The sequence below is a fragment of the Bacillus cereus group sp. Bc010 genome (genome assembly GCF_027716745.1).
Lineage (GTDB): Bacteria > Bacillota > Bacilli > Bacillales > Bacillaceae_G > Bacillus_A > Bacillus_A pacificus.
The window spans coordinates 1-57,671 of sequence record NZ_JAQFUY010000013.1 but is presented as its reverse complement, the minus strand read 5'-3'; the positions used below and the strand labels follow the sequence as shown (position 1 = coordinate 57,671).

Below are 57,671 nucleotides of genomic sequence, written 5' to 3'. Positions count from 1 at the left end.
ACATTATTCATTTTCAATGCCTCTAATTTCGGAGATGGGCAAACATTTATGAATGAAGCAGGACAATCCATTTCTTTAGGTGGACAAATCAATTCAGCTGCTATTGCAACACTTTGGGCGTTCATCGGTATTGAATCGGCTGTCATGCTTTCTAATCGTGCAAAATCTCAGCGCGATGTAAAAAAAGCTACGATTTTCGGATTAATTATCGCTCTTCTTATTTACATGTCAATTACTCTACTTACAATGGGCGCTCTCCCGCAAGATGCTTTAAAAGAGTCTCAAAAACCATTAGTAGACGCATTAAATTTAGCAATTGGCAATAAAGGTTCCTATATCATGGCTCTACTTGCACTTGTATCTTTATTTGGATCTACAGTGGGCTGGATTGTTGTTAGTTCAGAAGTACCTTATCAGGCTGCAAAGAACGGACTTTTCCCTAAACTTTTCGCGAAAACGAATAAAAAGGGTAGTCCTTCAAAATCATTATTGATTACAAATGTAATGACGCAGATTTTCTTGTTCTCAACGATTTCTGGTACCGTATCAGAAGCTTATAATTTCGCTATCGTTGTAGCAACATTAGCTTATTTAATTCCATACCTTGTTTCTACGCTGTACCAATTCAAATTAGTTATTACAGGAGAAACGTATGATATAATGCCTGGCTCTCGAATAAAGGACGGCATCATTACTACATTAGCATTCATATATTCTATTTGGGTTATCAAAACGGGAACTGCTGATTTAAAAACGTTCTTCTTAGGAATCGGATTGTTCGTATTAGGTCTGATTCTCTATCCAATACTAATGAAAAACTCACAAAAAATGAATTAAAAAAGAGAAGCTACGCTTCTCTTTTTTATATGAAATCTGTAGTTAACTTTTCTTTTAACTCTCCTACAGATAAAGGTTTCGCATAATAAAATCCTTGCACATAATCACAACCCATAGATTGTAATAAACTTTCTTGCTCTACTGTCTCTACCCCTTCAGCAACTACTGCTAAATGTAAGCTATGGGCAATTTCAATAACAGATTTTACAATCGTTCGCTCTGGCTGTGCATGATCATAATGAAATTCACGAATAAAATTACGATCAATTTTTACTATATCCAGCGGTAGTTGTTTTAAATAATATAAGGAAGAATAACCCGTTCCGAAATCATCTAAAGCAATTAAAATACCCATATTTCTTAATTCTTGTAATGTAGCAATAATATAATCAAAATGACGAACAGCAATGCTTTCCGTTATTTCTAAAATTAAACGATTCGGTGGAAATCCAGTTCTCTTTAAAATGCTACGTACAGATAAAATAAAACGCTTTTGCATTAATTGTTGTATGGATAAATTCACAGATAACTTTAGTCCTTCTTCGTACTCTGGCAATGTTTTAAACAAGCGACATGACTTTTCTAATACCCAGTCTCCTAATTTTATAATAAGTCCAGATTCTTCAGCTACTGGGATAAATTCGTCTGGCGAAATCGGTCCTTCTTCTGTTGAACAACGTGCTAAAGCTTCAATACCAGTATATTTCTTCGTTTTCAAATCAATAATAGGCTGCAACGCCACCTCTAACTCTTCATCACGAATTGCCTTTTGCAAAGCAAATTCAATTTTCATTCTACGATTTATTTTCGCACGTAACTCATCTGTAAAGAAGCACGCTGCATTTCTTCCCTGTTCTTTCGCACTATACATAGCTAAATCTGAATTCTTCAATAGAGTTTCTACATCTTGTCCATCTTGCGGATATGAGCACAGTCCTAGACTAGCTGAAATGTATACTTCATGACCTTCAAGTATAAATGGCGCCTGAAAGCATGACAACACGGATGTCGCTAGCTGCCTCATCTCATCTTGTGTATGATTTTTTGTTAACAACACAAATTCGTCGCCACCCAGCCTAGCCAGAACATCTTTCTCTCCTAGCACATAATGCAACCGTGAAGCAACTTCGCTTAAAAGTAAATCTCCTATCATATGACCTAGCGTATCGTTTACTAATTTAAAACGATCCAAATCAAAATAAATCATACCAAACTCTCTTTTATCTGCAATTAATTCGTTAACAGTCGTTATTAATTGTAGACGGTTCGGTAAACTCGTTAAAGCATCATGATACGCAAGCTCCCTATAACGACTTTCGCTTAACCGTAACCTCTGTTCTGCTTCTTTCCTACTACTAATATCATTTCGGATCGCAATAAATTGATAGGGCTCTCCTTTTTCATTTAAAAATGGAACAATTGTTGTTTTAACCCAATAATATGTACCATCTTTTGCTTGATTTCGAATCTCACCTCTCCATACTTTTCCGCTCAAAATACGCTTCCATAGCATTTGAAAAAATGTTTTCGGGTGATGTCCTGAATTTAAAATACGATGATCTTTCCCTATTAACTCTTCTCGTGTATATTTGGAGATTTCACAAAACTTATCATTTACATATGTAATAAGACCCTTTCGGTCTGTAATCGCAACAATTGAAGACTCATCTAATGCTAACTTTAAATCTCGCAATGAAGATTCATATAATGCATGACCTCTTTGTTCTAGCATGCGCATCTCTCCTTGCTTCCTATCTGACTAAAACACAACTTGTTTCTTTTCATAGAAATAGAGATATTTCATTTCCTAATAATCGCCCTTTACATACATCATGTTTTGAAATATGCCGATTAAAATAACATAATATTATTTGTAATAAAAAGCAATATAATACCGTTTCAATTATACGTAGTAGTTTCTTATAGCTAACTCTATACAACTCTTCAGGAACATATATATAAAGTGAAACTTTAATTAGTGGGGGGTGTTGATCTCCGCCTAACTTCTTTGCTTCCGCTGAATTTTGAGGTGGGGGTCTTACTGCCCGTTAATGCGTGATAAATTAAAATTATTATATATGTTTTTTGAATTATAATAACAAAATATTAACATATTTTCACCTTAATTTTGGAAGTATTTTATAAATAAATACCGTATTAAATAAAAAAAGAGGATAGCCTCTTTTTTTATTTAATACGGATATGGTGTTGGATATGAAACTGGATATGGCGCTGGATAAGTTACTGGGTACGGTGCTGGATAGTATCCTCCACCTGCTGCACCCGTTAATGCACCTGCTGTAAGCCCACCTAACACACCTCCAGCAAAACTTCCAGGGAAAAATCCACCGCCCCATGAGCCTCCACCCCAGCCCCATCCACCTCCGTGATGATGATGGTGGTAATCATGGTGATTGTGCCCTCCATGGTGGTGATGTCCCCCATTATGATGATGACCTCCATGATTATGACGATAATACAATCCGTTATTTTCTATATAATTCATGTTTTCCCTCTCCTTTTTCATGTTCTCATCTTAATAGGTATTGTATGAATAATACGGATCTTGTTGGTAACCTGTATAATAAGAATAATCCGAGTAATACGGATAACCATATCCACCATAACCAAACCCAGGGCTGAGTAAAGCACCTGCTACAAAACCTGGGAAGAACCCCCCACCAAAAAATGGTGAATGTCCAAAACCACCATGAAAACCACCGTGACCAAATCCTCCAATTGGACGCCCATACATTTTATTCACCCTCCTTTTCTCTTTAAAAACGTAACAATACACTGTATGTAGGACAAATGCGGAAAGTATGGGGAAATACCTACATTTTGTAAAAAACAGAAAACAATTTATAATAAAAATGTCACATTACATCCGCTATTTAGGAAGTCTATATTGAAGAAAGATTAGAGGAATTATATAGAAATGAAGAAACCTATTGTCCAATTACTATTAATATTTACAATTGTATCTATCGTTCTTTTCCTATTAAATACATCGTATATTTCGTTATATACATTTGTCGGCGTTCTCTGGTCCATCACAATTGTAGGAATTTCATTCGTTATTTTTATCGAAAATAGGTCTCCTCAAAGTACTTTAGCGTGGTTTTTAGTATTAGCACTTCTTCCCGTTGTAGGTGTACTTTTATACTCTATTTTCGGGCGTAGCCGTTGGAGAAGAAAAAAGCATCTCCATCGTTCAGAAGAACAAAGAAAATTATTCCGTGAAATATTAGAAGGAAGACGACTAGAGTTATCACTCAAAGTCCCATTAAGTGAACGCTCTACCCATTTAACAGAAGTTGTACAAAAATTTGGAGGCGGGCCTGCCGCAGATAGAACAACTACAAAACTTTTAACAAACGGAGATCAAACATTTTCAGAAATTTTGCAAGCTATCGAGCAAGCAAAACATCACATACATATTCAATACTATATTTATAAATCTGATGAGATTGGTACAAAAGTCCGGGATGCTTTAATAAACAAAGCAAAAGCTGGTGTTATTGTACGCTTCCTTTATGATGGATTAGGAAGTAATACGTTAAGAAGACGCTTTTTAAAACCTATGAAAGAAGCTGGGATTGAAATTGTTGAATTTGACCCTATTTTTTCAGCTTGGTTACTTGAAACAGTTAATTATCGTAACCACCGTAAAATCGTCATTGTCGATGGAGAAATTGGTTTTACTGGAGGACTTAATGTCGGTGATGAATATCTTGGCCGTTCAAAAAAGTTTCCCGTTTGGCGTGATAGTCATTTAAAAATCGAAGGAAAAGCGTTATATAAATTACAAGCAATTTTTCTAGAGGACTGGCTCTATGCATCTAGTGGTTTGAAAACCTATTCCTGGGATCAATTTATGAATAGACAATACTTCCCAGGTAAAGAAGTTTCAAGTTCAGAAGGTGCTGTGCAAATTGTAGCAAGCGGGCCAAGCTCAGATGATAAGAGCATTCGTAATACGTTATTAGCTATTATGGGCTCTGCAAAAAAATCTATTTGGATTGCTACACCATATTTTATTCCAGATCAAGAAACTTTAACATTATTACGTTTAAGTGCAATATCTGGCATAGATGTACGCATTTTATATCCTGGTAAAAGTGATAGTATTATTAGTGATCAAGCATCCCAATCCTACTTCACTCCACTTTTAAAAGCTGGCGCCTCCATCTATAGTTATAAAGATGGCTTTATGCATGCAAAACTTGTACTTGTTGATGATAAAATTGCAACAATCGGAACAGCAAATATGGATGTACGAAGCTTTGAATTGAATTACGAAATTATTAGCGTACTGTATGAATCAAAAACTGTTCATGATATTAAACGTGATTTTGAAGAAGACTTTAAGCATTCCACTGAAATTAAATGGAACGCTTTCCAAAAAAGAAGTATCAAAAAACGAATATTAGAGTCTTTTATGAGGCTCATTTCTCCTTTACTATAAGCAATCAATGTACAATTGATTGCTTTTTCTTTTATATTTGTCCCCTCCCCTTTTCTTTGCATACCATATTAAAACAAGTTATCATAAGATGTATTACTTTATGAAAATAATGTTAGGTGGGAAATACATGTTAGAACAATTTCATATACATGCTGATTTAAAACAGCAGCTTTCTACAATTCACGAAAAGAATAAGCAAAAAGCTGGTGAAAATGCACATTTAATCGGTACAAAAATATATAAAGCATCTGATAATAGCATTATCGAAGATGCTATTACAGCACTTCTTCTTGGCAAAAACATTCTATTAAAAGGACCAACTGGTAGTGGTAAAACAGTACTAGCTGAAACGCTTTCTTCTTTATTCCAAAAACCAATGCATAGCATTAACTGTTCTGTCGACCTAGATGTAGAAGGTATTTTAGGATACAACACACTACAAACGAAAGATGGCGCATCTGAAGTTGCTTTCGTTAACGGTCCTCTTATGAAAGCGATGAAGAACGGTCATTTCCTATATATTGATGAAATCAATATGGCAAAACCTGAAACGTTACCACTTCTTCACGGTGCATTAGATTACCGTAAAATGATTACAAACCCGTTTACACAAGAAGTTGTATACGGTGATGACGAATATCGCGTAATCGCTGCCATTAATGAAGGTTACGTTGGTACAAGTGAACTAAACGAAGCGTTAAAAAACCGTTTCGTTATTATTGAAGTTCCTTACATTCAAGGTGATACATTAAAAGAATTATTATTAGCAGAATCAAAATTAAACGATGTTACAACAATTGAAAAGTTCGTTGCATTTGCAAGCGATCTTATGCCTTTAGCTCGTGACGGCCGCGTAAGTGAAGAAGCAGCAAGTATTCGTGGCATTATCGATGCATGTGATTTAGGTGTATATATTCCTGTTATGCGTGCAATTGAACGTAGTATTATCGCAAAATTAAACGATGAAACAGAACAAATGACTGTCCGTGAATTAGCAGAAAGTTATTTCTTTGAGGGATAATTCATGAGACAAATTTTTAGTGACAAAAAAATTGATGCGTCGCTGTTTCTACAAATGGAAAACTTAATGTATGCCCTTCTCAAAGAAGATGATGCCTACCTTGAGTATGGCTATAAAGCATACTACGACGAAATTGAAAAAAAGGTTGTCATTAGTCACTTTTGGGATGATCGAAAAGAAGAGGATACAGTAATCGGATTAAAAAGCGAAGTGTTTTTAAAAGCACTTGGTAATAAACATTACTCGGACATGACTTTAATTCGTTCTTATGCGATTGAATTACAAGAATCACCCTTAAAAAAGTTTTTAACACAATTATTTGTTCTATTAGAAGATTTACGTGTTGAGGAAATCGTAAAAAACTTACGCCCTGGCACAAAGCATGTTTTTAAAAGAAGAAAAGAAATGTATCGCAATTACTTTAGCTCACAAAATAAAATCAATCGCGTTCGTAACTATCACGGTGATCGTCTATTTTGTCTATGCTATCTTTCATTAACGAGCGATAAATATGAAATGTTTAATAATGAATATTTCGAGCAAATTGAAGCTATTCTGCATGAAACATTCCAAGCTCGTAATACGGAAGATATTATGTATATCGTTGAGAAAATTCGCTATCGTTTAGAGGAGCTTCTTGAAAGTGATATGCTTAACAACTATTTCGGACATGCTCCGCTCTACTTATCTGTTATTGCAGATGAAAAAGACAGCCGTCCCGAAAAATTAGCAAATGATGATACACAAATCGTTGATGATGAGAATAAAAATAAAATGAATGAAAGCTTCTCTACATGGCACCGTGAAAATAAAAACAATGAAAATGAGAACTTTTTACGTTTTGAATTAGAAAGCGGAACAAAAACAAATATGATGGGTGATACTGCTCGCGAATCAGAAGATGGTGACCAAGCGCTTGGCTCTGTACAAGGTACTTCTCAAAAAAGTACACAATCCAACTTTGATGGTGCTGATACAGAGGAAGCAAGAGCCTCTCACGCTTCTAGTCAAAATGATGGTGCATACGGTAAGTATAATACTGGCGCTTCTCATACATTTAAAGAAGCACGCAAACCAAATCCTGACGAGAAAAAGGATTACCAAGCTATTAAATCAGTCGTTAATAAAGATGTAAAAGAATTAAAGAAAATTATCGAAAAAACGATTGAAAATAAAACGAATGCAAATAGTGATAAATATTACGGAAGACTTCGTAAGAAATTCCTTCGTATTTATACTGAAAAGCAGCCTCGCATGTTTTATAAAAAAGGGCAAGAATCACAAGAGCTCGACGTTGCATTCCAACTACTAGTGGACTGCTCTGGTTCTATGTATAACAAAATGGAAGAAACGAAAAAGAGTGTGGTCCTATTCCATGAAGCGTTGAAATCTTTAAAAATCCCGCACGCTATTAGCGGATTTTGGGAAGATGCTTCTAGTGCTAAACCTGAAGATAAACCGAACGTTATCCATGAAGTTGTAACGTATAAAAACTCAACGTTACCAAACGTTGGTCCCGAAATTATGCAGCTTCGCGAAGAAGAAGATAATCGCGACGGATATATTATTCGTATCGTTTCAGAAAAGCTTGCAAAAAGACCCGAAAAGCATAAATTCTTACTTGTCTTCACAGACGGTGAGCCTTCTGCTCTAGACTATCAACAAGACGGTATTTTAGATACGCACGAAGCTGTCAAACTTGCTCGCAAAAGCGGCATGGAAGTAATCGGTATTTTCATCGAAGAAGGCGAAGCGAAAGAAGCAACTTATCAATTAATGAAGAACATTTATAACCATCACTTCTTAGTTGCAAATCACGCTGAAGATTTACGTCTGAAGATTAAACCACTATTGAAAAAGTTATTACTGAAGACGATTGAATAAAAAAAACAGGAGCGTTGCGCTCCTGTTTTTTTCTTTCAATCACTTTGTTTCTGGCTGAAACTTGTATGGAATGGCTACTTCTAATAATGCCTCAAATCCACCATCGTAGAATGGGAATCGTTCATTTGCAATTGCTCTGTCCACCCACTCTATTGCAGAAATTTCTTCTTCATCTTCTGCAATAAGTTCACCTGTTACTACATTTGCTCGGAATGTAAATAATAGTGCATGATTCCCTGATTCTTCAAAGAATTTTTCATTGATCGCAACAAGTCCACCTGTCATAGCCGTTAAACCTGTCTCTTCTCTTACTTCCCTTACTAGAGCTTCCTCTAACGTTTCACCCTTTTCAACAGCCCCACCCGGCAATGACCAAATATTTTGTTCTACATTATGTACCATCAATATTTTATCTGTTTCTTCGTCATGTATTAGTGCATATACGACATCAACTCTTTGCATGTTGCTTTTCTCCTTCAATTAACTCATCCATTGTAAATAAGGAATGTAGCTGTAAACCATCTTCTAATAAGTTTTCTTTTCCCTCTTTCGTTCGTTCAATCACGCCTAGAACATGGTGGACTTTCGCACCTAATCCTCTTAAATCTTTCGTGCTTAATAATATTTGACCACCTGTCGTAATAACATCTTCAACAACACAAACATTTTTCCCAGCAATATCAACGCCTTCTGCTAACTTGCATGTACCGTACTTCTTCGCTTCTTTTCTTACAAATACAACTGGTATACCTGTTTGTAAAGATAATGCTGTTGCTACTGGAATTCCTCCCATCTCTAAACCTGCGAGCACTTCTGTCTCAGGAGGAATGAGCTCTTTCAATTGTTTAGCAATTTCTACTAGCAGTACTGGATTAGATTCAAATAAGTACTTATCAAAGTATTGATTTGATACTTGTCCTGATCGAAGTTTAAATGTTCCCGTTAAACGTGACGTATTGTAAATTTCCTTTGCTAACTCCCATTTCTCCATTCCCTGTCTCCCCTTTACACACAAATTAACTCATTCTATCACACTTGTAATTATTTGTATATTCCTAAAATACAAACAAAAAAGGTCGATTCCTAAGAATCGACCCTTCCTATTAATTCATCACTAACTCAGCTGTGAGCTTTTTTTTTAACTTAGCAAGCATGTCCGTTGTCATTTTGTCTAAATCGTATTCTGCTTTAAAGCCCCACTCTTTCATTGCTGCTGTTGCATCAATAGAGTTTGGCCAACTATCAGCGATTGTTTGACGAGCAGGATCTACAGCGTAATCCATCGTAAACGCCGGGATGTGTTTACGAATTGATGCTGCGATTTGCTCCGGCTCAAAGCTCATTGCTGTAATATTGAACGCGTTTCTATGCACAAGTTTACTTGGATCAGCTTCCATTAATGAAATGATCGCTTGTAAAGCATCTGGCATGTACATCATATCCATGTATGTTCCTTCTGCAATGTATGAGGTGTATGTGCCTTTTTTAATCGCCTCATAATAAATTTCAACTGCATAATCAGTTGTTCCCCCTCCTGGAGGAGCTACATAAGAAATTAAACCTGGGAAACGTACACCGCGCGTATCAACGCCAAATTTTTGATGATAATAATCACATAGTAATTCTCCTGCTACTTTGTTTACCCCATACATCGTAGTAGGACGCTGAATTGTATCTTGTGGCGTATTATCTTTCGGCGTTGATGGACCAAATGCACCGATAGAACTTGGCGTGAAGAATTTACAGTTTAATTCACGAGCTGCTTCTAATGCATTTACAAGTCCGCCCATATTCAAATTCCATGCAAATAATGGATTTTTTTCTGCTGTTGCTGAAAGTAAAGCTGCTAAATGAATAATTGTATCTACTTCATTACGCTTTGCGATATCATGTAGTTTTTGTCCATCTGTTACATCTAACGTTTCAAATGGACCAGATGTTACTACTTCACTATCTGTTTCACGAATATCTGTTGCAATAACATTTGATGCGCCGTATACATCACGAAGTTTCATTACTAGTTCAGAACCAATTTGCCCTAAAGAACCGGTTACTAGAATTTTTTTCATTTTCCCCACTCCTCATTTGCAAGCTATTCAAAAGATGTCTTTACTTAAATGATGCCCATTTCTTTCCCTACTTTTTCATACTTACGAATTGCCTCATCCAACATTTCTTTCGTATGAGCTGCTGTTGGCATATTACGAACGCGTCCTGTTCCTTTAGGTACAGTTGGGAACACGATAGATTTTGCATATACGCCCTCTTCATTTAGACGTTTACTAAATTCTTGTGTTAATACTTCGTCACCAATAATACAAGGTGTAATTGGCGTTTCACTTTCCCCGATGTTAAAGCCAAGTTCTTTTAACCCTTGTTTTAAATAGCGACCATTTTCCCATAAACGATCATGCAACTCTGTGCTTTCCATTAAGATTTCAATGGATCTCATGCAAGCTGCTGCATCAGCTGGTGTTAATGCTGTAGAGAATAAGAATGGACGTGAACGAACTTTTAACCAGTCAATTAAGTTTTGTTTCCCTGCTACATATCCACCAATTACCCCAATTGCTTTTGATAATGTACCAATTTGGAAATCAACTTTATCAGATAGACCGAAGTGCTTTACAGTTCCTGCACCTTTTCCAAGTACACCTGAACCGTGTGCATCATCTACATAGGTCATTAAGTCTAACTCTTCTGCAATTTCAACGATTTCTGGTAGTTTTGCAACATCTCCATCCATTGAGAAGACACCGTCTGTAATGACCATTAATTTATTGTAAAGACCTGATTCTTTCGCCGCGATTGCTTTTTGGCGTAAATCTTCCATATCAGAATGTTTATAAACGATAATTTTTGCTTTTGATAGACGACTACCATCGATAATAGAAGCATGGTTTAATTCGTCTGAAAGAATCGCATCATTTTTATCCATAACAGCTGAAATCGCTGCCATATTACAGTTAAATCCTGATTGGTAAGCGATTGCTGCTTCTGTATGTTTAAACTTTGCAATTGTTTCTTCTAATTTAATATGCAAATCTAAAGTACCGTTAATTGTACGAACCGCTCCTGCTCCAACGCCGTACTTATGAATTGCACCAATTGCTGCTTCTTGCAAACGGCTATCTGTTGCTAATCCAAGATAGTTGTTTGAAGATAAGTTAATATATTCTTTTCCGCCAATTGTAATGATTGGTCCATTTGAACTTTCAAGCGGATCAATTACGTTATAAAGCCCCTTTGATTTTAAATCCTCTAAATTTTCTTCTAAAAATTTTGCAAGTGTTTTACTAGACATCGTGAAGCCTCCCATCGTTCATGTAAGCGAATTATTGTCTTAATAGTTCTAATAATCCCTCTACTAACTTAACACGTTTTCAGAATTTATTATAGAAAAATAGTTTAAAGTAACCGCTTACAATTCTAGATTATATACGATTCATTACAAGAAATCTATCATTTACTTTTCATATTTGGTAGAATAAAAAAAATATGTAAGGGGGCTTCAATCATGGCATTTACTGAATCTGATGTATATAATAACGAAGCATTTTTTGAACAATATATGAAGCGAAGATATCGAGAAAATAGCCCAAATGAGTCACTTGAAAAACCAGCCTTCTTTCAACTCATTAGTGATGTTAAAGGAAAGCGAATTCTCGATTTAGGCTGCGGTGATGCTAAGTTCGGTGAGGAGTTATTAGAAAAAGGCTGCCACTCTTACACTGGTATTGAAGGCTCCGAACTTATGTATGAAAAAGCTAAAAAACAACTAGAAAACAAAAATGGCGCCGTTCATTTTTTAAACCTCAAAGACTACACATACCCTCCTTCTACTTTTGATTTAGTAACATCTAGACTCGCCTTACATTATATCGAACATCTTCCTATCATTTTTCAAAATGTGTACGAAACTTTAAAGACAAATGGAACCTTTACTTTTAGCGTTCAACACCCTATTATTACCTCTTCATTTGAAAGCTTGCAAACGAGCGGAAAAAGAACGAGTTGGCTCGTCGATGATTACTTTAAACTAGGCAAACGGGTTGAACCTTGGATTGATCAAGAAGTTATTAAATATCATCGTACAACGGAAGAATATTTTACACTATTACAACAAGCTGGATTTACAATTACGAATTTAAAAGAAGCTACACCAGATCAAACTTATTTTCAAAACGCGGAAGAATATGAACGTCGTTTACGTATCCCCCTCTTCCTCTTATTCTCTTGCCGAAAATAAAAAAGACGATGACCCTCTCATCGTCTTTTTCATTATCTCATTGCCTGAGCAACCTCTTTACGTACACGTCTTCCTTTTCCATGTGGGATACAAAGTGGCGTCCCAAATAATGGATCTGTACTGATTTGACATTCCATTCGGAATACATCACGTACTAGCTTCTCATCTACTACTTCTTCTGGCTTACCTTGTGCATATATTTGTTTATCTTGAATGGCTACAATATTGTCTGCATAACGGCAGGCTAAATTTAAATCGTGTAGTACCATAACAATTGTTCTTTGTTCTTTTTCATTTAATTCGAATAATAAATCTAGCACTTCAATTTGGTGAGTCATATCTAAATAGGTAGTAGGCTCATCCAATAAAATAATATCTGTATCTTGTGCAAGCGTCATTGCAATCCAAGCACGTTGTCGTTGTCCACCTGAAAGAGCATGCACATCACGCTCAGCAAATTCTGTCATCCCTGTTGCTGCAAGTGCCTTCTGTACCATTTCTTCGTCTTTTTCTGACCACTGTTTCAGCCATGTTTGATATGGATAACGCCCTTGTTTTACAAGTTGCAATACTGTAAGACCTTCTGGCGCTTGCGGTCCTTGCGGTAAAATTGCCATTTGACGGGCAATTTGCTTCGTTTGCATACTTTGAATCGCTTGATTATCTAACAAAATGTCACCAGTTGTTGGTTTTAACAATCTAGCTAGTGAACGTAATAAAGTTGATTTCCCGCAACCGTTAGAACCAATGAAGATTGTAATTTCGCCTTTTGGAATTTCTAAATTCAACTCATCAATAATAATTGTTTCACCATAAGACAACGTCAAACGTTTCGTCTCCAATGCTTTTTGCATATTCATCTCCCTTTATGAATTCCGACTTTTATAAAGTAAATAAATAAAATAAGGTGCACCAATTGCTGATGTAAATACCCCTGCTGGAATTTCAAGTGGGGTGAAAACTGTACGCCCAATTAAATCTGCAGCAAGTACTAAAATTGCACCAACAATCGCCGCAACTGGGAGTAATGCACCATATAAAGAACCAACTAGTCTTCGTGCAATATGAGGTGCCATTAAACCGACAAATCCAATTCCTCCAGCAAAGGCAACTGCTCCACCAATTAAAGCTGTACTAAGTAATAACATGAATACGCGTGACTTCGTTAAAGGAACACCAAGTCCTACCGCAATATCATCCCCTAGCTCTTGCGCATTTAAATGTCTAGCAGCTATAAATGATATTACCGTTAAAATGAGAACCCACGGCGCAAGTACCATGACATTTTGCCATGAAGAACCGTAAACAGTACCCGTAATCCATACATTCGCTTGACTTGCTTGATAAATTGGCGCTAATAACATAAACAAAGTCGTTGCCGCTTTCGTTAATGCCCAAAACCCAACACCAATTAAAACAAGACTAATCGGCGATAACCCGTCATTTCTCCATGCAAATAAATATACAAAAAGCGCTACAATTGTTGCCCCAACAAAGGCTGCTAGCGGCATATAATGAATGCTTACAGTTAGCGCATTATTTTTATCACTAAATATAGCTAAAAACAATACAACTGCAACACTTGCACCACCTGTAATCCCGATAATATCCGGAGAAGCAAGTGGATTTCGGACGAGGCCTTGTAAAATACATCCTGCGATCGCAAGTGCGATCCCTACAAGAATAGCAATTAAAATACGCGGCATACGAAACTTATTTACAACCATATTTGCCATCGCATCGCCATTTCCAGTGATCGCTTGCCATACATCATAAGGAGCAATTTTCATGTCTCCCATACCTGCACTCGCAAAAAATAATCCTATTAAAACAACTAGTAAACTGAATAAGACGAGACAAGCTCGTTTATACATTAAAAACGAGAGCCCGCCTTTTCCTATACGAAACGGAATATACTTCTTCATTTGCTAAGCCCTCTCTTACGTGCAATATAAATAAAGAACGGCGCACCAATAAATGCTGTCATAACTCCTACTGGTACTTCTTGTGGCATAATGACATATCTTGCTGCGATATCAGCTAAGATTAATAGTATTGCACCTAACAAGCCGCTATACGGCACTCTCCATCTATGATCTACTCCAACAAGAAATCTGGAAAAGTGCGGGGTAATGATTCCAATAAATCCAATTGGACCAGCAACGGCAACTGAACCACCAGACAACAGGACAATAATAAGTAACACGAATGATTTCATTAAAATCGTTCGTTGCCCAAGTCCCTTTGCAACGTCTTCCCCCATCATCAATGTATTTACTTTCCCTGCCATCATAATAGATGCAATCCAGCCTATTAATAAATACGGGAATACAGATTGTAAAATTTCTAACTTTCTTCCTTGCACAGATCCGGCAAGCCAAAATAATACTTCTTCAAGCGCCTTTTCATTTAAAACAAGTAATCCTTGTGTTAATGATGAAAATAACGCACTAATTGCGACCCCCGCTAATGTTAACTTAAGAGGTGTTGTCCCCTCTTTTCCTAAAGAACTAGAAGCAAATACAAGTACAGCTGCAACTGCTGCCCCTAAAAAGGAAATCCACGTGAAAGCTGATAGTGATGTCACGGAAAAAATAACAATTGCTACAACGATGAAGAAAGCAGCACCTGAATTTAATCCAATAAAATCTGGAGAAGCAAGTGGATTCTTCGTTAAAGTTTGCATAAGACAACCTGCAATGGCTAAACTAGCACCAACACTTGCTGCAATTAGTGCCCTTGGTAGACGCACATTTTGAATAATAATATGTTCATTGGAACCATTAAAATGAAAAAAAGCATCTAACGCTAATTTCCAGCTCGTATTTGTATATCCGAAAATAATACTTCCCCAAATACAAGTAATGACTGCAATGATCCCAACAAATAATCCAATCCATTTTGCTCGATTTGTTTTTAATAACATGTAGCGTTTCCCCTTCAATGTATAATGATACGTTGTAAGTGTATTTCAACTTAATTCTCATTGTCAACGGAAATGAGAATTATTTTCATTGACAATGAGGCCATGAAGTATTATTATCATGCTTGCTATTAAAAAAATTCTCACTATGTAGGGGGTACATAATGAATTTCATGCGAAAGAAATCGTTTACAGTATTTGTATTTTTACTAGCCTTTTCACTACTTTTAAGTGCTTGTGGAAAATCAAATACGAAAGAAGATACAAAAAAAGAAATGATTACAGTTGAACATGCAATGGGGAAAACAGAAGTTCCTGCTAATCCAAAACGTGTAGTTATTTTAACAAACGAAGGAACTGAAGCTTTACTTGAGCTAGGTGTGAAACCAGTTGGGGCTGTAAAATCTTGGACTGGTGATCCATGGTATCCACATATTAAAGATAAAATGAAAGATGTAAAAGTTGTTGGTGATGAAGGACAAGTGAACGTAGAAACAATCGCTTCTTTACAACCAGACTTAATTATCGGTAACAAAATGCGTCACGAAAAAGTGTACGAGCAACTAAAAGCAATTGCACCTACTGTGTTCTCTGAAACATTACGTGGTGAATGGAAAGATAACTTCAAGTTTTATGCGAAAGCATTAAATAAAGAAAAAGAAGGCCAAAAGGTTTTAGCTGATTACGAGAAAAGTATGAAAGATTTAAAAGCCAAACTAGGTGATAAAGTAAATCAAGAAATCTCTATGGTTCGCTTCATGCCTGGTGATGTTCGTATTTATCATGGTGATACATTCTCTGGTGTTATTTTAAAAGAACTTGGATTTAAACGTCCTGGTGATCAAAATAAAGATGACTTCGCAGAGCGTAACGTATCTAAAGAACGTATTTCTGCAATGGATGGCGATGTATTATTCTACTTCACATTCGATAAAGGAAACGAGAAAAAAGGCTCTGAATTAGAAAAAGAATATATCAATGATCCGCTATTTAAAAACTTAAATGCAGTAAAAAATGGTAAAGCATACAAAGTTGATGATGTGATTTGGAATACAGCTGGTGGTGTAATGGCTGCTAACCTACTATTAGATGATATCGAAAAACGCTTTGTTAAATAATCTTTCCTTAGCCAGCTCTGCTTCTATGGAGCTGGTTATTTTTCAATTCACTTAAATGTCACATTATTTCATTTTGTATTTTCATTCCCAATATGTTATATTATAAAAGTAAATAGAATGTATTTTCTTTATATCAGAATAAATATTTTAATCTAAATTTTCTGATTAATCACTATTTTATTTTCTTTTAGAATTCAATTATTACATTTGAAAACGCTTATCATCTCGTTTTCAGGGCAAAATACAGTAACGGTTGAAGTAAAATAGAACTTTTTTAGAAATTTTCTTTCTATTTCCATATAATTCTATTGACTTCTAAATATTTTGTAAATTAAAATGATTACATAAATATCCGTTATACAGGATTAGGGGGAAACAAAAATGGATGCAGCTTTAAAATTAGACAAAGCTGGAGAGCAACAATCACCAAAAAAACATCCACCAGGGTTATACTTGTTGTTCTTTACAGAAGCATGGGAAAGATTCAGTTATTACGGAATGCGTGGCTTATTAGTTCTTTATTTAACAACGAGCTTAGTAAGCGGCGGTTTAGGATTTGATAAAGCAGTTGCAGTTCAAATTTACGGTATTTTCACAATGTTAGTATACTTCACACCGATTATCGGTGGTTGGTTAACTGACCATTTCATTACGAAGCGCCATGCTATTACTATTGGTGGTATCATCATGGCAATTGGTAACTTTGTACTATTCTCAATGAACACAAAAACTGGACTATTTTTAGGATTAGGATTATTAGTTATTGGTAACGGATTCTTCAAACCAAATATTTCGACTTTATTAGGTCAATTATATAGCGAAAACGATTCTCGTCGTGATAGTGCCTTCACTATCTTCTACATGGGAATTAACTTAGGTGCTCTTATCGCTCCATTCATTTGCGGTTACTTCGCAGACTATAGATACGGTTTCTTAACAGCTTGTATCGGTATGATTATTGGACAGCTTGCCTTTAATTTCTTAGCACCTCGTTACTTAGGGTCTATCGGAACAACTGTTGTAGGGAAAAAATCTAAAGAAAAAAATGCAAAAGCAATCGAGAAAAAACCTTTAACAACACAAGAGAAAAAACGTACTGCTGCAATTTTAATTTTAACTTGTTTCGTAGTATTCTTCTGGGCAGGATTTGAGCAAGCAGGTAGTTCTTTAACACTTTACACAGATAAGTTTGTGGATCGTACAATTGGTGGATTTACAATTCCAACACCTTGGTTCCAATCTGTAAACCCACTATTCATTATCTTACTAGCATTACCTGTTTCTGCATTATGGATTAAACTTTCGAAAACAAAAAATGGTGATTTAAAAATCCCAACAAAAATGGCATTTGGTATGATTTTACTAGGGATTGGATATTTAGTTCTAACTTTAGCTGTATTAAAAACTGGTAGCGACGAAGGTAACATTACAATGAAAGCAAACTTACTATTCATCGTATTCACTTACATGTTCCATACAATTGGTGAATTATTCTTATCACCAATCGGATTATCTATGGTAAGTGCAATCGCTCCTGTTAAATTAGCATCATTATTAATGGGTGTATGGTTAGCTGGTACTGGCTTCGCAAACTTATTAGCAGGACAATTAGCTGCTTTCACTCAATCTTTAGGATATTTAGAAGTATTCGCAAGTATCGGTATTATCGTAATCGTACTCGGATTAGTACTTCTTATGTTCTCTAAGAAAATTGCACATATGATGGAATAAGAAATAAAAAGACGCTTCTAAACATTTAGAAGCGTCTTTTCTATTACTTCTCCTCTAAAGCCGTCACGTTCACGTGGACGCTTTCTCCAGGATTAGATACATCATACACTTGAGCAACCCCACTCTGCTCGTCACAGCTCTCAATCCATACTGGTACACCTTCATATGTAACGTCGATTCTACTTGAAGAAGATAAAATTTGTTTCACACGTTTTACATCCATTCTACTATCCCTCCTTTTACTTATTACACTCCTTTCTATCTTTTCTTTTCCTTTTAGAATATATTCCATATAGCAACATTTTAATGGTTAGCCTTTTTTCCTTACATATTAACATTCTTTCTCATATCACCTTCTAACAAATAAAAAAAGACGTAGATCCCATACGTCTTTTTCCATAATATTCAAATTTTAAGAAAATAATGTTTTTACTACTTCACTTACTTTATCATTATGAATTTGATAATACACTTCCAGTCCTCGTCGTTCAAAGCGTACTACTTTATTTTGTTTTAATTTCGTTAAATGTTGCGAAACTGTTGATTGCGGAATTTCTAACACTTCCTGTAATTGTGTTACGTTACATGTTCCACGTTGCATTAGTTCCATTACTAGGCGTAGACGCAACGGATGCGCTAACGCTCTTAACATTTGTACATCTTCTTCTGAAATACGACATTCGAATTGATTTTGGCTCATAAAGTTCCCCTCATTTTCGTTTTTATTTTCTTTTTATTTATTTATATATCTGTTCTTATATTTCCTGTTACGACATAACTTTATCAACCTATAAAGCTGAAAAATTTTTCCACCTTAACCAGCAAAGGACTCAGGAAAAATTCCTTGCTGATTTTGAATATTATACTATACGATATAACGAAAAAGCAAAATAACGGGCTGCAAATACTTTGCTTGCAAACGTTGTTTTATCAGGCTTTTTGTTATATTTTTACCTCATTGCAATGTGCAGTAATGATATTGTAAAATACCGTCTATAATTGATAACCTATCGTAACGTATTTGGGTTATATTTAACCTCTTTGTTACGCTAAAAGGAATTTTCAGTAAAAAGAGCTGCCGTAACATTAAATATTAACTTATTACTTTTTAATTCATATTCACTAGCTTGAACTATGATGGAATACTTCCTATTAAATACATTTCCTGTCCCACTCCTAACTTGATCAAATAGGGCAAGCGGTACATTCTGCAGCTCTATATTTAATACAAAGACGGTCTCTATTATAGAGCTGTAGGATCAATAATGTATAAACAACTATAAGAAAAGAATATGTAAATCATTTATCTCACCCACTCAAATAGATTTGAGTGGGCTTTTTGTCCACTTTATGAACAAAGCATTTCTTTTAACACTATTATGGAATAATTATACTTTTTTACGTTGACAATAGTGTTGAAGGAGAATATACTAAGCATGTAAGTTGATTGTGAATAGTTTCACAAATAATGTGAATTTCTTCACATAAAATAGATAGGAGTTGTCATTATTATGAGTACTTGGACACAAATTTATGACCCATTAAACAATATTTGGTTATCTGCTCTAATCGCAGCACTTCCAATTTTTTGCTTCATCATTTGTTTAATGGGACTGAAAATGAAAAGTTATATCGCTGGGCTTTACAGTGTGATTGTCGCTATTATTCTTGCTATATTCGTTTATAAAATGCCAGCAACAGTAGCTGTAGCATCTGCCGGATTCGGTATTTTATCCGGATTTTACCCAATTTGTACTATCGTTATCGCAGCAATTTTCCTTTACAAATTAACTGTTAAAACAGAGCAATTCAACATCATTCGTGATAGTATTTCAAGCATTACAAATGATCAACGTTTACAAGTATTATTAATCGCTTATTCTTTCGGTGCTTTCTTAGAAGGCGCAGCTGGTCTAGGGGTTCCAGTTGCTATTACAGCTGCACTACTTGTAGGTATGGGCTTTAATCCATTAAAAGCAGCAGGTATTTGTTTAGTAGCAAACATCGCTGGTGGTGCTATGGGTGCTATGGGTATCCCAGTTACAGTACCAGCACAATTAACTGAATTAGATGCATTAACTATCGGTCGTCAAACTGTTCTTATTCTACCATTCATTAGTATTGTATTACCTTTCTTACTTGTTTCAATGGTCGATGGAATTAAAGGTATTAAAGAGACTTGGCAAGGTATTCTTGTAAGTGGTATTTCTTTCGCAATTACTCAGTTCGTTGTAACTTACTTCTTAGGTGCAGAACTTACTAATATTTTCGCAGCCGTTGTAAGTATGATCTCTCTTGCATTATTCTTACGTGTTTGGCAGCCAAAATCTTCTGCTAAAGAAGAAAAACAAGAAGAAAAAGAATCTCATACATTCAATCAAATTTTATATGCTTGGTCTCCATTCGTATTCTTAACTGCATTTGTAACAATCTTTAATTTAAAACCAATTAAAGCTTTATTTGCTCCGGATGGCGCACTAGCAAACCTAGTATTTAACATTCAATTCCCTGGTCTTCATAACGCTGTTATGAAAACTACACCAATTACAAAAGCTGATACACCTTTCGCAGCGGTTTTCAAATTTGATGTATTCTCATCTACAACTACTGCAATCGTATTAGCAATTATCGTTTCACTTATCGTGTACCGCGTAAAAGGTAAAATGGTTAAAGAATTAATGGTTGAAACAATAAAAGAACTAAAAGCTCCAGTGTATACAATCTGTAGTGTTATCGCTTTAGCTTACGTGGAAAACTACTCTGGTATGTCATCTACACTTGGACTTGCATTCTCTTCTACTGGTAATGCATTCCCAATTCTTTCTCCAATCTTAGGATGGATTGGCGTATTCATTACAGGTTCAGTAGTATCAAGTGGTTCATTATTCGCACCGCTTCAAGCAGTAACTGCAGATCAATTAAACATCGTTCCTTCTACTCTTGTTGCATTAAACGTAGTAGGTGGTACAATGGCAAAAATGGTTTCACCACAATCTGTAGCAGTTGCTTGTGCAGCAGTTGGACTAGTTGGTAAAGAATCTGCCCTATTTAAAACAGCAATGAAATACAGTTTAATCTTCTTAGCTATCATTAGCTTACTTCAATTAAACGCTGTATTTAATATCTTTTAAAAATTAAAATAAGTGATAATAAAGAAGGAAAAAGTCCCGTTACAAATCGGGACTTTTCCTTTTTTCAATTTCTTAATAAATCATTTTAATGGTTAAATTTAGGAGGGAAGGAAGATTGAACAAAAAATTGATTATATTAATCTCAATTCTAATTCCTATCGTTTTAGTTACTGTATACATTTTATTTACTAAAGAACAAGCGAAAAAAAGTATTTATAACTATATATCCAAACAAGGAATTACAGAAAAGCAATTAAAATACGTCGATTTTAAAAAAGATTATAAGCGCGGCGGATACAACTTGTTTACGTACGTAAATGATGAAAAAGAAAACATTCACTATGTATATCATTATCAAGATGGGAAAGTAACTTTCTCCGCTTACCTTAATGACCCAGATTATATTAAAGAGAAAGCTTGGGGTGGAAATAGGTTAACTGCTGAAGAATTAAGCATGCTAAAACATCCTCCATTAAAGTAGTTCTTTAATCCATTCAAAAACGTCTTTTTATAAGAAGTTTTGTATTGTTATATTGCTGTTCGTCTTATATAACTCCCCCCTCTCAACATAAAGTAAATTTGAATAGTGATATAAAAACACCTCCTGAATTTGCATACTACGTATGTAAATTCAATGGAGGTGTTTTTTCACATTACATCTTCTTATTCTTTAGTAAAGAAGCACCAGCAATTTCGGGATGCGTCATTTCGAATGGATCTAAAATAATATCCAATTCTTCTTCTGTCAGTACACCATGTTCTAAACATAACTCCCGAACAGATTTTCCTGTTTCAATTGCTTCACGTGCAATACGTGACGCTGCTTCATAACCAATATGAGGGTTAACTGCTGTAATAATTCCAACACTTTTCTCAACATATTGCTTCAGCAGTTCTTCATTTGCTGTAATTCCTTTAATACAATATTCACGGAATACACGGAATCCGTTATTCATAATACTGATAGATTGAATTAAATTAAATACAAGCACAGGCTCCATTACGTTGAGCTCCAGTTGTCCTGCTTCTGACGCTAAGCAAATTGTATGATCATTACCAATTACTTGGAAAGCGACTTGATTAATTACTTCTGCCATAACAGGATTTACTTTACCTGGCATAATAGATGAACCTGGTTGACGCGCTGGTAATTGAATTTCCGCCAATCCAACACGTGGACCAGATGCCATAATACGAAGGTCGTTCGCAATTTTAGACATATTCATCATACATACTTTTAATGCTGCAGATACTTCTGTGTATGCATCTGTATTTTGTGTTGCATCAACTAAATGCTCTGCACCAACAAGTGGGAATCCGCTAAATGTTCGTAAGTGTTTAACCACTTGTTCAATATAGGTAGGGTTTGCATTTAATCCCGTACCAACAGCTGTCGCCCCCATATTCACTTCATATAAATGTTGGCGAGATTGTTTAATTCTTTTTATATCACGCGCAAGCACTCTGCTATACGCTTCAAATTCTTGTCCAAGACGAATCGGAACAGCATCTTGTAAATGCGTACGTCCCATTTTAATGACGTGATCGAACTCTTTTGCTTTTGCAAGGAAAGCAGCATGAAGTTCTTCCATTGTAATAAGAAGTTCTTCTAACATCATAAGAGTTGCAATATGAATTCCCGTTGGAAACGCATCATTCGTTGACTGAGCCATGTTTACATGCGTATTTGGGCTAATTTTTGCATACTCGCCTTTTTCATATCCCATACGTTCTAACGCTCGATTAGCGATTACTTCATTTGTATTCATATTAATAGAAGTTCCAGCACCGCCCTGAATTGGATCTACAATAAATTGATCATGAAATTTCCCATCAACAATTTCTTGTGCTGCCTCTGCAATTTCGTGTCCAATGTCTTTCGCTAAGTAACCAGTATCCATATTTGCAAGTGCCGCCGCTTTTTTCACAATTGCCATTGCCGTAATGAGTGACGGATGAATGCGATACCCTGTAATCGGGAAGTTTTCTACCGCACGTAATGTTTGTACACCGTAATAAGCTCTACTTGGTACTTCCTTTTCACCTAAAAAATCTTTTTCTATACGTATATCCTTCGTTGCTATCATTTTCATCACCTATACTTTTCATTCTAAATCCCTATTTAAAAAATTCGCCCTCTAAAAATACGAGTATCATTCAGAAGAATTTTTCAGTGTCCACCTTCACTATATAGCACCTTTTTTGAAAGCGCAAACATTTAATTTTCTATATATATCTTTTATAGAAAATCATTCTTCTCCCTTCTTTATTTCCACTCGTTTAATTTGATGCATATCTTTTTCTAGAACTTTAAAAGAAAAGCCGTGTTTTTCAATAATATCTCCTTCAGCAACGACTTGCTTTTGTACCATAATCCAGCCACCAATTGTATCTACATCATCAGCGATTAAGTGGATGCCAAATAAATCATTTACTTCACTAATAAGCACTTTCCCCTCTACAATTTTACACCCTTCACTTATATGCTCTATAGGCGGATGTTCATCTTCATCATATTCATCTCGAATTTCTCCAACAATTTCTTCTAAAATATCTTCTAATGTAACAATCCCAGCTGTACCACCATATTCATCATACAACACAGCTAATGGAATGTGTTTTCTTTGCATTTGTAATAGTAAATCATGAATTGGAATATTTTCTAACACTTCAATGACCGGCCTTGTATATGGCATAATCGAGCACTCCTCGTCCCGATTACCATCCATATAACGAATAAATAAATCCTTTACATTAACCATTCCAATGATTTCATCTTTATCTTCACCAAATACAGGATACCTCGTATATTTTTCTTGTGCGATTATTTTAATATGTGTTTCAAATGGTTCGTCCTCATATAAACCTACAACTTCCGTACGAGGCACCATAATTTCCTTTGCCACTCTATTATCAAATTCAAAAATATTATTTACATATTTAAATTCCCTTTGATTAATCTCCCCGCTCTCATAACTCTCAGATAAGATTAATCGTAATTCTTCTTCCGAATGAGCAACTTCATGTTCAGAAGCTGGATGTAATCCGAATAACCCTGTTACAAGCCTTGCTGAACCATTTAAAGCCCAAATAAACGGATACATTACTCGGTAAAAATAAATAAGTGGCTTCGATAATAATAAGCTAACTTGCTCTGCTCTTTGTATGGCGAACGTCTTAGGAGCAAGTTCACCAATAACAACATGTAAAAACGTAATAACTGCAAAAGCAATAATAAATGAAACGGTACTTGCAATTGCAGAAGATAGGTGTAGTTTTAAAAACAACGGCTCAAGTAAATGTTTTATAGTCGGCTCGCCTAACCACCCAAGCCCTAAAGCGGTAATTGTAATACCTAACTGACATGCTGATAAATATTCATCTAAATTTGAAGTTACTTTTTTTGCTGCCAATGCTCCTCGTCGTTTCTCACTAACGAGTTGGTCAATACGACTGCTACGCACCTTAATAATTGCAAACTCAACAGCTACAAAAAAACCTGTTAATGCAATAAGAATGACTACCATCAGTAATTTTAAAATATCCACATATATCCTTTAGCTTTCTTAGCTAAAGTGACACCTCCTTTAAAAAAGAAGTTTCACTTTAGTTTCTTCATTTACTCAAAAGCAACCCTATATAAAATTCACCAATTTCAAACCTCATACAACTCTAAAGGTAGACCATCCGGATCTTGGAAAAAAACAAATTTTTTTCCGGTTATTTCATCAATACGTATCGACTCAGTCTCAACACCACATTCGTTTAAATGTTTTACAGCCTCTTCTATATTTGTAACAGCAAATGCTAAATGTCTAAGTCCAGACGCTTCTGGAAAACTTGGGCGCTCAGGCGGACTTGGGAATGAAAATAATTCAATTTGATACTCTCCCCCTACACATAAATCTAACTTATAAGAATCTCGTTCCTTTCTATATACCTCATTTACCTCTTTAAAACCTAATATCCTCTTATAAAAATCTTTTGACACATCATAATTTGAACAAATAATTGCAACGTGGTGTATTCTACATATATTCATACTCTCTCTATTCCTTTCTTTACCAAAGATGCATATTCTCCCTTGAAATGAAAAACATATATAGCAGAATATCTCTATTAGGGGGCTTACTATGAAATTTATTACTTTTTTCGTAGGACTTATCGTTGTTTTCTTCCTTGCTTATATTGCTAGTAACAATAAGAAACATATTAAATTGAAACCTATTTTCATCATGCTTATTATACAGTTAATTTTAACCTATTTATTATTAAATACAGAATTTGGCCTCATACTTATTCGGGTCATTTCTAGTCTGTTTACAAAGCTACTCGAGTATGCTGCTGATGGTATAAACTTCGTATTTGGCGGCCTTGCCAATAAAGGTGAAATGCCATTTTTCCTTACTGTCTTATTACCAATTGTCTTCATTTCCGTCTTAATTGGTATATTGCAACATTTCAAAATACTGCCCTTTTTCATTCGTTGGATCGGTTACTTCCTTAGCAAAATAAATGGTCTTGGGAAATTAGAGTCTTACAATGCTATCGCATCTGCCATTGTCGGCCAATCAGAAGTTTTTATTACGGTCAAAAAACAATTAGCTCAAATTCCAAAACACCGTCTTTATACACTTTGTGCATCTGCCATGTCAACTGTATCTATGTCTATCGTAGGTGCCTATATGACTATGATCGAACCTAAATATGTAGTAACCGCACTCGTTCTCAATTTATTTAGCGGCTTTATTATCGTACTTATCATTAACCCTTACGACGTGAGGGATGACGAAGATATTTTAGAAATAAAAGGCGAAAAGCAAAGCTTTTTTGAAATGCTTGGAGAGTACATTCTAGATGGCTTTCGAGTAGCTATCGTTGTCGGTGCTATGCTTATCGGATTCGTCGCATTAATTAGCTGCATTAATGATCTATTCCTCATTATATTCGGCATTACTTTCCAGCAATTAATCGGCTACGTCTTTGCACCAATTGCGTTTCTTATCGGTGTACCAAGTACTGAAATTGTCACAGCTGGTAGCATTATGGCAACGAAGCTTGTAACGAATGAATTTGTAGCCATGATGGATCTTAGTAAAATTTCTAATAGCCTTTCTCCTCGTACAGTTGGTATTATTTCTGTCTTCCTCGTCTCTTTTGCCAACTTTTCTTCTATCGGCATTATTTCAGGTGCGGCAAAAGGATTAAACGAAGAACAAGGAAACGTCGTTGCCAGATTTGGCCTTAAATTACTATACGGAGCAACTCTCGTTAGCATTTTATCTGCAATTATCGTAAGCATTATGTTGTAATTAGGTAAAATTTTATCATTTTCTTCTCCCTATCTTTTGTATACAATAACGAATAGATGTCTTTATAAATAATCAAGACATCTATTTTTTATACATGTACAATCGCTTTTATTTAGCGTACAATATTTTTTATGTGTTTGAATGCGCTTCTAGATGTATATACTTTGATAGTTTTAAAGGAGAAAAAATGATGAAATCCGATATGAACAAAGATACTCGAGCCAAAAAAGGACGCTCAAAGAAAAAACGCCTACTTTGGTTCCTGCTTATTCCATTACTGGTTGTAGCACTTGGAGCCGGAGGCTATTCCTTCCATATATACAGTAAAGCAAAGTCTGTGTTAAGTAATGCCTATTCTGAACTGGGCCGTGGGGATAAATCCAGCAAACGTGAAAAAGCCGTTAAACCTATGACTGATAACATTTCTGTACTCATTATGGGGGTTGATGAAAGTGAAATCAGGGACAAAAATTACGGAAAAGCAACTCGTACAGATGCACTATTACTTGCCACAATTAATAAAAACGATAAATCTGTTAAGCTTGTCAGTATTCCACGTGATTCACGTGTATACATTAAATCACGTGATAAATACGATAAAATTACACATGCGCACGTATTCGGTGGTGTAGATAGCACGATTGATACGGTAGAGAACTTTTTAGATGTTCCAGTTGACTACTATGTAAAATTCAACTTTAAATCCTTTATCAAAATTGTTGATTCCCTTGGTGGGATTACTGTAGATGTTCCAGTGGAGTTCACAGAACAAAATAGTAAAGATGAAGCAGATGCAGTTCACCTTAAAAAGGGACGTCAACATTTAAATGGAGAGGAAGCACTGGCACTAGCAAGAACTCGTCATATCGATAGTGATTATATGCGCGGTCAACGACAACAGCTTGTTTTAGAAGCTATCGCTCAAAAAGCACTATCACTTAATTCCATTAATAAGATCGGTGGTCTATTAGACGCTGTCGATAAAGACTTAAAAACAAATTTAACTTTTGATGATATGATGACAATTGCAAAAAATTCAATGGATTCCAATTTAAAAATGGACAAAATGCAAGTAGAAGGTACTGATAAATATATAGGTGGTATTTATTATTACGTTCCAAACGAAAAAAGCGTCAATACGATTTCGACAACACTACAAGAACATCTCGGTGTTACGAATAAAAATGAACATAAAAAATTATAATAAAAAGGCTGCTAGAACTTTCTAGACAGCCTTTTTATTATAATTTTCAACATATTTTTCGTACACATTGTGACAAAAAGAGACAATTATTACAACAGTGTAACATTTTTTATAAAAACATTACACACATAGTGAAAATAATAGTATACTAGTACGTACATAATGTTATTTTCATCATTTTTATACAAAAAATGTAATACATATATTTATACAAAAATTTCTGGGGGGAAATAAATGAAGCTAAGTAAAATACTGATCGGTTCTGCAATTGCTGGAGGCATATTACTTTGTGTTGGCGGTGTTGGCGGATATCAATATGTATCCAAACTAAATAATCAATTAGATACTACTGCATTACCCAATACTACATTTGAAGGTATTTCTCTCGATGGAAAAAATAAAAAAGATATTCAAGCTATTATTAATCAAAAAATCACTGAATTAGATCAAAAATCACTTACGTACATATTCCAAAACGATAAACAAACTTACACATGGAAAGATTTAGGGATAAATTATAAAGAAAAAGATATTATCGACAAAATCTTTAAAGAACAAGAAGGCAACGCAATAAATCGTTACAAAATGCGGAAACAAGCTGAGAACGGTGAATTAAAACGTGACTATAAATTAACACCTCAATTAAATACAACTGCTTATAAAAGCTTTATGAAGGATAAATATAATGAAACATTAAAAAATCCCGTTAATGCTGAATTGAGTATTGAAGGCACTACAGTAAATATTAGCCAGAGCCAAAATGGAGAAAAAATCGATAAAGAAAAGTTAACTGATTTAACGCAGCAGGCCATTACTTCTGGTACATCTGACATTACGTTGCCAGTTACACTATTAAAACCTGAACGTTCTACAGAAGATATACAGAAAATGGGGATTAAAGAAGTAATCGCTGAATATTCGACTCCAATGGCTGGTCGTAACGGGAATCAATCCTTTAACGTAAATAAGTCAGCTAATACTTTAAGTGGCGTTATTGTCGCACCTGATGAAACATTTAGTTTTAATGGCCGCGTTGGTGTAACGGATGCTGCTCACGGTTATAAATCCGCAGCCGTATATTCACAAGGTAAGGTTATACAAAGTGCAGGCGGAGGCGTTTGCCAAGTGAGTAGTACTTTATATAGCGCAGCTTTAAGAGCAGATTTGGGAATTGTTTCTCGAAGTAATCATTCTATGCCAGTAAATTATTTACCACTTGGGCAAGATGCAGCAGTAGCAGATTATGGTCCAGATTTAAAATTTAAAAACAATACAGGCAATCATATTTATATTCAAGCGTTTTCAAATGGAGGTAGTATTACTACACGCATTTTCGGTACAAATACTGGTAAAAATGTTGAGGTTTCTTCTCAAGTAATTAGTAGGACTAATGATAAAATAACAGCAGTTACATATAAAAAAGTAACACAAAACGGTGAAGTAATATCTAATGGACAAATTTCAAAAAGCGTATATAAAAGCGCTCCAAAACAATAAGATACTATCAAACGAAAAAATTTCAAAAACAAAAAAGGCGTGATCTACTCACGCCTTTTTCTTTTCCAATAATAATAAAAAGGTTGCAAGATGGTCTTTCGTTTCTTCTAACGACCACATACGATTTCCTTGCTTCGCAGCTAATACGCACGCCTCTTCCCAAGCATCCTTTTTCTTCATATATAATAATTCATCGCGTAATTTCAAAACAATTTCTTCGTCTTCTTGCTCTATAAACTCTTCCATCACGCCTACTATTTCATCTTCATGGATACTTAACGTACAATACGATTTTAAAAAATATTGTAATGTCGTATACATATTTACTCCCCCTTCTTATTTATCAGATGGATAAGAAGTAATGATCTTATATCCTAAATCTCCTGACTTATCTCTCGCTAAAACAGTAACAGTTTTTACTAACTTGTCTTTTACATTCATATTTTTCTTTATTACCGTTTTTCCAACCGGGAATGAATGTGTTGTATTTAATACGAGACGAGCCTCTTTAGAATTTTTTAACCAATCTTGAATTTCCTTATCATGCTGCTTCAAACTATCTTTTACAGCTTTCGTCGCTGTTTCCTTGTCATAGTATGTACTTGCTGCGGATACTTTATCTGTCTTCAAGCGATTCTTCAAATCCTCTTCTGATTTGCCTACATGTCTTTCAATCGTGTGACCATTTTTAGGTGGCCCTTCCATTTCGTCTAAAATATTATCACTAATTTTTTCTACTGATGTCGATTGATTCCCTGTTTGTTTCTCTGTTTTTTGTTCTTTTCCTGCACATCCACTTAAGATCAGTATTAATGCCAATAAACTACTCAAGAAAAGACTACTTATTCGTTTCATCATATCACCTCTTTCATGATTATTATCATAACTTCACTAAAAGTCAATTTCACACCGAAAAAACATACAACATTTTTTAAATTCCTCATCTATTTTGCCATATTACCACCCGTTTTTCATAAAACCGCTATTTTCGCCCCTTACATAAATATACCCCTATGTTTTTATGATTATTTCCCAAGTTAAACCTCCTCCTAAAACTATCTATTAACCTTTTAAATAAAGGTTTTATTTGCATTTTTTAAAAAGTAAAATATACCCATTTCTTCATATACCTAATACCCATATAAGGTATAATAATGGTGTTTTTTAACGTTTTTCTACATTATGTAAATTTGTACTTGCCTACACAATGGAAATATGGTGTAATGCAAAAAAAGATAAAGGATTTTAAACAATGGCTGAAACAATTCAAAACTTCTTAACAGACTATTATTCAATCGCAATTCCACTTAGTATCTTAATCAACATAGTCATTAGCCTTTTAGGTGTTATCCCTAGTATTTTTTTGACCGCTATTAACATACAGCTCTTTGGTGTAACAAATGGAACCCTTATTTCGATCGCAGGTGAGGCCTTAGGGGCTATTATCTCGTTTTATATTTATCGTATAGGCCTTCAGAAATTCACTCACAGCAAAGTAAATAAGTACCCAAAGGTAGAACGCCTACTTTATGTAGAAGGTAGAGAGGCCTTTCTACTCGTTCTATCGTTTCGATTCATACCTTTCATCCCATCAAGTATCGTGACTTTATTTGCCGCTCTAGGCAAAATGTCATTACTATCCTTCAGTATTGCCAGTACGATAGGGAAAATACCGGCTTTGTTAATCGAAGTATATTCGGCCTATCATGTTATGAACGGAACAAATGAAGCGAAGTGGATTGTGACAATCGCAGGTTGTATCGGATTATATTATTTGTGGAAAAAATGGAGAAAAAAATAAAGAAGGAGCCTATGCTCCTTCTTTATTTTTGAGGTATTTTCTTAATAGCTATCCTTAAAATCCTTAGTTAATACCAACAGCACTAAATGATTGCTTAACTGCTGCTACTTCCGCAGAATTTGCACCATATAAATCAGCTGCAGCTTGTACTGCACCAGCACGAGCTTGGCTAAATGTAGTAGATTGCGTGAAATATTGTGTGTTTGCACGGTAATAAATTGCACCTAACTTATCTTTACCAATACCAGTTACAGTTACACCGTAATGCGTACCGCCATTCGCTAATAAATAAGCTTGTTTATTAATAATGCCACTGTTTGTATGAACCCCACCGTTATCACTTGAACCAGTGTAACGCTTAGAATAATGGTCTGGATCACCATATTTCGCTGGATCACTCATAGAACGAAGTGCATCTCCTGCTTTACCAGGCGTGTAAATATCTTCACCAATCTCCCAATCTGGGTTACGGTTATCATAGAATTCTACTAAAGTACCAAAGATATCAGAAATCGCTTCATTTAATGCGCCTGATTCATTTTGATAAATTAAATTCGAGCTATTTTCCGTAACAGCATGCGTTAATTCGTGACCAATAACATCAATACCACCAGATAATGAAGTGAACGTTACACCATCACCATCTCCGTATACCATTTGTGATCCGTTCCAGAATGCATTATTATAATTGCTTCCGTAATGGACTGTTGATTTTAACGGTGCTCCTGCATCATTAATAGAGTTTCTATTAAATGTAGCTTTATAGTAATCATATGTTTTACCTGCATAGTAATGAGCATCTACTGCCGCTGCATCATACGCTGCATTGAAAACATTATCTGCATCTGCCCATAATGTTCCTGGTAATGTCGAGCGGTTTTTCGCATCATATGTGAAAATTGTTGCTCCGCGTGTATTATCTTGCAAGTAGTAAGATGATCCAGATAACGTTGTATTAAGCGACTTCGTATCTCCTAATACCCCTTTACCCGTTCCTACTTTATTTGTTCCTGTTACAGGCTTTACAACTGCTTTTGCATCTTGCTTAGGAGCCTCTTGCTTAACTGGTGACTTATCATCATTCGTCACATGATCGATTGTATTAAACTTATTTAATACTTTACCGCTTTCTGCTTCAATGAAATAGTAGTAGTTTCCTGGGCTTGGATCTAAGAAGTTTAGATTTACAACGTATGCATATGTTGTTTCCTCACCGTTTTGATATACATATAAATCCGCTTTTGGTTCTACCTCATATTTAGGTGTAACCCCTAAATCTTTTTGCGCAATTTCAATCGCTTTTGTGCCTTCGATCTTATTTTTATTTTTTAACTTTTCTTTTTTGTCTAAATCAGGTGCAACTGTTCCAGACAATACCTTTAAAGAGCCATCTTTACTTACGTGAGCTACTTGCGTAGAACCCCATACAGGTACTCCTTCGTATACTTGTTGCAAACGTAATACTGTTGAATCAGTTACAGCATCTTTCTTCACTTGTTTCACTTTGAAAGAATCTTGCGCACTCTTTTCCCCTAACTTATAATCACCTTTTGCTGCGTTTAAATAATCAAACACAACAGATTCTGCTTGCTTACCAGTTGCTCCAGTTAAATCCCCAGAAATAAACTCCGGTGACTGTACTGTCTCATTGTACTTCTTAGTAGAGAGCACATTTTTAGAATCCGCAAATGCAGAGCCTGTCCCTCCAAACGTTGTAACTGCCATTCCTGTCGCTAACACTAACGCTAAACTTTTCTTTTTCATGAACCTTCCCCCTAATAAATTATTTTTTGAAAAAGAGTAGTTTCATATTAGCATTATGTTTCCACTATTAATATACTAAAAATTCAAATAATTATTTTCTCAAGTTTTGTAGAATTTTGAGGAACAAATATTGAAAAAACCCCTTTCCGGTTGGAAAGGGGTTTTTAATTATGAATTAATTTGTTGAACTGTTTTAGCTTCTTGACCAAGAGTATCTGGCTTCCATGCATACTGAATATCCAATACCACCGCCGCAATCGCCATAACTACAAATGTTCCTGCAATTAACTTTTTCATATTATTTCTCCTCCTTACTCTTCTAATAAATTTATCGCTAACTTATAGTAGCGATTACTTTCTTTAAAATCTGAACATTCTTCTAAGTATTCAGCTAGTTCTAAGTATATTTTCTTTAAATCTTTTATATTTTCCTCTGCTTTAAAGAAAGGAACTACTTCTATTTCTAGAAATTTTTTATAAACATCCCTTTCTTCAAAATGCTTGTATCGTAAACTTAATAATAAATATAGCATCCCTTTATATCTATCATCTTTTCTTGCAGCAATGATGCCTTTTTCAATCCATTTAGCTGCTTCCTCGATTTCTCCTAATTGAATACACTGTAACGAAAGCTCATACATAGCATCAATATAGTTCATATCCTCTTCTTTTTTATACTTTAGGCATTCTATATAGTACTCTTTTGCCTTAGTATAATTTTTTTGACGATAATACAGGTAACCAATATTATTCAAAGCAATAGATAGAATATTATCTTTATCAGCAAAAGAAGTCGCTTCCCTTATGATATGATTATAAATTTCCATAGCTTCGTTATATTGTTTTTTTCTAGTGTAACTAAAAGCAATTAAAAACTTGCAATTAATTATATTTCTGAATTTATATTCACTTTTAAAGCCTTCTAATGCCACGTTAGCAAAGTATAATGTCATGTGGTCTATTTCCATCTGACTATAAGTTAGCGCTAAATTATAATATATTCCTGTTTCATAATAACCTAACTCTTTCGCCATCGCTTCTGTCTTTAGCAAGTATTCCAATGCCTGTGTATATTTGTACTGCACAGAATATAACAATGCCTTATTATACGTATATAACATCTTCTGGAAAGGTGAGTATTTCTTATACACCTTTTTCAACTTATCCAATTCTTCCTCTACAGCAGGTAAATCTCGCTTCATCATTAAATACCGCGTATAAAGTAACTTATAATAATTTATAATTTCAAAATCCAAAACATGCTTCATTTCACCTTGCAGCTCTTCATATATGCGTTCTACTTGTGGCTTGTCCAAATGAACTAATGCATTCAACCATTCATCCAACTTCCCCTTCACATCTTCTTCTACATCTCTCAAATCCGTCACGGCAATTTCTAATCTTGCGCAGAGCAATTGTAGAATCTCTTCTGATGCTTCGATCTTTCCATTTTCGATTTTACTTAAGTATGAGACAGAACAAATGCCCTGACATAATTCTTCTTGTGTCATTTTTTGCTGTAGCCGTTTGTAAAAGACTTGTTTGCCTATTTTTTCTAATGTTTGTTGCATTGTCCTCCTCCATTCTCATTTACCCCCATTACTCTAATAATACATAAAATCTTGAGAAATATAAATTGATAAATGTTAATTTTCTAAAAAATATGCATTATTTCATTTTTTTCCCTCTTGACTACACCTTCATATCCATTCTTTGCTACAAGCAGTGAAAAATTGGTATACTATAACCAAATTATGGAGGTGTTTTCGCGATGACTTATTATAAAGACGATAGCTATGCCTTACATACAGATTTATATCAAATTAATATGGCTTATACATATTGGAAAGATGGTATTCACAATCGCCGCTCGGTGTTTGATTTATACTTTCGAAAGCTTCCATTCGAGAACGGTTATGCTGTTTTTGCCGGTCTTGAAAAAATTGTAGAGTACATAGAAAACTTCAGCTTTACCGAAAGCGATATCGCTTATTTAGCAGAATTGCAATTTGAAGAAGAATTCCTTCATTATTTACAAAACATGAAATTCACTGGTACGGTTCGTAGTATGCAAGAAGGTGAAGTTGTCTTTAATAACGAGCCTTTATTACGTGTTGATGCACCGCTTGGCGAAGCACAAATTATTGAAACTGCCCTGTTAAACATTGTGAATTACCAAACATTAATTGCAACAAAAGCAGCTCGTATGAAGCACGCTGCAAATAACGATGAACTTTTAGAGTTCGGCACAAGACGTGCCCACGAGTTCGATGCAGCCCTTTGGGGCACACGAGCTGCCTTTATTGGTGGTTTCTCATCTACAAGTAACGTACGGGCTGGGAAACGCTTCGGAATACCTGTAGCTGGCACACACGCTCACTCTTTCGTTCAAGCATATCGTGATGAATATGTCGCGTTTAAGAAATATGCTGAGACACATAAAAAATGCGTCTTTCTCGTTGATACATATGACACATTAAAATCTGGTGTTCCAAATGCAATTCGCGTCGCGAAAGAGTTTGGGGATCGTATCGATTTTTATGGCATTCGCCTTGATAGTGGTGATATGGCTTATTTATCTAAAAAGGCAAGAAAACTACTAGATGAAGCCGGGTTTACAAATACAAAAATTATTGCTTCTAGCGATTTAGATGAATACACCATTATGCATTTAAAATCTCAAGGAGCAAAAATTGATGTATGGGGCGTTGGGACAAAATTGATTACGTCCTTTGAGCAACCAGCATTAGGGGCTGTTTATAAACTCGTTGCGATTGAAGATACTGATGGAAAGTTAAATGATACAATTAAAATTTCATCTAACCCTGAAAAAATTACTACTCCAGGACTAAAACGAATTTATCGCATTATCAATCGAGTGAACGATCATGCTGAAGGCGATTATATTGCATTGGATTGTGAAGAACCAGGAAAAGAAGAACGCTTAAAAATGTTTCATCCTGTTCACACCTATATAAGTAAATTTGTAACAAACTTTGAAGCACGCGAACTGCATAAAGACATTTTTGTTAACGGTAAAAGAACATATGAACTACCAGATATATTAGATATTCAAAAATATAATGAACAAAGTCTCGCACTATTTTGGGAAGAGTATATGCGAACTTTAAATCCTGAAGAGTACCCTGTCGATTTAAGTCAAGAATGCTGGGATCATAAAATGAATTACATTCAAACTGTTCGAGAACAAGTCGAAAAAAATATACAAAAATAAAACAGAGAAGCTTCTCCTTCTCTGTTTTTTCAATACTATATGTATCTTTGTGGAAAATATATTAAAATAATAAGACAAATATTTTTTATTTGTAAATTTAAATATTGAGTTATTTATTTATAAAATAATATTTGTTATTATTTTATTGAGTCAATTTCAACAGAATAACCTAAAAAAGAGGACGCAGGTTGCGCCCTCTTTTTTTATAAATCTTTCACTCGTAGTACACGCATTGCATTTAACACTGCCAGTAGTGTCACACCAACATCTGAGAAAACCGCTTCCCACATTGTTGCAATACCGAAAGCACCAAGTAGTAAAACTAATCCTTTTACCCCTAATGCAAAGATAATATTTTGCCACACAATGCGTCGTGTACGTTTTGCAATGTTTACAGCTGTTGCAATTTTTGAAGGCTCATCAGTCATAATAACGATATCTGCTGCTTCAATTGCTGCATCTGATCCTAAACCACCCATTGCAATACCAACATCGGCTCTTGCTAATACCGGTGTATCATTAATACCATCACCAACGAAAGCAACTTTTTCTTTTCCATGCTTCGCTGCATCAATTTTTTCAATCTCTTCTACTTTTTGTTGCGGTAATAGTTCTGCGTGAACTTCATCTAAACCTAATTCTTTACCAACAGCTTCACCAACTGGTTTTGCATCACCAGTTAACATGACTGTCTTCTTAATGCCTAGTTCTTTTAACTTTTGAATTGCTTGTTTTGAATCTTCTTTTACCTCATCAGAGATAACAATATAACCTGCATATTTTCCATCTACAGCAACGTGAACTAATGTACCTACTGTTTCTGGTTGCTTAAATGTAATGTTCTCTTTTCTCATTAATTTAGCATTACCTGCAAAAATTTCTTTTCCTTGTACTTTTACGACTGTACCGTGACCAGAAATTTCGTTATAATCATCGATTATTTTTTCATCAACTGATTTTCCATATGCATTTCGAATCGATTGTGCAATTGGATGGTTAGAATACACTTCAGCAAATGCTGCATACTCTAATAATTCTTCATTTGTAATGCCTTCGCTTGGTTCCATTTTTGTAACTTTGAAGACACCTTTTGTTAATGTGCCTGTTTTATCAAAAACAATATATTTCACATCATTTAAAGCTTCTAAATAGTTACTTCCTTTTACTAACACACCACTTTTAGATGCGCCACCGATACCTCCAAAGAATCCAAGAGGAATAGATACAACTAACGCACATGGACAAGAGATTACTAAGAACACTAAAGCTCTATAAATCCAATCCGAGAATGTAGCTCCTTCTAAAATAAGTGGTGGAATAAACGCCATGATCGCTGCTGTAATTACTACAACTGGAGTGTAGTAACGCGCGAACTTCGTAATAAAGTTTTCTGTTGGCGCTTTTTTACTGCTTGCATTTTGAACTAAATCTAAAATTTTTGATACAGTTGATTCACCAAATTCTTTTGTAACTTCAATTGTTAATACACCATTTTGGTTCACAAAACCACTTAATACATCATTTCCAACTTCAACTTCACGTGGTACAGATTCACCAGTCAATGCTGAAGTATCTACCATTGATGTTCCTTCAACTACTTTTCCGTCTAACGGTACTTTCTCACCAGGTTTCACGATAATATAATCGCCGATTTGTACATCTTCTGGTGATACTTGTTTCGTTTCATTCCCAACCTTTACATTCGCGTAATCAGGACGAATATCCATTAATGAAGTAATTGATTTTCGAGAACGGTTTACCGCAATACTTTGGAATAATTCTCCTACTTGATAGAATAACATTACTGCAACCGCTTCTGGGTATTGTTGAATTGCGAAAGCTCCTAGTGTTGCAATTGCCATTAAGAAGTTCTCATCAAACACTTGGCCACGAGTTATGTTTCTTACTGCTCTCCAAACGATATCTCCACCGATTAATACATACGCAAGGACGAATAACGGAATTGTGATCATTTGTGGTAAGCTAGCTAATGCAGCAATTGCTGTCAAAATTCCGCCGACCACTAATCGTCCTACCATCTTTTTCACATTTGCTTCACCATGATCGTGACTATGTCCATGGTCATGACCACCCTTTTCTTCACGAACAACTTTCACATCTGGTTCTAACTTTTGAACGACATTTGTTATATTAGCTACAGTCGCTTCTAGTTCCCTTTTATTCGCTACTTCAACTCGTAATTTCTTTGATACGAAATCAACAGTTGCTGCTGAAACCGTCGGCATTTCCTTAACTTTATTTTCAATCTTCATCGCACAATTTGCGCAATCTAAACCTTCTAATATAAACACTTCTTTTGCCATTTTTGTGTTTTTTTCTTCTTGCACTTTAATGTGCGGTTCTAATTTTGTAACGAGTTGTTTTGCTTCTGTAACAACTTCACTTTCTTTATTTTGCGCTGTTTCTAAAACCATTGTTTTTGTCGCGAAATTTACAGAGCAAGAATTTACTCCTTCTATATTTCCAACACCTTTTTCAATTTTCATTGCACAGTTCGCACAATCTAAACCTTCTAACATCAGTTTCTTTTTCACTAATGCTTCAGCCATCGTTCTCCCTCCTCGCGTTCTATTTATTCTTCCTCGTTTACGTGTTCAAACGCTTGCTCGAAGATATGAATTACGTGTTGGTCAGCTAACGAATAATAAACGACCTTTCCTTCTTTACGATTCTTTACAAGTTTCGCTTGCTTTAACACACGAAGCTGATGTGAAATAGATGATTGTGTCATTCCTAATAAATACGCTAAATCACAAACACACATTTCAGCTTCAAATAACGCATGTAATATTCTCGTACGTGTACGATCGCCTAATACTTTAAATAATTCTGCTACTTTACTTAAACTTTCATCCGTTGGAATTGTTTGTTTTACTTGATCAACAACTTCTTCATGAATTATCGTTTGAGAACATGTCTCTTGTGGTGTTTCTACTTTATTTCCAGCCATTATAGCTCACCTCTTTATTTGAACATATGAACAATCATTCATATATCTTATACCTTTATTATATGAGCGTCTATTCATATGTGTCAATGAAATCTCATACATTTTTTTGAACATTTCGTTCACATTTAAAAAAGATCTACACATATTTTCCGCATCCATTACATTCTCATACAAAAAGAATATACACTTTGCACAAAAGAAAAAGCCTTGCGCGTTCCCTAGACGCACAAGGCTTACTATACTTATATCCCTTTTAACTAAGCTTTTAATTAGCTTGTTCTAAATTATCCTGCGAACTTCCATCGTCTTTTAAATGACTATGTTTTTTCGAATAAACAAAGTATACAACTACTCCAATTGCTAACCAAATACCGAAGTAGATCCATGTTGTTAATGGTAGGTTAAACATTAAGAATAGACAACATGCGATTGAAATAAGCGGTAGCGTTGGTACAAGTGGTACCATAAAGCCACGTTTTAAGTTCGGATGTGTTTTACGAAGAATAATAACTGACACACCTACCATCGCAAATGTTAACAATGCTCCAATATTCGCTAAATTCGACAATTCTTTTAAATCGATAAATCCAGCAATTAAAGCACTACCAATACCTGTTAACCAAGTTGAAAATACTGGTGCTTCTGTCTTTTTATTAATTTTCGCAAATGATTTTGGTAATAAACCATCACGGCTCATCGCGAAGAATACACGTGTCGTTGCATAAATGTAAGCAAAGATTACAGCCATAATACCAATTACAGCTCCAACTGCGATTACACCAGCTACTTTATCTTGTCCTACAACTTCTAATACATATGCCATAGCTTCTGGTACATCTAATTCTTTATAAGAAACCATACCTGTCATAACGAGACAAACTACAACATAAATAATTGTACAAATAACTAACGAAGCAATAATACCAATCGGTAAATCACGTTGTGGATTTTTTACTTCTTCAGCAGAAGTTGCTAATGCATCAAATCCTAAGAAAGCGAAGAATACTGCTGCTCCTCCGGCAAAGATTCCGCTAATGCCGTATGGTGCAAATGGTGTCCAGTTTTCTGGTTGTACGTAAAACGCACCAACTGCAATGAATAAAATAACAATACCAATTTTAATTAATACCATTATGTTATTCACACGCTTACTTTCTTTCGTACCTCTTGATAGTAACCAAGTTAAAACTAATGTAATGACTACTGCTGGTAAATTCACCATTCCACCTTGTGATGGAATCTTTAACAGCTCTGTTGGAATTTCTAATCCAAATCCACTCACTAAGTTATTAAAATAACCCGTCCATCCACCAGCTACTGCGGCAGTTGTTACGACATATACAGATAGTAATGTCCATCCCATTAGGTGGGCAATAAACTCACCAATTGTCGCATATGAATATGTGTACACACTACCTGAAACCGGAAGTGTAGATGCAACTTCTGCATAACATAATGCTGCAAATCCACAAACAATCGCTGCAATCATGAATGAAAAAATAACTGCTGGACCAGCATCTCTTGCTGCTACTAATCCTGTTAATACTAGTACTCCTGTACCGATTATCGCACCAATCCCTAGCATTGTTAGGTCAAATGCCCCTAGCGTTTTCGTTAAAGTTTTACTTTTACTTTCCCCTAACAATTGCGTAACGGATTTCTTTTTAAATAGGTTGGCCACGATGTATGCCCCCTTTTGCCAAGAAGAGCTAAGAGGTATTATCTCTTAGCTCTTATCATGTTGTTTTATATATTGTTCGATTTTGTTTTGTATAATGCTTTTATTAGCAAGATACTGTTTCTGCTTCTAGTAATTCTTTAGCACCTTTGTATTCTACACCGTGAGCTTCTGCAACTGCTTCGAATGTTACATAGCCATCTAATGTGTTAATACCTTTTAGTAATGCAGAGTTGCCTAGGCAAGCTTCTTTGTAACCTTTGTTAGCAATTTGTACTGCATATGGTACTGTTACGTTTGTTAATGCAAGAGTTGATGTACGTGGAACCGCACCTGGCATGTTTGCAACTGCATAATGAACAACGCCGTGTTTTTCGTAAGTTGGGTTATCATGAGTTGTAATACGGTCAGTTGTTTCGAAAATACCACCTTGGTCAATCGCGATATCTACAACAACAGAACCTGGTTCCATTGATTTAATCATTTCTTCTGTTACAAGTTTTGGTGCTTTTGCACCTGGGATTAATACTGCACCGATTACAAGATCAGACTCTTTTACAGCTTCTGCAATATTGTACGGATTAGACATTAAAGTTTTTACTTGGTTTCCGAAAATGTCATCTAATTGACGAAGACGTTCTGCACTTAAGTCGATGATTGTTACATCCGCACCTAGTCCAACTGCAATTTTAGCAGCATTTGTACCAGCTTGTCCACCACCGATGATTGTTACTTTACCACGTTTAACCCCTGGAACACCTGCAAGTAAGATACCTTTACCGCCTTTGTTCTTCTCAAGGAATTGTGCACCAATTTGTGCAGCCATACGACCAGCTACTTCACTCATAGGTGCAAGTAATGGTAGAGAACGGTTTTCTAATTGTACTGTTTCATATGCAATAGAAACAACTTTCTTTTCGATTAATGCTTTTGTTAATTCTGGTTCTGGAGCTAAGTGTAAGTATGTGAATAAGATTAAACCTTCGCTGAAGTGTTTGTATTCGCTTTCAATTGGTTCCTTAACTTTCATAACCATTTCCATGTTCCAAGCTTCTTCAGCTGTATCAACAATTTTCGCTCCTGCTTCAACATACTGAGCATCTGTGAAACCAGATCCTAAACCTGCACCCTTTTGAATGAATACTTCGTGATTGTTACGAATTAAATGTACAACACCTGCTGGTGTCATTGCCACACGGTTTTCGTTGTTTTTAATTTCTGCTGGTACCCCAATACGCATAATGAAATGCCCCCTTATAATTAACAGAAAAAAGAAAGTCTTTTTTCTTTTTGTAATAATTAATAACTTATGTCCTTATTCTAGCATAACTTAAAAGTTATGAAAACGCTAACATACTATATTTTTAAAGTTTATATATTTAGAATAGTGTAAATATATGGAACATTGATTCTATTAGCCTCTTTGTTCCATCTCATTATCTACCACTCTATTTTTATTATACTCCTTTAAAATAAACAGCAATCATTTATTATTCGACAATAATGTAACAATGTAAGAAACACCAATGATGCCGTATACATATACAGTTATGAGTTTAAACAATACTTTAGGGATATATTCTTTCCAAAAAAACAGCTGCTAGCATTTAGCTAGCAGCCGGATAACTTATAAATAACTTGGAAAATAAATCATCTGTTGTTTCGGTAATTTTATCAAACAGATCACTTTCTTCCTCTTCTTGCTCTTTTAACATCTTAATTGTTTCACGTGCATCTTCAGGATAATCGGTAATGATACCATCTACGTTCAATTTATAATATCCCTTTAAACTTTCCATATAATTTACTGTCCATACGTAAATTGGTTTGTTTAACTTCCTTGCTTCTTTTACTAATTTCTTATTTAACATGTATTCTTCTGCTACATAAAAATCAGCTTTCACATTCTTTAAGTTGGCTCTACTTGCATACAGTATATATCCGACTTTTATATCTGAATTTGCACGCTTAAACTCTTTTATAAGCGGGTAATGTAACGTTTGAATAACACATTGCTTCTCAAATTCATTATCTTTAATCGTTTTTAATACTTTGTTTACAAATTCTTTTTCGCCACCATGAAGCTTCACTTCAATATTGAGTTTGATTTTACCCTTTGCCAACTTAATGATTTCATCCAGCGTACTGATTTGTCCTGAAAAACCATCTTGACTAAGGGTAAGCTGCCTTAACTCGTCCATCGTTAAATCCGAAACATGAACATTAGCATTAGCAAGACGTTTCAACTTCAAATCATGTATAACTGCTAGTTCACCGTCTTTCGTTTGTAGTACATCAATTTCAGCGTAGTCTGCTTTCGCATCAATAGCTCCCTGCACAGCTTCTTTCGTATTTTCTACACCTTTTGAAATATAACCGCGATGAGCCATAATAATCGGTTCTTTATATGTGTTTGTAATAAAGGTCACAATGAAAGCAACAACCATTCCCGCCGTAATAATTCCTACAATATATACACCAATAAATTTCCAACGATGTTTTTGGAAGAAACATTTATCTGCCTTCGTCTTTGAATAATCTAATCCTTCTTCTAATAAAACATCTTCGACTGGAACCTTTTGTAAATACAATCTTGTTAACGCCATAATATAGAACGGCGTCATAATAAAGCTAAATAGATACAATGTACTTGTTAGGAAAACTGAAATAGTTGACTCTGCTAGTAGTGCAAATGTCCCTTCTGGGTTTGTAAATTCATATACTCCCCACAGACAAAGTAAATAAATTCCTACACATAAAAGAAAAACAATTCCTACAGATATGAAAAAACCTACTAAAAAGAACAACACTTTAAAGAAGCTTTCTTTTACTAAGGTTGCACTTTTTCGTGCTGCCGTACGGAACGGCTTCTCCTCTAAAACAATAATAGGTAAAACAAAAATCCAACGAAGGTTCAAATAGGCAACTACAGCAAAGAAAGTATAATATCCAACTTGCCCCATTGTTGTCTTAAATAGTTCACCTGTAATAAAATTAGGAATTTGAATTTCAGGAATCAATGCAGATTTATATCCCATACTTAATAGTGGTAATAGTACAACTGCATACAAAACAAAGCCAGGTAAGCAATATGTAAACAGAGAAGGTAAATACGTTACTGTTTTATATAAAATCGGACGTAATCTCACCTTTTGCCTTTTATGAGCGAAGTACGAAATGATAATAAGTACTGCAAACTCTGTAAAGATCAGGAACAATGCCAATATAGATAAAATTACGATCGCCAAAATCCCGTATGGGGTTTTCAAAAATGCTAATAACTCATCATTTGTTGCGTTTGCATACCCACCAAAGTACAACAATTTATTGAAAATAATACCGAAAAGTGGGATAAACACAATCGCTGCTAACAATTTATAAGCAAGTTGGAATGTTAACACATTCCAAAAAGCAAATCTAACAGTTTGAAAGGAATGTCTCATTACTCCTGGTATAGATAGTCTTTTACGGTGTTGCATATATTCCTCCACATTCTAAAACGATATTTGAGATGGATTCCACATTTCCATTTCTAACCCATCCCTTTAATAATAATATATTCCGCTTAACATGAACACTCTTATACATACAATGAAAAAAGTGATGGCTACTTCCCATCACTTTTTCACTTACTCTATTTTTTCTCTAACCCTTGCCCAAATGCTTTCAAAAAACTAAAACCGAATGTAATGGCTCTATTGATATCTGGATCTTTTAACACTTTAAAGAAATCCATCACTTTTGTTTTTTTACCACTTTTTAATTCATCTGTTGCAAATTGCAATCCAGTGACTAAGCTCGAGGTAATTTGCTTCGTTACTTCTGGGTCAACTGAGGATAGTGCTTCCCCCGCACCCATCATATTGTTAAGTACATTTTTAACTGGTTCACGATTTAATTGCTCCACAGCGATTTTTGAAACATCTTCCTTCGCAGCAAGTAAACTAATCGCCGCATCTAATATTCCAGCCTTCTGCAACTGCGCTAACAGTTGCATCGTTTCTTCTACTGCTTCACGATTATTAGATAGCTCATTTAGAAGTTCATCTGCTACTTGCTGTTTCTGTTCTTCCTCTGTTACAACTTTCTTTTTAATTAAAGTAATTTCTTTCGCCACTATCTTCGCCCCCTAGTCCACGAGTGATACGTATTGTTTTCTTTGCCATTTTTGCTCGATTTCAACACCATTTTGCGGATTACGCTTTTTATCTCGCGGGTTTGAAGATGGTAACGGACGATTTCCTTTTTCACGTAATACACGCATTTTCACCATCGTTTGTTTGTACGCCGGTGTACACGTATAAAGGTCTGTTGCCGTCCCAGTTAAAATATTGATCGCTTCTTCATTTATCGTTGCATGCATCGGTAAGTATAGCTCTTTCCCCGTTACACGATCAGTAATAAGCGCTTGTACTTTAATTTTGCCAAATGGTGATGCTAATTCTACAAGACCACCATCTTTCACATTGCGTTCTATAGCAAGTTCAGGTGAAATTTCAACGAACACTTCAGATACTTTAGATAAAATACCAGCCGACTTATTCGTCATATTCCCTTCATGGAAATGTTCTAGCATACGTCCATTATTTAAAAGTAAATCATACTCATCTGGCGCTACAACTGGTGGTACCCATTCATCTAATGATAAACGAGCTAGTTTATCTGGGAAGTTAAATCCGTCTACATATAATAGCGGTGTATCACTACCATCATGGCTACCCCAACATAAACTATTCCATCCTTCTAGACGATCGTACGTTGCTTGAGAGTATAACGGTGCAAGCGATGCAATTTCGTCCATAATTTCACTTGGACTTTCGTAATTCCAATCCCCGCCGAGTGCACGAGCAACTTTTTGTAAAATCCACCAATCTGGTTTTGAATCGCCCAGTGGTTTTAATACTTCATATAATCTTTGAATACGTCGCTCTGTATTCGTAAACGTTCCTTCTTTTTCTAAGCTTGGTGCCGCTGGTAAAATAACATCAGCAAAACGAGCTGTTTTTGATAAGAACATATCTTGAACAACGAGGAAGTCTAAATTCGCTAAAATATGTTGCACATGGTTCGCATTGGAATCGACTAAAGCCATTTCTTCTCCCATGACATACATACCACGTAGTTTTCCTTCTTCTGCCGCAAGTAACATTGCAATATTATTTAATCCTGGTGCTTTCGGAATCGTTGTGCCGTATGCTTTTTCAAACTTAGCACGAAGCGTATCATCCGATACTGCTTGATAACCTGGAAGCCAGTTTGGTAATGTCGCCATATCACAAGCACCTTGTACATTATTATGACCTCGTAATGGATATGCGCCTGCGCCAGGACGACGATAGTTCCCCGTAACAAGCAGTAAATTTGAAATAGCAGCAGATGTTGTACTTCCTCCTGTATTTTGCGTTACACCCATTCCCCAAAGTATACAAGTTCCATCTGCTTCATATACCATACGAGCCATTTCTTTCAGGTTTTCTTTCGAAATCCCCGTAATTTCTTCTGTATAATCAAGCGTATGCTTTTCTAGCATTGTGCTATATTCATCAAAGTTCTTCACATTTTCAGCTATGAACTTTTTATCATGCCAATCTTGATCAATAATATATTTCGTAATACCAGCAAGCCATACGTAATCCGTACCTTGGCGCGGATGAATAAATAAATCCGCACGCTCTGCCATTTCATGTTTACGAAGGTCTGCTACAATCAGTTTTTGCTCGTGTAATTTATGAGCACGTTTTACACGCGTCGCAAGTACAGGGTGCCCTTCTGTTGGATTCGCACCAACGATAATGACAAGTCCTGCTTCAGCTATATCTTTCACTGTTCCTGCATCGCCGCCCATACCGACAGTTTTAAATAAACCATCTGTTGCTGGAGATTGACAATAACGAGAACAATTGTCTACATTATTCGTTCCATATATTTGTCGAGCTAGTTTTTGCATAAGGTAATTTTCTTCATTCGTTACTTTCGATGAAGAAATGAATCCAAATGCATCGCTGCCGTATTCAGATTTAATATGCTGCATGTTGGAAGCAACAACTTCTAACGCTTCTTCCCATGAAGCTTCAACAAACATATCTCCTTGGCGAATTAATGGCTTCGTAATTCGATCTTCACTGTTTACAAAGTCCCATCCAAATTTACCTTTTACACATGTGGAAATACCATTAACCGGTGCATCTGAAACAGGTTGCACTTTTAATATATGGCGATCTTTCGTCCATACTTCGAATGAACAACCGACACCACAAAATGTACAAACTGTTTTTGTTTTATTCACTTTCGTCTTACGCATCGCAGCCTCTACTTCTGAAACCGCTAAAATACTACTATATCCAGGCTCTACATCCTTTACAAAATCAATCATCGGATCTAACACATCTGGTTTTAATCCTGTCATAAATCCAGCTTCACCTAACATGGATTTCTCCATCAACGCATTACATGGACATACTGTTACACACTGCCCGCAACTTACACAAGATGAATCATTTATACTTACACCATTATCCCATATAACACGCGGACGATCTAAGCTCCAGTCTATCGATATAGTTTCATTAACTTGTAAGTTTTGACATACTTCTACACACTGTCCACAAGCAATACATTGATTTGGATCATACCGATAAAACGGATGTGACATATCCACTTCACAAGCACTTACTTTCGGCTCATACGGATATTTCTGTTCTTCAATTCCCATCATATGTACGGTGTTATGGACTTTACAATTACCATTATTGTTATCACACACGGTACAATACAATAAATGATTCTCTAATATTCGATCCATCGCCTCAGTCTGTGCTTCTTTTGCACGCTGTGACTGTCTTTCAATATGCATACCGTTCTCTAATTTCGTTGAACAAGCACGCATTAACTTCCCATCTACTTCTACAATACACGTATCACAAGTTTGAATTGGATCTACTTCTGGTACATGACAAATTTGAGGATGTTCCAAATTACTCTCGTTAAATAATTGTAGTATCGTCTTTTCACCCGATGTGGAAAATTCTTTACCATCCACGGTTACACGGACTGTCTGTTCTGCCATAGTTTCCCCTCTCCTTACAACCAACTGTACAACACAATTATGAATCCGTTTTCAAAATCGCATTACTGTACATATTTTTGAAACGCTCTGCCCAAATGCTTTCTTATGAAGTCGATTCTAGATGTTATAAGGTATAACTACGAAAGCTTGAAAATATCACTATTCTACAGTTCTATTATATCGTACATATACAATAATAACCAAAATAATCTGTGATCTTCTTCCTAATAGGTGTTTTTATTTTTTCCGTTGTTTTATGATAAATATGGGAGAGAACTACATAAAAAAGGGGAATTTAATATGGAGCCTACGCAAGAAACGTATACAATTGTACGCTATCAATCTGGTACATTTTCAAAACAACTGGATGAGATTGTTACAGAATCTCCTATCACGATTAAATTGAATGGTGAAGAATATGTAACAGTCGTATGTACACCAAATTATATTGAAGATATGGTAATTGGGTTTTTAATTTCTGAGGGGATTATTTCTTCTTATAAAGATGTTGAAGAACTATGGGTGCAAAAAGATAACGGAATTGTCCATGTAACATCATCAAAAATAAATCCGCTCTATCAAAATTTATATAATAAACGATACATCACTTCCTGCTGCGGAAAAGGTAGACAAGGTTTTATTTTCGTTAACGATGCAGCAAAAGCAAAAGATTTACATGATATACATGTAAAAATTACTCCTGAAGAATGCTTTTACTTAATGAATACTTTACAACAATCTTCCACTACCTTTCGCCAAACTGGCGGTGTTCACAATACCGCGCTATGTGATCGAAACAATATCCTCCTATCAAGAATGGATATTGGAAGACATAATGCATTAGATAAAATATATGGACATTGTTTACGCAACGATATATCTGTTAAAGGAAAAATCATTGCATTTAGCGGACGCATTTCATCCGAAATTTTACTCAAAGTTTCAAAAATCGGATGTGAAATTGTTCTATCTAAATCCGCACCAACAAAATTAGCATTGCAACTCGCTCACGATTTAGGCATTACCGTCGTAGGATTTATTAGAAATGAATCTTGTAATATTTACACACATCCACATCGAATTGATGGTTATCGATCGAATAACTAAAATAACTCCTCAATCGAGGAGTTATTTTAGTTATGAAAATGTAACATATCAAACACTTGAATAGTTAATAAAGTTAATATATAATTTCATTACATAATTAAAAACAAAATATTGTAGCATATATCTTTTCATTCTTTTACAAATTAAAAGAGACTGCTAACAAAACGCATACACATTCTTATATATGTAATGGATTTATTTGATTTAAAATCGACCAAGGAGGTTACAACGATGGAAATTCGCTTATTAACGACAGAGGACGCAGAAATATATTTAAAAGTTTGTATGGAAGGTTTAACGAAGAACCCGGAAGCTTTTAGCTCTTCTTATGAAGATGTTCTGAAACATGAGGATCCTGTAGCTGCTATGGCAAAACGATTAAGCAATCCGGATAAGTATACTCTAGGGGTCTTCAAAGATAACGATTTAATCGGCATTGCTACTTTAGAAACAAAGCCTTTCATTAAACAAGAACATAAAGCAAAAATCGGTTCCGTTTTTGTTTCCCCTAAAGCACGTGGCCTTGGAGCAGGACGGGCTCTCATTAAAGCAATTATTGAGAATGCCGATAAATTACATGTAGAACAACTTATGCTCGATGTTGTAGTTGGTAACGATGCAGCAAAAAAATTATATGAATCATTAGGTTTCCAAACTTACGGCGTACAAGAGCGTTCATTAAAACATAACGGTCAATATTGGGACGAGGAACATATGGTTCTATTCTTAAATGATTAATACTTCAATATAGTTTTTAAAAGCATCTTCTTATTAAGAAAGGTGCTTTTTTCATTACAACAATGTAATCTTCATGTCACCTTTATCGATCGTACCAAACCTTTCCATTCATTATACTAAAAGTGTAAAGTAAAACTTTACTCAGTGGGGAACTACATCCCACGCTGATCGCATGTACTTGATATGTAGAGGAGAATGTGACATGAAACAAAACAAACGAGCTATGGTTTTAATATTTACTACAGCAATTGTAACTTCTGGATTAGCAATTTTACCTTGGTTTATTATATAAAGTGAAACTTTAATCAGCCCTCACCAATCGGACTTTTATGGGAAGCCCGCCCCCCACCTAACTTCTTTGCTTTCGCTGCATTTTGAAGTGGGGGTCTTACTGCCCATTAAAGTCGGATAAAAATACTCCCCCTAACAACGAAAAAAGCTTATTGCTTCTTAAGAAGCAATAAGCTTTTTTTATATTATAAAATCCCCAAAATTTTATTTACACAACTTATAATAATAACCATAGATACGGCAACGCACATGACAACCGTATTACGATCTTGCTTTTCTTTTTTTGAAATTTCTTCTTTCGGATTCATGTGTATGATCTCCTTTTAAAAAAAGTGTGAGATAGGAAATTTTTCTTATCCGATGCGAGGTGAATACGAAAACCCTCTCTATCTCACATACACAATAGAATGGAATTGTCATTTTATAAATAAAATGACATGACGTTATGTCGCAACATAGGGTATTTTGTGTCGCTACGTTTTCTATTATAAAAAATAGTTGTGCAAAACTAGTGCATTTTTTATGTCAATTACTCTGAGCGAGAAATCACTCTTCCACTCAATCACATAAAAAGAGTTTTTTATCATTTTCATGTAAACTATACAAGTAGAATGAACAGTTTGGGGTGCACAAGATTATGGTAAAAATTTTATTAGTAGACGATGAAGAACGTATGTTACGATTATTAGATCTGTTCTTAAGTCCTCGTGGCTATTTTTGTATGAAAGCTACCTCTGGCCTTGAAGCACTAAAGTTAATAGAACAAAAAGACTTCGATATTGTTTTGTTAGATGTAATGATGCCGAATATGGATGGATGGGATACTTGCTATCAAATCCGTCAAATTTCCAACGTTCCAATCATTATGCTAACAGCTCGTAATCAAAATTACGATATGGTAAAAGGCCTTACGATCGGCGCAGATGACTATATTACAAAACCATTTGATGAGCATGTATTAGTTGCACGAATTGAGGCTATATTACGCCGTACAAAGAAAGATGGATTTGTTAGCTCCAATGGTATTGAGTGGGATAAAACGAAACATACTGTCACAGTGTATGATGAAAAAATCTCACTGACTCCTATCGAATTTTCGTTACTTGGACTATTTTTACAAAATACAAACCGTGCTTATAGCCGAGATGATTTAATCGAAAAAATTTGGGGTTATGAAACAGACATTGAATATAGAACAATCGATTCACATATTCGCAATATCCGTGATAAATTACGTAAAAAAGGATTTCCAGTTGAAAATTACTTAGAAACTGTTTATAAGGTCGGATATAAATGGAAAAGTGAATAATTACTTCGGTCAGTGGAAAATACCATACCACTGACCCTTTATATGAAATAAGGTATGGTGAGAAAATGAGTAAACTTTCACTTAAAATTGGGACATACTTTTTAATATTAGCTTTATGTATTGAAACAATTGCTTTCGTATCTTTTTACAAAAGCATTTCAACAATGCGGATTGAGGAAGAAACACTTGCTCTTTTAGAAAAAGGTAATCGCTATAGTAACAAAATTACACAACGCGCAAAGTGGAGTGCATTTGCTAAAGAAAAGAAACACGGCGAACGCGCTGAATACAATAAAAATCCTAAGCGCCCTATATACCCAGAGTTCGATATCGCTGATGAAGCTGAACACTTAGTTGAATCAGAATCAATTGCTAACTCTGATATAGCTATCATTATAACGGACAATAATGGAAAAATCATTTCCACTTCAGAACCTGTAACAAAGGCGATGCAAAAACAACTTACTTGTAAAACACAATATATTCCAGAAAACGGATTAGTTGTCGAAAAGAACTGGAAAAAATCAAAATTCATCACAACGGTAAGCCCACTTAATACAGCAGAGTTTCAAGGAAAGTTATATATGTTATTAAAAACATCTTTTTTAGAAAATATGTTGCTTAAACTCATGAACCAATTTCTTATCATTAGTGTTTTGACTGTTATTTTAACGACTATTTCTGTCTTTGTTTTTTCTCGTGTTATTACAGAACCGCTTATAAAAATGAAGAGGGCAACAGAAAAAATGTCAAAATTAAATAAGCCAATTCAATTAGGTATTAAACGGAATGATGAACTTGGAAGCTTAGCAAAAACGATTGAAGATTTGTCCAGTGAACTAACTTATATGAAAAAAGAACGCAATGAATTTCTTGCTAGTGTCGCCCATGAACTATTAACTCCATTGACCTATATGAAAGGTTATGCGAAAGTAGCAAAGAGAGACACTTTAACGAAAGAAGAGCGAGAAGAATACTTACAAATCATTGAGGATGAAACAGATAGTGTAACTGATCTCGTTCAAGATTTATTTATGCTTGTACAATTAGAACAACACCAATTTGTTATAAAAAAACAAAAAGTGACCCTTCAACCATTTTTAGAACGAATGGTTGAAAAAACAAAAACAACATTAACTAACAAACAAATGCAACTCCATGTATATTGCAAAGACGATTTAGAAGTTTGCATAGACGAAAGACGTATGGAACAAGTTATGTTAAATTTATTACACAATGCTTATCAACATTCGCTAGAAAACACCACTATTACAATACGCGTACTCACAGAAACAAATTCTTTTACAATAAGTGTACAAGATGAAGGTGAAGGTATTCCTGAGGAAGATATTCCGCATATTTTCGATCGTTTTTATCGTGTTGATAAATCTAGAACGAGAGCTACTGGAGGAAAAGGTATCGGGCTAGCTGTTGCGAAAGAAATTGTGGAATTGCATAACGGTTCCATTCTAGTAACAAGCAAATTAGGCGTAGGAACAACCTTTATAATTGAGCTACCTTTTGAATAATATGTGTGTGAAAACACCAGTAGTAGTAAACACTACTGGTGTTATTTTGTTCATAAAATCAGCTCATTTAGGCTAAGCTTTTGAAATTATTCTTATTTCAATATAAAATAAAGTGAAACTTTAATCCATGGAAGGGTTCACCCCATGGATTATTAGTTGAACCAATCGGGCATTTACGGGCAGTTATCTCCAATCTAACTTCCGCACATTCGCTGGATTTTAAAGTTGGAGTCTACTGCCCACAAATAGCGGGGTAAAGATACATTTGTCAAAGATTTGGAGGGTGATATAATTGGATATCCATGTATTAACAAAAGACGAAGCGGAAATTTACTTAGAACTTCGTGTAGAAGGATTAAAGCAAAACCCTGAAGCTTTTAGCTCTTCTTATGAAGATATTATTAATAAAGAGTGTGCGATTGAATATAAAGCACAAAAATTAGCACAAGATGAAAACTATACGCTAGGTGCATTCAAAGATGGAAAATTAATCGGGGTTGCAACACTGGAAACGAAACCATATGTAAAACAAGAACATAAAGCTAAAATCGGTTCTGTATATGTATCTCCAAAAGCACGCGGACTTGGAGCAGGAAAAGCACTTATTAAAGAATGTCTTGAACTTGCTAAATCTTTAGAAGTAGAACAAGTTATGCTTGATGTTGTTGTTGGCAACGATGGAGCAAAAAAACTTTATGAATCATTAGGATTTAAAACATTCGGTGTGCAAGAACGTTCATTAAAATATAACGGACAATATTGGGACGAAGAGCATATGGTCTTATTCTTAGACGAAAATAAATAAATAAATAAATAAATAAATAATAAAAAACATCCTCTCATGTATGAGGATGTTTTTTTACTTTTTTTCTAAACCACGCTGTATTTAATAGTTGAATCGCTTTTGCAATTTCTTCTTCTGATAAGATCGCAAACCCAAGTAAAACGACATTTTCAGGTGCAGTACCGTCTTTATAGTACGTAGAAACAGGATATACTTTAATACTATGTTTCGCAGCTTCTTGAATTAATTCTTCTTCTCGCATTCCATTATGCACTTGTAATAAAATGTGCAATCCTGAATCTTCTCCTATCACTTCAACACGATTAGAGAAATACTTTTCTATTTCAAAGACAAGTCGATCCCTCTTTTTTCGGTAGACGACACGCATTTTATGAATATGTTTTTCCCAATAGCCTTCATTTAAAAACTTTCTAATCACTTCTTGGTCCATTCTTGAAACACTTTGTGTATAAAATAAATATTGCTGTTGATACTTTTTAATTAATTTCTTCGGCAACACCATATAGCTCATCCGTAGCGATGGCAATAATGCTTTAGATAGCGTCCCCATATAAATAACTTTCCCCTCTGTATCTAACCCTTGCAGCGCCGGTATAGGCTTTCCAGAATAGCGAAATTCACTATCATAATCATCTTCAATAATATACCTGTCTTTCGCTTTCTTCGCCCATTGTAAAAGCTGCGTCCTTCTCGTAATAGGCATAATCATTCCATACGGAAACTGATGGGAAGGTGTAACAAATACAACATTCGCATTGCTATTTTCTAAATCTGCCATACAAATGCCGTCCCTATCTAAAGACAACATTTGAACCTTCTCTTCTCCCTGTTCAAAAACGACCATTTTCCTATGATACCCTGGGTTTTCCACTGCATAATTGCTTCCCTTTAACAATTGAAACAATAGTTTCACTAATATTTGTGTTCCCGCACCTAATACAATTTGACTAGCTGAACAACGTACACCTCTAGATTCATACAAATAATTCGTAATCTCTTCTCTTAAGCTCGCTTCCCCTTGAGGGTGTCCTAGAAAGAGAAGTTCGTTATTATACGGCTGCCATACTTCATTTACAATTTTCCGATACATATTGAATGGAAAAGCATTTGTATCAATGCCTGTTTGTGTAAAGTCAAATTTATAACTCTTCTCCTGAAACAGTACTTCTTCTATTCTCTCTTCGCTATCCTCTACATGAACCATTTGCTCAATCTTGCATACAAAATAACCTTTTCTCGATATCGACTCAATATAACCTTCTGCAAGTAATTGTTCGTACGCTGCCTCTACTGTATTTTTACTTACTTGTAAATGTATCGCTAACTTTCGCTTAGCCGGTAATTTCGTAAAAGGGACAATCGTTCCATCTTTAATCTCTTTTTTTATATACTCATACAATTGCACGTACAATGCTCTTTTACTATTCACATTTAAATTAGGCGTTAGTTCTAACATGATATCTGACCCCTTAATAAAACTGAAATCTGATACTTTTTACAGTACCAGAAGTTATATATAATTCCTTTTATCATGTCACACATAAAAAATCAAATACTGGAGAGGAGAAACATGATAATGAACAATGGTAGACGTATCGGACTCATTATGATTATTACAGGAGCTACATTATGGGGATTATCTGGTCCAATGATTCAGTGGCTATTTCAGCATACTAATGTATCCTCAATTGATTTTTTAACAATTCGATTGTTGCTTGCGGGAATATTTATTTTATCTTTTTTACTGATAAAGAAACAAAACATTTTTCAAATTTGGAAACACCCTAGACATTCTATACAACTTATTATTTTCTCTATTCTCGGCATGCTCGGTGCACAATACGCCTTTATCGAAACAGTTCATATTAGTAACGCGGTCACAGCGACATTATTTCAATTTCTAGGTCCTGTTTTTATTACCATTTATGTCGCATTTGAACAACGAAAATTCCCTGCTTCTATGCAACTACTCGCAATTGTAACTGCGCTAACAGGGACATACTTTATTATTACAAACGGTTCAATTGAAAATATTGTTTTATCGAAAGAAGCCATTATTTTTGGTCTATTAACAGCAATTGGATTTGCATTTTATACCCTCCATCCAGCTTCCCTTATTAAAGAATGCGGAACAACCCTAGTAATTGGATGGGGGATGTTAATTGGCGGCATTGCCCTGCTTATTTGTAATCGCTCGTTTGGATGGCATGAGCTTTCGCAAACTTTTACAACAAAAACTTTTTCAATGCTTATTCTTATCATCATAAGTGGAACTCTTTCTTTTCTTCTTTATATCGGTAGTCTGAAATATTTAGCAGCAACAGAAACAAGCATTTTATCTAGTATTGAACCACTTGTAGCTGCCATCGTTTCAATCGCTTGGCTGAATGAATCTTTTGGAGCGTATCAATTATTAGGTGGCGTATGTATCGTTCTTTCTGTTATTTTCTTAACGATGCCGCAAAAAGAGAATGAGCCAGCCTTTACATCTGAACAAATATAAAAAATGTCAAAAGAGGTCGTACAAAACTTACGACCTCTTTTTATACTTTAAAGGAATTGTCCCGCTTTCTAGCAAATACAATTACACTAATAATAAAAATTAGGGGTGTGACACCATGAAAAAAATCGGAACTATGCTACTTTTCTCCTTTCTCATCGCTGGATGCACACAAGGGCAACTTGATTCAGAAGCAACAAAAAAAGAAGCTATCGCAACGTCATCCACTCAAGTTAATGCACCTTCCTTCTTTCACCTTAGCGTTTTAAAAGATGTAAATTGGGAAGAAACACCCTCCTTCATACAAGAAAAAATACCTTTAAAAGGTATCGAAGACAAAATTGCAATGGCCGATAGCCCTATTATCGCAAATGAAAAAAATGAAATGATGTGGTACTTTTTAGATCCCAAAATGCCCACTGGAAAACTATCTATTATTGCACTAAAGCAAGGATCAGTAACTCCAACACCCGTACTCTTTCAACAAGAAACTTCCAAGCCAACTTGGACTACTTCAAATACAATTGATTCCACTACAAACGAACTCCCTCTCACTATGTCACTACCTTCATCTGGATTATGGTTATTAAATATATATGTGAATGAAAAATATTATGATCAGTTTGTAATCAATGCGACAGAAAACAAATAAAATGAAGGAGGCTAAAGTAGCCTCCTTCATTTTATTTATCTTATACATAACTAATCGCCTGACTCCCCATTTGTACCCATGCCTTTTCAAAACTTTCTCTCGGTACCTTTACATCTAAACTATCACTTAGAGGATCTCGAATGTATACAAATTCCTTATCATATCCAACAAGTACTACACAATGTTCATTATACGTAATAGAAACATCTCCACTATTTGTTTCCCATGTAGTAAATTCATCTTCATCTAATGGCGCAAATGTTGCATTTGTAATCATGACTACCGGTTGTCCTGATGTTACACTCTTATAAAGTTCTTCTATACTCTTCCCTGTTAAGTCCACAGCTTTATTAGGTAAATACTTTTTCGCTAATTGAAAAAGTGGTCCATGATATACACCATATCCTGATTCAGAAAAGGTATAAATATTTCCTACAAATCCTTCATTCGGATTCCCACGTACACCATCTTTCATAAAATCAACTTTCTTTATTTCGTTTGCTAATTTCATCTTATCCACTGTAATACCTGCGTATTGTAACATCATCGCTAAGCTCGTCACTTCACAACCTCTATCTAACTCTGGTAACTGCTGAATGAAAGGTACATTTGATAAGATGACCTTTTCATCATTATTACTCATTCCGCTTTGTATATTGAAGAATGTTAACTTCTCCACATACTTTGTAATTCCATTTGTGTATACGTTCCATACTGCTATACCGAGTAAGGCCATACATAAATACCACTTCCATCTCCGTATCACTCTCACACCGATACGATAAACTTAACTAAATCTATACAATTCAATCAAATTTACACAAGTTAGTGCTTCATCGTGTTCTCGCAA

Annotated in this window: 51 protein-coding genes (1 of these 51 running past the window's edge); 21 read left to right on the top strand and 30 right to left on the bottom strand. The window is 35.1% G+C overall.

Going from position 1 to position 57,671, the window contains the following annotated elements:
* On the top strand, positions 1 to 837 hold the 3' portion of the coding sequence (locus tag PDQ68_RS15815) for an amino acid permease (protein ID WP_061183790.1). Its footprint begins 561 nt before the window's first position; the window shows 837 of its 1,398 coding nt (coding positions 562-1,398); its start codon lies beyond the left edge, outside the window; it ends in the stop codon at positions 835 to 837.
* Positions 838 to 862: 25 nt separating this feature from the next.
* Here PDQ68_RS15815 and PDQ68_RS15810 read toward each other — a convergent pair whose 3' ends face one another.
* From PDQ68_RS15810 to PDQ68_RS15800, 3 genes are all read right to left on the bottom strand, one after another.
* Positions 863 to 2,569: a putative bifunctional diguanylate cyclase/phosphodiesterase gene (locus PDQ68_RS15810; RefSeq protein WP_016716448.1), complete on the bottom strand. Its 1,707-nt coding sequence runs from the start codon at positions 2,567 to 2,569 to the stop codon at positions 863 to 865.
* A gap of 459 nt (positions 2,570 to 3,028) precedes the next feature.
* A complete protein-coding gene (locus PDQ68_RS15805; protein WP_061183789.1) occupies positions 3,029 to 3,343 on the bottom strand; it encodes a hypothetical protein in 315 nt (104 codons plus the stop codon).
* Between the two features lie 30 nt (positions 3,344 to 3,373).
* Positions 3,374 to 3,592, bottom strand: a complete 219-nt coding sequence (locus tag PDQ68_RS15800) for a hypothetical protein (RefSeq protein WP_000274348.1) — start codon at positions 3,590 to 3,592, stop codon at positions 3,374 to 3,376.
* Between the two features lie 183 nt (positions 3,593 to 3,775).
* Between PDQ68_RS15800 and PDQ68_RS15795 the strand changes: the two genes are divergently transcribed.
* The 3 genes from PDQ68_RS15795 to PDQ68_RS15785 all read left to right on the top strand — a co-directional run bounded on the left by PDQ68_RS15795 (position 3,776) and on the right by PDQ68_RS15785 (position 8,210).
* Positions 3,776 to 5,305 (top strand): cardiolipin synthase, encoded by a 1,530-nt coding sequence (locus tag PDQ68_RS15795; protein ID WP_061183788.1) that lies wholly within the window; start codon positions 3,776 to 3,778, stop codon positions 5,303 to 5,305.
* 127 nt (positions 5,306 to 5,432) lie between these two features.
* Entirely contained in the window at positions 5,433 to 6,326 is an 894-nt protein-coding gene (locus tag PDQ68_RS15790; RefSeq protein ID WP_016716445.1) for an ATP-binding protein, read from the top strand.
* Positions 6,327 to 6,329: 3 nt separating this feature from the next.
* Complete coding sequence (locus PDQ68_RS15785) at positions 6,330 to 8,210, top strand: vWA domain-containing protein (RefSeq protein WP_061183787.1); 1,881 nt, start codon at positions 6,330 to 6,332, stop codon at positions 8,208 to 8,210.
* Between the two features lie 39 nt (positions 8,211 to 8,249).
* Here PDQ68_RS15785 and PDQ68_RS15780 read toward each other — a convergent pair whose 3' ends face one another.
* From PDQ68_RS15780 to PDQ68_RS15765, 4 genes are all read right to left on the bottom strand, one after another.
* Positions 8,250 to 8,672, bottom strand: coding sequence for an NUDIX hydrolase (locus PDQ68_RS15780; RefSeq protein WP_001189933.1), 423 nt, complete (start codon positions 8,670 to 8,672; stop codon positions 8,250 to 8,252).
* A complete protein-coding gene (gene pyrE, locus PDQ68_RS15775) occupies positions 8,659 to 9,201 on the bottom strand; it encodes an orotate phosphoribosyltransferase (protein WP_000417034.1) in 543 nt (180 codons plus the stop codon). Before pyrE ends, PDQ68_RS15780 begins: the two co-directional genes overlap by 14 nt.
* A gap of 112 nt (positions 9,202 to 9,313) precedes the next feature.
* Positions 9,314 to 10,279: an L-threonine 3-dehydrogenase gene (locus PDQ68_RS15770; protein WP_000723136.1), complete on the bottom strand. Its 966-nt coding sequence runs from the start codon at positions 10,277 to 10,279 to the stop codon at positions 9,314 to 9,316.
* A gap of 44 nt (positions 10,280 to 10,323) precedes the next feature.
* Positions 10,324 to 11,514: a glycine C-acetyltransferase gene (locus PDQ68_RS15765; RefSeq protein WP_000095907.1), complete on the bottom strand. Its 1,191-nt coding sequence runs from the start codon at positions 11,512 to 11,514 to the stop codon at positions 10,324 to 10,326.
* A 213-nt stretch (positions 11,515 to 11,727) separates the two neighbouring features.
* On the opposite strand from PDQ68_RS15765, the gene PDQ68_RS15760 reads away from it, so the two are divergent.
* Positions 11,728 to 12,459: a class I SAM-dependent DNA methyltransferase gene (locus PDQ68_RS15760; RefSeq protein ID WP_016716441.1), complete on the top strand. Its 732-nt coding sequence runs from the start codon at positions 11,728 to 11,730 to the stop codon at positions 12,457 to 12,459.
* A gap of 32 nt (positions 12,460 to 12,491) precedes the next feature.
* Here PDQ68_RS15760 and PDQ68_RS15755 read toward each other — a convergent pair whose 3' ends face one another.
* Genes PDQ68_RS15755 through PDQ68_RS15745 form a run of 3 tightly spaced genes read right to left on the bottom strand, consistent with a single transcriptional unit; the run spans position 12,492 to position 15,385 of the window.
* Complete coding sequence (locus tag PDQ68_RS15755; protein ID WP_001167956.1) at positions 12,492 to 13,313, bottom strand: ABC transporter ATP-binding protein; 822 nt, start codon at positions 13,311 to 13,313, stop codon at positions 12,492 to 12,494.
* 12 nt (positions 13,314 to 13,325) lie between these two features.
* Positions 13,326 to 14,384, bottom strand: coding sequence for a FecCD family ABC transporter permease (locus tag PDQ68_RS15750; protein ID WP_016716440.1), 1,059 nt, complete (start codon positions 14,382 to 14,384; stop codon positions 13,326 to 13,328).
* On the bottom strand, positions 14,381 to 15,385 hold the full coding sequence (locus PDQ68_RS15745) for a FecCD family ABC transporter permease (protein ID WP_016716439.1): 1,005 nt from the start codon (positions 15,383 to 15,385) through the stop codon (positions 14,381 to 14,383). Before PDQ68_RS15745 ends, PDQ68_RS15750 begins: the two co-directional genes overlap by 4 nt.
* Before the next feature lie 161 nt (positions 15,386 to 15,546).
* Between PDQ68_RS15745 and PDQ68_RS15740 the strand changes: the two genes are divergently transcribed.
* Both PDQ68_RS15740 and PDQ68_RS15735 read left to right on the top strand, forming a co-directional pair.
* Entirely contained in the window at positions 15,547 to 16,500 is a 954-nt protein-coding gene (locus tag PDQ68_RS15740; protein WP_061183786.1) for an ABC transporter substrate-binding protein, read from the top strand.
* A gap of 381 nt (positions 16,501 to 16,881) precedes the next feature.
* Entirely contained in the window at positions 16,882 to 18,231 is a 1,350-nt protein-coding gene (locus PDQ68_RS15735) for a peptide MFS transporter (RefSeq protein WP_000338308.1), read from the top strand.
* Between the two features lie 43 nt (positions 18,232 to 18,274).
* Here PDQ68_RS15735 and PDQ68_RS15730 read toward each other — a convergent pair whose 3' ends face one another.
* Both PDQ68_RS15730 and PDQ68_RS15725 read right to left on the bottom strand, forming a co-directional pair.
* Positions 18,275 to 18,454: an acid-soluble spore protein H gene (locus PDQ68_RS15730; protein ID WP_000382683.1), complete on the bottom strand. Its 180-nt coding sequence runs from the start codon at positions 18,452 to 18,454 to the stop codon at positions 18,275 to 18,277.
* A gap of 189 nt (positions 18,455 to 18,643) precedes the next feature.
* Positions 18,644 to 18,931 (bottom strand): ArsR/SmtB family transcription factor, encoded by a 288-nt coding sequence (locus PDQ68_RS15725; protein WP_000081429.1) that lies wholly within the window; start codon positions 18,929 to 18,931, stop codon positions 18,644 to 18,646.
* 811 nt (positions 18,932 to 19,742) lie between these two features.
* Here PDQ68_RS15725 and PDQ68_RS15720 point away from each other — a divergent pair.
* Both PDQ68_RS15720 and PDQ68_RS15715 read left to right on the top strand, forming a co-directional pair.
* Positions 19,743 to 21,362 carry an L-lactate permease gene (locus PDQ68_RS15720; RefSeq protein ID WP_016716437.1) on the top strand — a complete coding sequence of 540 codons (1,620 nt, stop codon included), beginning with the start codon at positions 19,743 to 19,745 and terminating at the stop codon, positions 21,360 to 21,362.
* A gap of 115 nt (positions 21,363 to 21,477) precedes the next feature.
* Entirely contained in the window at positions 21,478 to 21,843 is a 366-nt protein-coding gene (locus tag PDQ68_RS15715; RefSeq protein ID WP_001035535.1) for a DUF3139 domain-containing protein, read from the top strand.
* 172 nt (positions 21,844 to 22,015) lie between these two features.
* On the opposite strand, the gene aspA is transcribed toward PDQ68_RS15715, so the two are convergent.
* The 3 genes from aspA to gloA2 all read right to left on the bottom strand — a co-directional run bounded on the left by aspA (position 22,016) and on the right by gloA2 (position 25,404).
* Entirely contained in the window at positions 22,016 to 23,449 is a 1,434-nt protein-coding gene (gene aspA, locus PDQ68_RS15710; RefSeq protein WP_000562153.1) for an aspartate ammonia-lyase, read from the bottom strand.
* Positions 23,450 to 23,611: 162 nt separating this feature from the next.
* A complete protein-coding gene (locus tag PDQ68_RS15705) occupies positions 23,612 to 24,910 on the bottom strand; it encodes a hemolysin family protein (RefSeq protein ID WP_000353306.1) in 1,299 nt (432 codons plus the stop codon).
* Between the two features lie 107 nt (positions 24,911 to 25,017).
* Positions 25,018 to 25,404, bottom strand: a complete 387-nt coding sequence (gene gloA2, locus PDQ68_RS15700; RefSeq protein ID WP_061183785.1) for an SMU1112c/YaeR family gloxylase I-like metalloprotein — start codon at positions 25,402 to 25,404, stop codon at positions 25,018 to 25,020.
* A 91-nt stretch (positions 25,405 to 25,495) separates the two neighbouring features.
* Between gloA2 and PDQ68_RS15695 the strand changes: the two genes are divergently transcribed.
* The 3 genes from PDQ68_RS15695 (at position 25,496) to PDQ68_RS15685 (ending at position 29,375) form a co-directional block, all read left to right on the top strand.
* Entirely contained in the window at positions 25,496 to 26,674 is a 1,179-nt protein-coding gene (locus PDQ68_RS15695; protein WP_270786886.1) for a NupC/NupG family nucleoside CNT transporter, read from the top strand.
* A 187-nt stretch (positions 26,675 to 26,861) separates the two neighbouring features.
* Positions 26,862 to 27,878 (top strand): LCP family protein, encoded by a 1,017-nt coding sequence (locus PDQ68_RS15690; RefSeq protein WP_014893323.1) that lies wholly within the window; start codon positions 26,862 to 26,864, stop codon positions 27,876 to 27,878.
* A gap of 234 nt (positions 27,879 to 28,112) precedes the next feature.
* Complete coding sequence (locus PDQ68_RS15685) at positions 28,113 to 29,375, top strand: VanW family protein (RefSeq protein ID WP_073530751.1); 1,263 nt, start codon at positions 28,113 to 28,115, stop codon at positions 29,373 to 29,375.
* Positions 29,376 to 29,423: 48 nt separating this feature from the next.
* On the opposite strand, the gene PDQ68_RS15680 is transcribed toward PDQ68_RS15685, so the two are convergent.
* Entirely contained in the window at positions 29,424 to 29,696 is a 273-nt protein-coding gene (locus PDQ68_RS15680) for a hypothetical protein (protein WP_061183783.1), read from the bottom strand.
* 15 nt (positions 29,697 to 29,711) lie between these two features.
* Positions 29,712 to 30,230, bottom strand: coding sequence for an RNase A-like domain-containing lipoprotein (locus tag PDQ68_RS15675; RefSeq protein WP_000822707.1), 519 nt, complete (start codon positions 30,228 to 30,230; stop codon positions 29,712 to 29,714).
* Between the two features lie 397 nt (positions 30,231 to 30,627).
* Between PDQ68_RS15675 and PDQ68_RS15670 the strand changes: the two genes are divergently transcribed.
* Positions 30,628 to 31,176, top strand: a complete 549-nt coding sequence (locus PDQ68_RS15670) for a TVP38/TMEM64 family protein (RefSeq protein WP_000852210.1) — start codon at positions 30,628 to 30,630, stop codon at positions 31,174 to 31,176.
* Positions 31,177 to 31,239: 63 nt separating this feature from the next.
* Here PDQ68_RS15670 and PDQ68_RS15665 read toward each other — a convergent pair whose 3' ends face one another.
* The 3 genes from PDQ68_RS15665 to PDQ68_RS15655 form a co-directional block, all read right to left on the bottom strand.
* On the bottom strand, positions 31,240 to 32,940 hold the full coding sequence (locus tag PDQ68_RS15665; RefSeq protein WP_000730387.1) for a M4 family metallopeptidase: 1,701 nt from the start codon (positions 32,938 to 32,940) through the stop codon (positions 31,240 to 31,242).
* Between the two features lie 168 nt (positions 32,941 to 33,108).
* Positions 33,109 to 33,237: an NprX family peptide pheromone gene (locus PDQ68_RS15660; RefSeq protein WP_000733137.1), complete on the bottom strand. Its 129-nt coding sequence runs from the start codon at positions 33,235 to 33,237 to the stop codon at positions 33,109 to 33,111.
* A 14-nt stretch (positions 33,238 to 33,251) separates the two neighbouring features.
* On the bottom strand, positions 33,252 to 34,511 hold the full coding sequence (locus tag PDQ68_RS15655) for a helix-turn-helix transcriptional regulator (RefSeq protein WP_001187930.1): 1,260 nt from the start codon (positions 34,509 to 34,511) through the stop codon (positions 33,252 to 33,254).
* Positions 34,512 to 34,711: 200 nt separating this feature from the next.
* Here PDQ68_RS15655 and PDQ68_RS15650 point away from each other — a divergent pair, with 200 nt between their 5' ends.
* Positions 34,712 to 36,175, top strand: coding sequence for a nicotinate phosphoribosyltransferase (locus PDQ68_RS15650; RefSeq protein WP_000222887.1), 1,464 nt, complete (start codon positions 34,712 to 34,714; stop codon positions 36,173 to 36,175).
* A 203-nt stretch (positions 36,176 to 36,378) separates the two neighbouring features.
* Here the strand turns inward: PDQ68_RS15650 and PDQ68_RS15645 are convergent, their stop codons facing one another.
* The 7 genes from PDQ68_RS15645 to fdhF all read right to left on the bottom strand — a co-directional run bounded on the left by PDQ68_RS15645 (position 36,379) and on the right by fdhF (position 47,890).
* Complete coding sequence (locus PDQ68_RS15645) at positions 36,379 to 38,745, bottom strand: heavy metal translocating P-type ATPase (protein ID WP_061183669.1); 2,367 nt, start codon at positions 38,743 to 38,745, stop codon at positions 36,379 to 36,381.
* Between the two features lie 23 nt (positions 38,746 to 38,768).
* Positions 38,769 to 39,146, bottom strand: a complete 378-nt coding sequence (locus PDQ68_RS15640; RefSeq protein WP_000918377.1) for an ArsR/SmtB family transcription factor — start codon at positions 39,144 to 39,146, stop codon at positions 38,769 to 38,771.
* A gap of 265 nt (positions 39,147 to 39,411) precedes the next feature.
* Complete coding sequence (locus PDQ68_RS15635; RefSeq protein ID WP_061183668.1) at positions 39,412 to 40,827, bottom strand: amino acid permease; 1,416 nt, start codon at positions 40,825 to 40,827, stop codon at positions 39,412 to 39,414.
* A 103-nt stretch (positions 40,828 to 40,930) separates the two neighbouring features.
* Positions 40,931 to 42,064, bottom strand: coding sequence for an alanine dehydrogenase (ald, locus tag PDQ68_RS15630; RefSeq protein WP_001219742.1), 1,134 nt, complete (start codon positions 42,062 to 42,064; stop codon positions 40,931 to 40,933).
* A 367-nt stretch (positions 42,065 to 42,431) separates the two neighbouring features.
* Positions 42,432 to 44,303 (bottom strand): glycerophosphoryl diester phosphodiesterase membrane domain-containing protein, encoded by a 1,872-nt coding sequence (locus PDQ68_RS15625; protein ID WP_061183667.1) that lies wholly within the window; start codon positions 44,301 to 44,303, stop codon positions 42,432 to 42,434.
* Between the two features lie 155 nt (positions 44,304 to 44,458).
* Positions 44,459 to 44,941: a helical membrane plugin domain-containing protein gene (locus PDQ68_RS15620; RefSeq protein WP_061183666.1), complete on the bottom strand. Its 483-nt coding sequence runs from the start codon at positions 44,939 to 44,941 to the stop codon at positions 44,459 to 44,461.
* Positions 44,942 to 44,953: 12 nt separating this feature from the next.
* Complete coding sequence (gene fdhF, locus PDQ68_RS15615) at positions 44,954 to 47,890, bottom strand: formate dehydrogenase subunit alpha (RefSeq protein ID WP_061183665.1); 2,937 nt, start codon at positions 47,888 to 47,890, stop codon at positions 44,954 to 44,956.
* Positions 47,891 to 48,190: 300 nt separating this feature from the next.
* Here fdhF and fdhD point away from each other — a divergent pair, with 300 nt between their 5' ends.
* On the top strand, positions 48,191 to 48,997 hold the full coding sequence (gene fdhD / locus PDQ68_RS15610) for a formate dehydrogenase accessory sulfurtransferase FdhD (RefSeq protein ID WP_016716428.1): 807 nt from the start codon (positions 48,191 to 48,193) through the stop codon (positions 48,995 to 48,997).
* Between the two features lie 231 nt (positions 48,998 to 49,228).
* Positions 49,229 to 49,735, top strand: a complete 507-nt coding sequence (locus PDQ68_RS15605) for a GNAT family N-acetyltransferase (RefSeq protein ID WP_000405875.1) — start codon at positions 49,229 to 49,231, stop codon at positions 49,733 to 49,735.
* A 476-nt stretch (positions 49,736 to 50,211) separates the two neighbouring features.
* Here the strand turns inward: PDQ68_RS15605 and PDQ68_RS15600 are convergent, their stop codons facing one another.
* Positions 50,212 to 50,334, bottom strand: coding sequence for a hypothetical protein (locus tag PDQ68_RS15600; protein ID WP_001068392.1), 123 nt, complete (start codon positions 50,332 to 50,334; stop codon positions 50,212 to 50,214).
* Positions 50,335 to 50,663: 329 nt separating this feature from the next.
* Between PDQ68_RS15600 and PDQ68_RS15595 the strand changes: the two genes are divergently transcribed.
* From PDQ68_RS15595 to PDQ68_RS15585, 3 genes are all read left to right on the top strand, one after another.
* Positions 50,664 to 51,335 carry a response regulator transcription factor gene (locus PDQ68_RS15595; RefSeq protein ID WP_061183664.1) on the top strand — a complete coding sequence of 224 codons (672 nt, stop codon included), beginning with the start codon at positions 50,664 to 50,666 and terminating at the stop codon, positions 51,333 to 51,335.
* 65 nt (positions 51,336 to 51,400) lie between these two features.
* A complete protein-coding gene (locus PDQ68_RS15590; protein WP_061183663.1) occupies positions 51,401 to 52,864 on the top strand; it encodes a HAMP domain-containing sensor histidine kinase in 1,464 nt (487 codons plus the stop codon).
* A gap of 292 nt (positions 52,865 to 53,156) precedes the next feature.
* Complete coding sequence (locus PDQ68_RS15585) at positions 53,157 to 53,669, top strand: GNAT family N-acetyltransferase (RefSeq protein ID WP_000351212.1); 513 nt, start codon at positions 53,157 to 53,159, stop codon at positions 53,667 to 53,669.
* A gap of 34 nt (positions 53,670 to 53,703) precedes the next feature.
* Here PDQ68_RS15585 and pdxR read toward each other — a convergent pair whose 3' ends face one another.
* Positions 53,704 to 55,125 (bottom strand): MocR-like pyridoxine biosynthesis transcription factor PdxR, encoded by a 1,422-nt coding sequence (gene pdxR / locus PDQ68_RS15580; RefSeq protein WP_016716426.1) that lies wholly within the window; start codon positions 55,123 to 55,125, stop codon positions 53,704 to 53,706.
* A 120-nt stretch (positions 55,126 to 55,245) separates the two neighbouring features.
* Between pdxR and PDQ68_RS15575 the strand changes: the two genes are divergently transcribed.
* Both PDQ68_RS15575 and PDQ68_RS15570 read left to right on the top strand, forming a co-directional pair.
* Positions 55,246 to 56,172: a DMT family transporter gene (locus PDQ68_RS15575; protein WP_061183662.1), complete on the top strand. Its 927-nt coding sequence runs from the start codon at positions 55,246 to 55,248 to the stop codon at positions 56,170 to 56,172.
* 115 nt (positions 56,173 to 56,287) lie between these two features.
* A complete protein-coding gene (locus tag PDQ68_RS15570) occupies positions 56,288 to 56,821 on the top strand; it encodes a DUF4871 domain-containing protein (RefSeq protein ID WP_061183661.1) in 534 nt (177 codons plus the stop codon).
* Positions 56,822 to 56,861: 40 nt separating this feature from the next.
* On the opposite strand, the gene PDQ68_RS15565 is transcribed toward PDQ68_RS15570, so the two are convergent.
* A complete protein-coding gene (locus tag PDQ68_RS15565; protein WP_061183660.1) occupies positions 56,862 to 57,587 on the bottom strand; it encodes a C39 family peptidase in 726 nt (241 codons plus the stop codon).
* Positions 57,588 to 57,671 lie beyond the last annotated feature (84 nt).

Coding starts and splice junctions, on each gene's coding strand:
- PDQ68_RS15810 (WP_016716448.1), bottom strand. CDS start 2,569: ATGCTAGAACAAAGAGGTCATGCATTATATGAATCTTCATTGCGAGAT.
- PDQ68_RS15805 (WP_061183789.1), bottom strand. CDS start 3,343: ATGAATTATATAGAAAATAACGGATTGTATTATCGTCATAATCATGGA.
- PDQ68_RS15800 (WP_000274348.1), bottom strand. CDS start 3,592: ATGTATGGGCGTCCAATTGGAGGATTTGGTCACGGTGGTTTTCATGGT.
- PDQ68_RS15795 (WP_061183788.1), top strand. CDS start 3,776: ATGAAGAAACCTATTGTCCAATTACTATTAATATTTACAATTGTATCT.
- PDQ68_RS15790 (WP_016716445.1), top strand. CDS start 5,433: ATGTTAGAACAATTTCATATACATGCTGATTTAAAACAGCAGCTTTCT.
- PDQ68_RS15785 (WP_061183787.1), top strand. CDS start 6,330: ATGAGACAAATTTTTAGTGACAAAAAAATTGATGCGTCGCTGTTTCTA.
- PDQ68_RS15780 (WP_001189933.1), bottom strand. CDS start 8,672: ATGCAAAGAGTTGATGTCGTATATGCACTAATACATGACGAAGAAACA.
- pyrE (WP_000417034.1), bottom strand. CDS start 9,201: ATGGAGAAATGGGAGTTAGCAAAGGAAATTTACAATACGTCACGTTTA.
- PDQ68_RS15770 (WP_000723136.1), bottom strand. CDS start 10,279: ATGAAAAAAATTCTAGTAACCGGTTCTTTAGGGCAAATTGGTTCTGAA.
- PDQ68_RS15765 (WP_000095907.1), bottom strand. CDS start 11,514: ATGTCTAGTAAAACACTTGCAAAATTTTTAGAAGAAAATTTAGAGGAT.
- PDQ68_RS15760 (WP_016716441.1), top strand. CDS start 11,728: ATGGCATTTACTGAATCTGATGTATATAATAACGAAGCATTTTTTGAA.
- PDQ68_RS15755 (WP_001167956.1), bottom strand. CDS start 13,313: ATGCAAAAAGCATTGGAGACGAAACGTTTGACGTTGTCTTATGGTGAA.
- PDQ68_RS15750 (WP_016716440.1), bottom strand. CDS start 14,384: ATGAAGAAGTATATTCCGTTTCGTATAGGAAAAGGCGGGCTCTCGTTT.
- PDQ68_RS15745 (WP_016716439.1), bottom strand. CDS start 15,385: ATGTTATTAAAAACAAATCGAGCAAAATGGATTGGATTATTTGTTGGG.
- PDQ68_RS15740 (WP_061183786.1), top strand. CDS start 15,547: ATGAATTTCATGCGAAAGAAATCGTTTACAGTATTTGTATTTTTACTA.
- PDQ68_RS15735 (WP_000338308.1), top strand. CDS start 16,882: ATGGATGCAGCTTTAAAATTAGACAAAGCTGGAGAGCAACAATCACCA.
- PDQ68_RS15730 (WP_000382683.1), bottom strand. CDS start 18,454: ATGGATGTAAAACGTGTGAAACAAATTTTATCTTCTTCAAGTAGAATC.
- PDQ68_RS15725 (WP_000081429.1), bottom strand. CDS start 18,931: ATGAGCCAAAATCAATTCGAATGTCGTATTTCAGAAGAAGATGTACAA.
- PDQ68_RS15720 (WP_016716437.1), top strand. CDS start 19,743: ATGAGTACTTGGACACAAATTTATGACCCATTAAACAATATTTGGTTA.
- aspA (WP_000562153.1), bottom strand. CDS start 23,449: ATGATAGCAACGAAGGATATACGTATAGAAAAAGATTTTTTAGGTGAA.
- gloA2 (WP_061183785.1), bottom strand. CDS start 25,404: ATGAATATATGTAGAATACACCACGTTGCAATTATTTGTTCAAATTAT.
- PDQ68_RS15695 (WP_270786886.1), top strand. CDS start 25,496: ATGAAATTTATTACTTTTTTCGTAGGACTTATCGTTGTTTTCTTCCTT.
- PDQ68_RS15690 (WP_014893323.1), top strand. CDS start 26,862: ATGATGAAATCCGATATGAACAAAGATACTCGAGCCAAAAAAGGACGC.
- PDQ68_RS15685 (WP_073530751.1), top strand. CDS start 28,113: ATGAAGCTAAGTAAAATACTGATCGGTTCTGCAATTGCTGGAGGCATA.
- PDQ68_RS15680 (WP_061183783.1), bottom strand. CDS start 29,696: ATGTATACGACATTACAATATTTTTTAAAATCGTATTGTACGTTAAGT.
- PDQ68_RS15675 (WP_000822707.1), bottom strand. CDS start 30,230: ATGAAACGAATAAGTAGTCTTTTCTTGAGTAGTTTATTGGCATTAATA.
- PDQ68_RS15670 (WP_000852210.1), top strand. CDS start 30,628: ATGGCTGAAACAATTCAAAACTTCTTAACAGACTATTATTCAATCGCA.
- PDQ68_RS15665 (WP_000730387.1), bottom strand. CDS start 32,940: ATGAAAAAGAAAAGTTTAGCGTTAGTGTTAGCGACAGGAATGGCAGTT.
- PDQ68_RS15660 (WP_000733137.1), bottom strand. CDS start 33,237: ATGAAAAAGTTAATTGCAGGAACATTTGTAGTTATGGCGATTGCGGCG.
- PDQ68_RS15655 (WP_001187930.1), bottom strand. CDS start 34,511: ATGCAACAAACATTAGAAAAAATAGGCAAACAAGTCTTTTACAAACGG.
- PDQ68_RS15650 (WP_000222887.1), top strand. CDS start 34,712: ATGACTTATTATAAAGACGATAGCTATGCCTTACATACAGATTTATAT.
- PDQ68_RS15645 (WP_061183669.1), bottom strand. CDS start 38,745: ATGGCTGAAGCATTAGTGAAAAAGAAACTGATGTTAGAAGGTTTAGAT.
- PDQ68_RS15640 (WP_000918377.1), bottom strand. CDS start 39,146: ATGGCTGGAAATAAAGTAGAAACACCACAAGAGACATGTTCTCAAACG.
- ald (WP_001219742.1), bottom strand. CDS start 42,064: ATGCGTATTGGGGTACCAGCAGAAATTAAAAACAACGAAAACCGTGTG.
- PDQ68_RS15625 (WP_061183667.1), bottom strand. CDS start 44,303: ATGCAACACCGTAAAAGACTATCTATACCAGGAGTAATGAGACATTCC.
- fdhF (WP_061183665.1), bottom strand. CDS start 47,890: ATGGCAGAACAGACAGTCCGTGTAACCGTGGATGGTAAAGAATTTTCC.
- fdhD (WP_016716428.1), top strand. CDS start 48,191: ATGGAGCCTACGCAAGAAACGTATACAATTGTACGCTATCAATCTGGT.
- PDQ68_RS15605 (WP_000405875.1), top strand. CDS start 49,229: ATGGAAATTCGCTTATTAACGACAGAGGACGCAGAAATATATTTAAAA.
- PDQ68_RS15600 (WP_001068392.1), bottom strand. CDS start 50,334: ATGAATCCGAAAGAAGAAATTTCAAAAAAAGAAAAGCAAGATCGTAAT.
- PDQ68_RS15595 (WP_061183664.1), top strand. CDS start 50,664: ATGGTAAAAATTTTATTAGTAGACGATGAAGAACGTATGTTACGATTA.
- PDQ68_RS15590 (WP_061183663.1), top strand. CDS start 51,401: ATGAGTAAACTTTCACTTAAAATTGGGACATACTTTTTAATATTAGCT.
- pdxR (WP_016716426.1), bottom strand. CDS start 55,125: ATGTTAGAACTAACGCCTAATTTAAATGTGAATAGTAAAAGAGCATTG.
- PDQ68_RS15575 (WP_061183662.1), top strand. CDS start 55,246: ATGAACAATGGTAGACGTATCGGACTCATTATGATTATTACAGGAGCT.
- PDQ68_RS15570 (WP_061183661.1), top strand. CDS start 56,288: ATGAAAAAAATCGGAACTATGCTACTTTTCTCCTTTCTCATCGCTGGA.